Annotated in this window: 57 protein-coding genes and 1 pseudogene (2 of these 58 only partly in view); 28 read left to right on the top strand and 30 right to left on the bottom strand. The window is 56.7% G+C overall.

Annotation, left to right across the window (positions count from 1 at the left end):
- Positions 1–23, bottom strand: partial view of an alpha/beta hydrolase gene (locus MXF20_RS05910; protein ID WP_325968196.1) — the 5' end (the start) only. It extends 865 nt beyond the left edge of the window; only the first 23 of its 888 coding nucleotides appear in the window; its start codon is at positions 21–23; the stop codon falls past the left edge of the window.
- 185 nt (positions 24–208) lie between these two features.
- Between MXF20_RS05910 and MXF20_RS05905 the strand changes: the two genes are divergently transcribed.
- From MXF20_RS05905 to MXF20_RS05875, 7 genes are all read left to right on the top strand, one after another.
- Positions 209–1636, top strand: coding sequence for a hypothetical protein (locus tag MXF20_RS05905; protein ID WP_325968195.1), 1428 nt, complete (start codon positions 209–211; stop codon positions 1634–1636).
- Between the two features lie 338 nt (positions 1637–1974).
- Positions 1975–3180 (top strand): SfnB family sulfur acquisition oxidoreductase, encoded by a 1206-nt coding sequence (locus MXF20_RS05900; RefSeq protein ID WP_325968194.1) that lies wholly within the window; start codon positions 1975–1977, stop codon positions 3178–3180.
- Between the two features lie 9 nt (positions 3181–3189).
- A complete protein-coding gene (locus MXF20_RS05895; RefSeq protein WP_325968473.1) occupies positions 3190–4392 on the top strand; it encodes an SfnB family sulfur acquisition oxidoreductase in 1203 nt (400 codons plus the stop codon).
- Positions 4389–5750 carry an LLM class flavin-dependent oxidoreductase gene (locus MXF20_RS05890; RefSeq protein WP_325968192.1) on the top strand — a complete coding sequence of 454 codons (1362 nt, stop codon included), beginning with the start codon at positions 4389–4391 and terminating at the stop codon, positions 5748–5750. Before MXF20_RS05895 ends, MXF20_RS05890 begins: the two co-directional genes overlap by 4 nt.
- A 20-nt stretch (positions 5751–5770) precedes the next feature.
- Positions 5771–6571 carry a MetQ/NlpA family ABC transporter substrate-binding protein gene (locus MXF20_RS05885; RefSeq protein ID WP_325968191.1) on the top strand — a complete coding sequence of 267 codons (801 nt, stop codon included), beginning with the start codon at positions 5771–5773 and terminating at the stop codon, positions 6569–6571.
- Positions 6572–6573: 2 nt separating this feature from the next.
- The gene (locus tag MXF20_RS05880) at positions 6574–7671 is read left to right on the top strand and encodes a methionine ABC transporter ATP-binding protein (protein WP_325968190.1); all 1098 of its coding nucleotides are present in this window, start codon (positions 6574–6576) and stop codon (positions 7669–7671) included.
- Complete coding sequence (locus MXF20_RS05875) at positions 7655–8305, top strand: methionine ABC transporter permease (RefSeq protein WP_021508962.1); 651 nt, start codon at positions 7655–7657, stop codon at positions 8303–8305. Before MXF20_RS05880 ends, MXF20_RS05875 begins: the two co-directional genes overlap by 17 nt.
- A 7-nt stretch (positions 8306–8312) precedes the next feature.
- Here MXF20_RS05875 and MXF20_RS05870 read toward each other — a convergent pair whose 3' ends face one another.
- Positions 8313–9215, bottom strand: coding sequence for a LysR family transcriptional regulator (locus MXF20_RS05870; protein WP_058759045.1), 903 nt, complete (start codon positions 9213–9215; stop codon positions 8313–8315).
- Positions 9216–9315: 100 nt separating this feature from the next.
- On the opposite strand from MXF20_RS05870, the gene MXF20_RS05865 reads away from it, so the two are divergent.
- Positions 9316–10380, top strand: coding sequence for an SDR family oxidoreductase (locus MXF20_RS05865; protein ID WP_325968187.1), 1065 nt, complete (start codon positions 9316–9318; stop codon positions 10378–10380).
- Between the two features lie 18 nt (positions 10381–10398).
- Here MXF20_RS05865 and MXF20_RS05860 read toward each other — a convergent pair whose 3' ends face one another.
- From MXF20_RS05860 to MXF20_RS05845, 4 genes are read right to left on the bottom strand one after another with little or no spacing between them, the layout of a single operon-like run.
- On the bottom strand, positions 10399–11028 hold the full coding sequence (locus tag MXF20_RS05860) for an NrsF family protein (protein WP_325968185.1): 630 nt from the start codon (positions 11026–11028) through the stop codon (positions 10399–10401).
- Positions 11021–11572, bottom strand: coding sequence for a sigma-70 family RNA polymerase sigma factor (locus tag MXF20_RS05855; protein ID WP_325968184.1), 552 nt, complete (start codon positions 11570–11572; stop codon positions 11021–11023). Before MXF20_RS05855 ends, MXF20_RS05860 begins: the two co-directional genes overlap by 8 nt.
- A gap of 17 nt (positions 11573–11589) precedes the next feature.
- The gene (locus tag MXF20_RS05850) at positions 11590–12819 is read right to left on the bottom strand and encodes a protein-disulfide reductase DsbD family protein (RefSeq protein WP_325968183.1); all 1230 of its coding nucleotides are present in this window, start codon (positions 12817–12819) and stop codon (positions 11590–11592) included.
- A gap of 14 nt (positions 12820–12833) precedes the next feature.
- Complete coding sequence (locus MXF20_RS05845; RefSeq protein WP_325968181.1) at positions 12834–13400, bottom strand: peroxiredoxin; 567 nt, start codon at positions 13398–13400, stop codon at positions 12834–12836.
- Between the two features lie 184 nt (positions 13401–13584).
- On the opposite strand from MXF20_RS05845, the gene MXF20_RS05840 reads away from it, so the two are divergent.
- On the top strand, positions 13585–13740 hold the full coding sequence (locus MXF20_RS05840; protein WP_325968180.1) for a hypothetical protein: 156 nt from the start codon (positions 13585–13587) through the stop codon (positions 13738–13740).
- A gap of 1 nt (position 13741) precedes the next feature.
- Here MXF20_RS05840 and MXF20_RS05835 read toward each other — a convergent pair whose 3' ends face one another.
- Positions 13742–14404 carry a TetR/AcrR family transcriptional regulator gene (locus tag MXF20_RS05835; RefSeq protein WP_325968179.1) on the bottom strand — a complete coding sequence of 221 codons (663 nt, stop codon included), beginning with the start codon at positions 14402–14404 and terminating at the stop codon, positions 13742–13744.
- Between the two features lie 78 nt (positions 14405–14482).
- Here MXF20_RS05835 and MXF20_RS05830 point away from each other — a divergent pair, with 78 nt between their 5' ends.
- From MXF20_RS05830 to MXF20_RS05810, 5 genes are all read left to right on the top strand, one after another.
- On the top strand, positions 14483–16000 hold the full coding sequence (locus tag MXF20_RS05830; RefSeq protein WP_325968178.1) for an MDR family MFS transporter: 1518 nt from the start codon (positions 14483–14485) through the stop codon (positions 15998–16000).
- 259 nt (positions 16001–16259) lie between these two features.
- Positions 16260–16811, top strand: a complete 552-nt coding sequence (locus tag MXF20_RS05825; protein WP_325968177.1) for a C40 family peptidase — start codon at positions 16260–16262, stop codon at positions 16809–16811.
- Positions 16812–17143: 332 nt separating this feature from the next.
- Positions 17144–17359 (top strand): YdgH/BhsA/McbA-like domain containing protein, encoded by a 216-nt coding sequence (locus MXF20_RS05820; protein ID WP_325968176.1) that lies wholly within the window; start codon positions 17144–17146, stop codon positions 17357–17359.
- A gap of 142 nt (positions 17360–17501) precedes the next feature.
- Complete coding sequence (locus MXF20_RS05815; RefSeq protein ID WP_325968174.1) at positions 17502–17660, top strand: hypothetical protein; 159 nt, start codon at positions 17502–17504, stop codon at positions 17658–17660.
- Between the two features lie 114 nt (positions 17661–17774).
- Complete coding sequence (locus MXF20_RS05810; protein WP_058770290.1) at positions 17775–17990, top strand: YdgH/BhsA/McbA-like domain containing protein; 216 nt, start codon at positions 17775–17777, stop codon at positions 17988–17990.
- Between the two features lie 352 nt (positions 17991–18342).
- Here MXF20_RS05810 and MXF20_RS05805 read toward each other — a convergent pair whose 3' ends face one another.
- From MXF20_RS05805 to MXF20_RS05790, 4 genes are all read right to left on the bottom strand, one after another.
- Positions 18343–18621 (bottom strand): hypothetical protein, encoded by a 279-nt coding sequence (locus MXF20_RS05805; protein WP_325968173.1) that lies wholly within the window; start codon positions 18619–18621, stop codon positions 18343–18345.
- 175 nt (positions 18622–18796) lie between these two features.
- Positions 18797–20734: a MacB family efflux pump subunit gene (locus MXF20_RS05800; RefSeq protein WP_325968172.1), complete on the bottom strand. Its 1938-nt coding sequence runs from the start codon at positions 20732–20734 to the stop codon at positions 18797–18799.
- Positions 20731–21858, bottom strand: coding sequence for an efflux RND transporter periplasmic adaptor subunit (locus tag MXF20_RS05795; RefSeq protein ID WP_418936832.1), 1128 nt, complete (start codon positions 21856–21858; stop codon positions 20731–20733). The genes MXF20_RS05800 and MXF20_RS05795 overlap by 4 nt, the downstream gene beginning before the upstream one ends.
- Positions 21859–22048: 190 nt before the next feature.
- Positions 22049–23761 (bottom strand): ABC-F family ATP-binding cassette domain-containing protein, encoded by a 1713-nt coding sequence (locus MXF20_RS05790; protein WP_325968171.1) that lies wholly within the window; start codon positions 23759–23761, stop codon positions 22049–22051.
- Between the two features lie 331 nt (positions 23762–24092).
- Here MXF20_RS05790 and MXF20_RS05785 point away from each other — a divergent pair, with 331 nt between their 5' ends.
- Positions 24093–24311, top strand: a complete 219-nt coding sequence (locus MXF20_RS05785) for a DUF7661 family protein (RefSeq protein WP_325968170.1) — start codon at positions 24093–24095, stop codon at positions 24309–24311.
- Between the two features lie 118 nt (positions 24312–24429).
- Here the strand turns inward: MXF20_RS05785 and MXF20_RS05780 are convergent, their stop codons facing one another.
- From MXF20_RS05780 to MXF20_RS05750, 7 genes and pseudogenes are all read right to left on the bottom strand, one after another.
- Entirely contained in the window at positions 24430–24870 is a 441-nt protein-coding gene (locus MXF20_RS05780; RefSeq protein WP_325968168.1) for a GNAT family protein, read from the bottom strand.
- A 220-nt stretch (positions 24871–25090) separates the two neighbouring features.
- A pseudogene (locus MXF20_RS05775) lies at positions 25091–25261 on the bottom strand (integrase); the annotation flags it as partial.
- 232 nt (positions 25262–25493) lie between these two features.
- Positions 25494–25898: a DUF2235 domain-containing protein gene (locus tag MXF20_RS05770; protein WP_325968167.1), complete on the bottom strand. Its 405-nt coding sequence runs from the start codon at positions 25896–25898 to the stop codon at positions 25494–25496.
- A gap of 333 nt (positions 25899–26231) precedes the next feature.
- Entirely contained in the window at positions 26232–27752 is a 1521-nt protein-coding gene (locus MXF20_RS05765) for a family 43 glycosylhydrolase (protein WP_325968471.1), read from the bottom strand.
- 75 nt (positions 27753–27827) lie between these two features.
- Positions 27828–29189 (bottom strand): glycoside-pentoside-hexuronide (GPH):cation symporter, encoded by a 1362-nt coding sequence (locus tag MXF20_RS05760; RefSeq protein ID WP_325968166.1) that lies wholly within the window; start codon positions 29187–29189, stop codon positions 27828–27830.
- Between the two features lie 232 nt (positions 29190–29421).
- The gene (locus tag MXF20_RS05755) at positions 29422–30309 is read right to left on the bottom strand and encodes an AraC family transcriptional regulator (protein ID WP_325968165.1); all 888 of its coding nucleotides are present in this window, start codon (positions 30307–30309) and stop codon (positions 29422–29424) included.
- Positions 30310–30598: 289 nt separating this feature from the next.
- A complete protein-coding gene (locus MXF20_RS05750) occupies positions 30599–30844 on the bottom strand; it encodes a hypothetical protein (RefSeq protein ID WP_325968164.1) in 246 nt (81 codons plus the stop codon).
- A gap of 650 nt (positions 30845–31494) precedes the next feature.
- Between MXF20_RS05750 and MXF20_RS05745 the strand changes: the two genes are divergently transcribed.
- On the top strand, positions 31495–32604 hold the full coding sequence (locus MXF20_RS05745) for an SDR family oxidoreductase (RefSeq protein ID WP_325968163.1): 1110 nt from the start codon (positions 31495–31497) through the stop codon (positions 32602–32604).
- A gap of 328 nt (positions 32605–32932) precedes the next feature.
- Here the strand turns inward: MXF20_RS05745 and MXF20_RS05740 are convergent, their stop codons facing one another.
- The 3 genes from MXF20_RS05740 to MXF20_RS05730 all read right to left on the bottom strand — a co-directional run bounded on the left by MXF20_RS05740 (position 32933) and on the right by MXF20_RS05730 (position 34785).
- Complete coding sequence (locus tag MXF20_RS05740; RefSeq protein WP_071813630.1) at positions 32933–33229, bottom strand: hypothetical protein; 297 nt, start codon at positions 33227–33229, stop codon at positions 32933–32935.
- 231 nt (positions 33230–33460) lie between these two features.
- Positions 33461–33991, bottom strand: a complete 531-nt coding sequence (gene blc, locus MXF20_RS05735; RefSeq protein ID WP_021508986.1) for an outer membrane lipoprotein Blc — start codon at positions 33989–33991, stop codon at positions 33461–33463.
- 98 nt (positions 33992–34089) lie between these two features.
- Positions 34090–34785 (bottom strand): hypothetical protein, encoded by a 696-nt coding sequence (locus MXF20_RS05730; RefSeq protein WP_325968162.1) that lies wholly within the window; start codon positions 34783–34785, stop codon positions 34090–34092.
- 234 nt (positions 34786–35019) lie between these two features.
- On the opposite strand from MXF20_RS05730, the gene MXF20_RS05725 reads away from it, so the two are divergent.
- Positions 35020–35883 (top strand): substrate-binding domain-containing protein, encoded by an 864-nt coding sequence (locus MXF20_RS05725; protein ID WP_325968160.1) that lies wholly within the window; start codon positions 35020–35022, stop codon positions 35881–35883.
- Between the two features lie 175 nt (positions 35884–36058).
- The gene (locus tag MXF20_RS05720) at positions 36059–37486 is read left to right on the top strand and encodes an alpha,alpha-trehalose-phosphate synthase (UDP-forming) (RefSeq protein ID WP_325968159.1); all 1428 of its coding nucleotides are present in this window, start codon (positions 36059–36061) and stop codon (positions 37484–37486) included.
- A gap of 20 nt (positions 37487–37506) precedes the next feature.
- On the opposite strand, the gene MXF20_RS05715 is transcribed toward MXF20_RS05720, so the two are convergent.
- Entirely contained in the window at positions 37507–37797 is a 291-nt protein-coding gene (locus MXF20_RS05715) for a hypothetical protein (protein WP_238562112.1), read from the bottom strand.
- Positions 37798–38103: 306 nt separating this feature from the next.
- Here MXF20_RS05715 and MXF20_RS05710 point away from each other — a divergent pair, with 306 nt between their 5' ends.
- A complete protein-coding gene (locus MXF20_RS05710) occupies positions 38104–38487 on the top strand; it encodes a type II toxin-antitoxin system RelE/ParE family toxin (RefSeq protein WP_325968157.1) in 384 nt (127 codons plus the stop codon).
- On the top strand, positions 38480–38806 hold the full coding sequence (locus tag MXF20_RS05705; protein ID WP_325968156.1) for a helix-turn-helix domain-containing protein: 327 nt from the start codon (positions 38480–38482) through the stop codon (positions 38804–38806). Before MXF20_RS05710 ends, MXF20_RS05705 begins: the two co-directional genes overlap by 8 nt.
- 214 nt (positions 38807–39020) lie before the next feature.
- Here the strand turns inward: MXF20_RS05705 and MXF20_RS05700 are convergent, their stop codons facing one another.
- On the bottom strand, positions 39021–39920 hold the full coding sequence (locus tag MXF20_RS05700; protein WP_325968153.1) for a LysR family transcriptional regulator: 900 nt from the start codon (positions 39918–39920) through the stop codon (positions 39021–39023).
- Positions 39921–40087: 167 nt separating this feature from the next.
- Between MXF20_RS05700 and mgrA the strand changes: the two genes are divergently transcribed.
- Positions 40088–41122: an L-glyceraldehyde 3-phosphate reductase gene (gene mgrA / locus MXF20_RS05695; RefSeq protein WP_325968151.1), complete on the top strand. Its 1035-nt coding sequence runs from the start codon at positions 40088–40090 to the stop codon at positions 41120–41122.
- Positions 41123–41150: 28 nt separating this feature from the next.
- On the opposite strand, the gene MXF20_RS05690 is transcribed toward mgrA, so the two are convergent.
- The gene (locus MXF20_RS05690; protein ID WP_325968149.1) at positions 41151–41273 is read right to left on the bottom strand and encodes a helix-turn-helix domain-containing protein; all 123 of its coding nucleotides are present in this window, start codon (positions 41271–41273) and stop codon (positions 41151–41153) included.
- A gap of 27 nt (positions 41274–41300) precedes the next feature.
- Here MXF20_RS05690 and MXF20_RS05685 point away from each other — a divergent pair, with 27 nt between their 5' ends.
- The 3 genes from MXF20_RS05685 (at position 41301) to MXF20_RS05675 (ending at position 44538) form a co-directional block, all read left to right on the top strand.
- A complete protein-coding gene (locus MXF20_RS05685) occupies positions 41301–41624 on the top strand; it encodes a hypothetical protein (protein ID WP_325968147.1) in 324 nt (107 codons plus the stop codon).
- A gap of 173 nt (positions 41625–41797) precedes the next feature.
- A complete protein-coding gene (locus MXF20_RS05680) occupies positions 41798–42997 on the top strand; it encodes an FAD-dependent oxidoreductase (protein WP_325968144.1) in 1200 nt (399 codons plus the stop codon).
- 344 nt (positions 42998–43341) lie between these two features.
- Positions 43342–44538: a cupin domain-containing protein gene (locus MXF20_RS05675; protein WP_325968470.1), complete on the top strand. Its 1197-nt coding sequence runs from the start codon at positions 43342–43344 to the stop codon at positions 44536–44538.
- A 132-nt stretch (positions 44539–44670) separates the two neighbouring features.
- Here the strand turns inward: MXF20_RS05675 and MXF20_RS05670 are convergent, their stop codons facing one another.
- The 4 genes from MXF20_RS05670 to MXF20_RS05655 form a co-directional block, all read right to left on the bottom strand.
- Positions 44671–47751, bottom strand: coding sequence for an efflux RND transporter permease subunit (locus MXF20_RS05670; RefSeq protein ID WP_325968142.1), 3081 nt, complete (start codon positions 47749–47751; stop codon positions 44671–44673).
- Positions 47735–48904: an efflux RND transporter periplasmic adaptor subunit gene (locus MXF20_RS05665; protein ID WP_325968140.1), complete on the bottom strand. Its 1170-nt coding sequence runs from the start codon at positions 48902–48904 to the stop codon at positions 47735–47737. Before MXF20_RS05665 ends, MXF20_RS05670 begins: the two co-directional genes overlap by 17 nt.
- Positions 48905–49000: 96 nt before the next feature.
- Positions 49001–50173 (bottom strand): ATP-binding protein, encoded by a 1173-nt coding sequence (locus tag MXF20_RS05660; RefSeq protein ID WP_325968137.1) that lies wholly within the window; start codon positions 50171–50173, stop codon positions 49001–49003.
- Positions 50170–50865 (bottom strand): response regulator, encoded by a 696-nt coding sequence (locus MXF20_RS05655; RefSeq protein WP_325968134.1) that lies wholly within the window; start codon positions 50863–50865, stop codon positions 50170–50172. The genes MXF20_RS05660 and MXF20_RS05655 overlap by 4 nt, the downstream gene beginning before the upstream one ends.
- Before the next feature lie 125 nt (positions 50866–50990).
- Between MXF20_RS05655 and MXF20_RS05650 the strand changes: the two genes are divergently transcribed.
- Positions 50991–51773: a MipA/OmpV family protein gene (locus MXF20_RS05650; protein ID WP_325968133.1), complete on the top strand. Its 783-nt coding sequence runs from the start codon at positions 50991–50993 to the stop codon at positions 51771–51773.
- Between the two features lie 59 nt (positions 51774–51832).
- On the opposite strand, the gene MXF20_RS05645 is transcribed toward MXF20_RS05650, so the two are convergent.
- Positions 51833–52561 (bottom strand): glucose 1-dehydrogenase, encoded by a 729-nt coding sequence (locus MXF20_RS05645; RefSeq protein ID WP_325968468.1) that lies wholly within the window; start codon positions 52559–52561, stop codon positions 51833–51835.
- 100 nt (positions 52562–52661) lie between these two features.
- Here MXF20_RS05645 and MXF20_RS05640 point away from each other — a divergent pair, with 100 nt between their 5' ends.
- The 3 genes from MXF20_RS05640 to MXF20_RS05630 all read left to right on the top strand — a co-directional run bounded on the left by MXF20_RS05640 (position 52662) and on the right by MXF20_RS05630 (position 55347).
- Entirely contained in the window at positions 52662–53039 is a 378-nt protein-coding gene (locus MXF20_RS05640) for a helix-turn-helix domain-containing protein (protein WP_325968132.1), read from the top strand.
- Between the two features lie 278 nt (positions 53040–53317).
- Positions 53318–53896, top strand: coding sequence for a YceI family protein (locus MXF20_RS05635; protein WP_325968129.1), 579 nt, complete (start codon positions 53318–53320; stop codon positions 53894–53896).
- A 383-nt stretch (positions 53897–54279) separates the two neighbouring features.
- On the top strand, positions 54280–55347 hold the full coding sequence (locus tag MXF20_RS05630; protein ID WP_325968467.1) for a mechanosensitive ion channel family protein: 1068 nt from the start codon (positions 54280–54282) through the stop codon (positions 55345–55347).
- Positions 55348–55459: 112 nt separating this feature from the next.
- Here MXF20_RS05630 and MXF20_RS05625 read toward each other — a convergent pair whose 3' ends face one another.
- On the bottom strand, positions 55460–56525 hold the 3' portion of the coding sequence (locus MXF20_RS05625; protein WP_325968127.1) for a cytochrome c. It continues 230 nt past the right edge of the window; 1066 of the gene's 1296 nt are visible here — the last part of the coding sequence; its start codon lies beyond the right edge, outside the window; it ends in the stop codon at positions 55460–55462.

The raw sequence follows: 56525 nt of genomic DNA, 5'->3' as shown, positions 1-56525 counted from the left end.
GGAATGAAAATACGATGACTCATGGCGCTTCCTTTATCACTGGCGACTCAATCACTTCCGTGTAACCGCGAAAGCGTTCCACAGATTAGTGATAATGATTATTAATTTCAATAACCATTTGGGCAGCGCTACGCGGGGTGCTGCAGCGTAAAGATTTCGTCAGGATCGCCGATAACGTAGCGGTAACGTGCCAACGAGGATAGTCAGGATGATTAACGGTATTGGACCGGGCAGTTTCTCTTCGCTTCATCTCAGCAGCGCCAGCGCGCGCGTGACCAGCAGCACGGCAGCCAACGCCACCCGGCAAAATAGCCTGACGGCAGACGCCTCGGCCAAAGTCACCTTCAGTGAAGCCACCGACGCCATCTCCGCCGTATACCAGATGACGCCGGCGCGCGTCACCGCCAGCAGTCACGTCTCATCTGATCTGCAGACGCAGGCCATCGGTGCGCTGCGCAGCACCGGCGTTAGCATGAACGGCATTGGCAGCGCGCTGCTGAGCGCACTGACGCAGCAGCGTGACGATGTCACCATCAGCGTACCGGCCAGCGGCGGTGCGCCAGAGAATACTCAAAGCGCAATGGCGCTGGAGATTACCACGCGGTCCGGCGTGAGTGTGAGCCTGCAGATGACCCGGCAGCAGGATGGCGTCGCGCTAGAGCTGAAAACCACCAACGGTAAGCTGAGCGATGACGAAGCGGCGGCGATAGCTAAACTCTCCGGCGCGCTGCAAAAGACGCTGAGCGGGCTGGATGACGGCAACGGTAAACTGGATGTCGGCGATCTGCTCAGTTTTGACAGCAACCAGCTGGCCAGCGTTGATCTGAAAACCGACCTGCGCCGCGACGGCGAAGTTATCCAGTCGCTAAACCTGCATGCCGACAACAGCGCGCGCTGGCTGGGTTTCCATAACGCCGACGCCAGTTTCAAACTGACGACGGACATGCGCAGCCTGGCGCAGGCCAGCAACGCCGGTCAGCAGCAGAGCGCGCTGGCGCAGTGGAGCGCGAAATTTGATCAGGCCGCTTCGCGCGGTCACGGCGATCGCGCGGCGCTGGCGCTGTTTAAGCAGGGTTTTGAGTCCTTAAACAGCACCAGCACCGCGGCCGGCGTGGCGATGCGCACCCCGCAGTCGATCACCATAGGCGCACACGCGGCACAGGCCGGTGCCATCAGCGGTCTGGCCGATTTCTCGGCCAGCTATCACCAGACGGCGCGCTCCAGCAATCCGCTGAAGCCGGAAGAGGAAGATACCTTCGCTCTCGACGTGGCGCAGCGCAGCAGCCAGCAGAAGAACGGCGATACGCATCGCATGACGCAGGAAACGCTGTTTCAGCTGAACGCCAGTTTTCATACCGCGCTGAACGCCGGTACGCCGCTGGCGCTGAGTGAAGACAAAGCGTCACAGAATTACCACTACCATCAAATCCACGATGAGACGCGCAGCACCACAGAGGTGACGCAGGATGCGCAGGGCAATCTCACCGCCCGGTTTGCGCAGCAGCTGACCCAGCAGGAAACGGTGAAGACCTATCAGCTGGCGAAGCTGATCGACAGCAGCAGCACACCGCACAGTGAAAAGAGTGCATGGACGCGCCACTATTCCCCGGCGATGTATCTGGCGCAGGCGGAATAACACGTTGACATAATGCCCCCTTTATTGCGCCAGCCTATGGCGCAATAAAATAATCATGTTATTTATCACTATCGATAGCGAAATTAATACTTAAGATAATTCGCCATCATGATTCCGCGTCATAATCCCGTATCTCCGCGCCCGCTAACGTCTTCTTATCCCTGATAAATTCTTTAGTCTATTTCTGCATGCCGTTTGCCGGATATAGCATAACCGCGCTCTTTACCGCTGTTATTCCCGCTGCTTATCATCGCGCTCAATCTGTTATTACGTTGCGGCTCTCTGCCCGGAGCAGAATGAGTCTATAAATCACAGCAAAATAAAAAGTGAATCAAGCGATGACGCAAATCAGGGCTAAACAACTTCAGCGCGCGGCGGTGATCACGTCTGACGCGGCGGCAATCGACGCCGCCCGCCATCTGGCGGAGCAGGCAAAGGCCGGCGCAGTAGAGCGCGATCAACAGCGCATCTACCCGCGTGAACTGCTCAATCAGTTCACCCAGCTGGGACTGGGTAGTATTAGCGTGCCGCGTCAGTTTGGCGGCGGCGGTCTGTCGTTTGCCACCGTGGCGGAAGTGTTCCGCCTGATCGCCGCCAGCGATCCTTCGCTCGGTCAGATTCCGCAAAACCATTTCGGGCTGATTCAGTTCATTCTCGGTGAAGGCAACGCGCAACAGCAGCAGCGCCTGCTCAGCGCGGTGGCAGAGGGCCAGCGGCTCGGCAACGGCGGTCCGGAAAAGAACAGCAAACACACGCGTGATGTGCAGGCGCAGCTGGTGTCGGGCCCGGAGGGGTTACGGCTCAGCGGTGAAAAGTTTTATTCCACCGGTGCACTGTTTGCCGACATTCTGGTGACCACCGCGCAGCAGGAGGGTCAGCCGGTGATGGCGTTCATTTCGCTGCCGGCGGCGGGTGTTGAGATTATCGATGACTGGTCGGGCATCGGTCAGCGCACCACCGCCAGCGGCACGGTGAAGCTGCAGCAGGTGGCGGTCGACCCCGCGCTGACCATCGCGCTACCTTCTCCCGATAAGCCCACGCTGCGCGGTGCCGTATCGCAGCTGATTCAGGCCGCGATTGACGCCGGGATCGCGCAGGGCGCGCTGGATGAGGCACTGGCGTTTATTCACAGCAGCTCGCGTCCGTGGGTGGATGCGGGCGTCAGCCGCAACGCTGATGATCCTTACATTCTCGCCGATGTCGGGCGCATCAGCACCGAACTGAGCGCCGCCAACGCGCTGCTGGTGCGCGCGGCGCGCGTACTCGACAGCATCGAGCCGCACGCGCTTACCGCTGCGCACTGCGCGCGTGCCTCCATCGCGGTTGCAGAAGCTAAAGTGCTGACCACCGAAATTGCCCTGAAGGCCAGTGAAAAGCTGCTGGAGTGGAGCGGCAGCCGCGGCACATTGCTGCAACACGGGCTGGATCGCCACTGGCGCAACGCGCGTACCCATACGCTGCACGATCCGGTGCGCTGGAAAACACACGCCATCGGCAACTATTACCTCAATGATGTTCTGCCCGCGCGTCATGCGTGGATTTAAGGAGCGATGATGACGCAGGTTTTCGCTAAACAGCCGGCAGCACGTATTCGCAGTGCGCAGCAGGCCCTGCAGGTGGCACAGGAACTGGCGGACCGCTTTCGCAGCGGCGCCGCGCAGCGCGATCGGCAGCGTGAGCTGCCGCATGCTGAACTTCAGCACTATTTCCAGTCCGGTTTAGGCGCTATTACCGTGCCGCGCGCGTGGGGCGGCATTGCGATCTCCAGTGCGGAACTGGCGCAGATTTTTGTCATTCTCAGCGCTGCCGATGCATCAATCGGTCAGGTGCCGCAAAATCACTTTTACGCGCTGGAAGTGCTGCGCGTTAACGGCAGCGATGCCCAGCAGCAGCGGCTGTACAGCGAAGTGCTGGCGGGCGCTCACTATGGCAACGCGCTGGCGGAGTTCGGCTCTGCGGCAGCGCATCAGCGCACCACCGCCTTCAGCCAGACCGCCAGCGGGCTGCGCCTCAACGGCGACAAATTTTACTGCACCGGCGCGCTGTTTGCCGATCGCATCCCGACGCTGGCCATCGCCGATGACGGTAAAGAGCAGCTGGTGTTTGTGCCGCGCCATCAGCCGGGCGTGACGGTGATTGATGACTGGAGCGGTTTCGGCCAGCGCACCACCGGCAGCGGCAGCGTGCAGTTTCGTGAGGTAGCGATCGCGCCGGACGATGTGGTGCCGTTTCACAGCGCGTTTGCGCGGCCAACCACCGTCGGCCCTTTTGCCCAGATTATGCATGCGGCCATCGACCAGGGCATTGCCCGCGCGGCCTTCAACGACATGCTGGTCTTCGTGCAGCAGCGCGCGCGGCCGTGGCCGGACAGCGGCGTCGAGCGAGCCTGTGACGATCCGCTGACGCTGGATCGCACCGGGCGGCTCGCCGCACGGCTCAGCGCCGGTGATGCGTTGCTGGAAGTCGCCGGAGAGGCGATTGATGCTGCCCAGCGCAACCCGAGCGCTGAACAGGTCGCGCGGGCATCGGTTGACGTGGCGAAAGCACGAGCCTGGACCACCGAGGTGGCGCTGGAAGCCGGCAACCTGCTGTTTGAGCTGGGCGGATCGCGCGCCAGCCTGCGCGAACACAACCTCGATCGGCACTGGCGCAACGCGCGCACCCACACGCTGCATGACCCGGTACGCTGGAAATATCCGGTCATTGGCAACTATCTGCTTAACGGTGTGCTGCCGCCGCGCCGGGGTACGCTATGAGCCGCAAACAGATTTTGCTCAATGCCTTTAACATGAACTGCGTGGGGCATATTCATCACGGCATGTGGACCCATCCGCAGGATCGCTCGGTGGAGTTCAATTCGCTGGCGTACTGGCTGGATTTAGCGCGCCTGCTGGAGCGCGGCCTGTTCGACGGACTGTTTATCGCCGACATTCTCGGCGTTTACGATGTCTATCAGCAGGGTATCGGCCTGACGGCGCGGGAGTCCATTCAGCTGCCGGTTAACGATCCGCTGATGCTGATTTCCGGCATGGCCAGCGTGACGCAGCATCTGGGTTTTGGCGTGACCGCCAACCTGAGTTACGAAGCCCCGTATCCGTTTGCCCGCCGCCTGTCGACGCTCGACCATCTGACCAACGGCCGCATCGGCTGGAACATCGTGACCGGCTATCTCGACAGCGCGGCGCGCGCCATGGGGCAGCAGCAACTGCTGGCGCACGATCGGCGCTACGACCAGGCCGATGAGTTTCTCGATGTCACTTATCAGCTGTGGGAAGGCAGCTGGCAGGACGATGCGCTGCTGGCCGACAAACAGCGCCGGCTGTATGCCGACGCGCAGAAGATTCACGCGATCAATCATCAGGGCGAATTTTATCAGGTGCAGGGCTATCACCTGAGCAGTCCTTCACCGCAGCGCACGCCACTGCTGTTCCAGGCCGGCTCATCCGCGCGCGGCGTGGCGTTTGCCGCACGTCACGCCGAGTGCAGTTTCGTGAATGCCAGTTCGCCGGCGGCGCTGCGCGAGCAGGCGCAGCGTCTGCGTCACGCGGCGGTGGCAGCGGGACGCCAGGCGGACGACCTACGCATCTTTATGGGCGTCAGCGTGATCGTCGCCGCCAGCGAACGCGAAGCGCAGGAGAAGCACCGCAGCTATCTGGAATACGCCAGTGCCGAAGCGGGCATTGCGCACTTCTCCAGCTCAATTGGCGTCGATCTCGCCGCGTTTGGCCTCGATGAACCGATTCACAGCGGCGACACGCGCGCCATTGAATCGGTGAGCAAAGCCTATAACGGCTGGACGCGTCGTCGCCTGCTGGAGCAGCACGCGCTCGGCAGCCGCTACCCGGTGATTGTCGGCAACCCGTCTCAGGTCGCCGACCAGCTGATTCGCTGGATTGATGAAGGCGACATCGACGGCTTCAATCTGACGCGCATCCTGAATCCGCAAAGCTACCGCGATTTTATCGAGCTGGTGGTGCCGGAACTGCAGCAGCGCGGCCGCTTTAAAACCGCTTATCAGCCGGGATCGCTGCGGCAGAAAATTTTTCAGCAGCAGGATCGTCTGCCCGCGCGCCATCCGGCTGCGCGCTGGCGGCCTGTGGCCGGTGTTCGTTAATTTAACCTCAGGGAATCAGGATGAAATTTGCCTCAATGGTGGCGCTGAGCGCCGCAATCTTAACCGCCAGCGCGTTTGCCGCCGGTGACTACAGCGGTGCACTTAAAGTCGGTACCACGGCGGCTTTCGCACCGCCGCTGGAAACCGCGGTAGCCGAAGCGAAAAAGCAGGGACTGCAGGTCGAGCTGGTGGAGTTCACCGACTGGACCGCGCCAAACGTCAGCGTGGAAAATGGCGACATTGACGTCAACCTGTTCCAGCATAAGCCGTTTCTGGACAATGCCAACCGCGAGGGCGGTTTCCATCTGGTGCCGTATGCGCCCGCGATCATTAATAACATCGGGCTCTATTCGAAGAAGCACACGGCAATCGATCAGATTCCGGACGGCGGCACGGTGGCGATTGCCAATGACCCGATTAACGGTGCGCGCGGATTGCTGCTGCTGCAAAAAGCGCAGCTGATAACGTTGAAACCGGGCAGCGGGCTGAAATCCACCGTGGATGATATCGCCAGCAATCCCAAGCACCTGAAAATCATTGAAGTGGAGGCGGTGCAACTGTCGCGCTCACTGGATGAAGTCGACCTGGCGCAGGGCTATCCGCACTATCTGCGCCTGTCGAAGACTATCGATCCCAACAAGGCGCTGCTGTTTGATGGCCTCGAACATCCGGAGTATGTGATTCAGTTCGTGATTCGTGACGGACATCAGGACGATCCGCGTCTCAAACAGTTTGTTGAGATCTATCAGCACTCGCCGGTGGTGCGCGCGAAGCTGGATGAATTCTACGGCAAGCTGTATCAGCCAGGCTGGAGTCACTAATCATGGTCAGCCTGACTTTTCCTGGTGAGCAGGCGGCGCTGCACAGCACGACCTCGGGCGCGGGCCGGGCGCATGTGCAGATCCGCGGGCTGAGCAAACGCTATGACGGCCAGTCGCAGGATGCGCTGAAGCACATCGACCTGCAGGTTAAACGCGGCGAGATTTTTGGCATCATTGGCCGCAGCGGCGCGGGCAAGTCAACGCTGATCCGTTGCCTCAACCGGCTGGAAAATCCGACGCAGGGTGCGGTGGTGATTGACGGTATCGATCTCAGTTCGCTGAGTGACAGCCAACTGGTGCAGTGGCGTCGGCGCACCGGCATGATTTTCCAGCACTTCAATTTGCTGTCCGCCAAAACGGTGCGGCAAAACATTGAGCTGCCGATGACGGTGGCCGGCGTGCCAGCGGCGCAGCGGCGGCGCAAAGTGGATGAGCTGCTGGCGCTGGTCGGGCTGGAGGCGCGCCAGCATGCCTGGCCGGCGCAGCTCTCCGGCGGGCAGAAGCAGCGCGTCGGCATTGCGCGCGCGCTGGTGCACGATCCGGAACTGCTGCTGTGCGATGAGGCAACCTCGGCGCTGGATCCGGAAACCACGCGCGCCATCCTCGCGCTGCTGAAAAAAATCAATCAGCAGCGCCATATCACTATTGTGCTGATCACCCATGAGATGGACGTGGTGCACGACCTGTGTCACCAGGTGGCGGTCATCGATCAGGGTGAAATCATTGAGCGCGGTCCGGTGTGGCAGGTTTACAGCGATCCGCAGCATGAGACGACGCGGCAGTTGCTTAATCCGCAATTCGGCGCGCTGCCTGAGGCCATCCAGCCGCTGCTGACGCCGCAACGTCAGGACGTGGACTCGCGTTTGCTGGTGCGGCTGCGCTACAGCGGGCAGGGCACGCAACCGGATCTGGCGGCGATCAGCGCACAGGTCAGCGGCGAGCTGACGCTACTGTATAGCGCGGTTGAATGGGTCGATCGCAAACCCACCGGCCAGCTGTTACTGCTGCTGAATGCCCGGCACGACGCGCCGGCAGCCCTTGCCGCGCTTCATCCGCTGGCGGACCAACTGGAGGTTGCAGGTTATGTCACTGGCTATTGATCGTTTATGGCAGGGGTTGCTGGATACGCTGCTGATGGTCGGCGTGTCGTCGCTGCTGGCACTGCTGATCGGTTTACCGATGGCGGTGATTCTGGTGGTGACCGGGCGCGGCGATCTGTTCCCTAATCCGCTGCTCAACCGGCTGCTGGGCTGGCTGGTGAACCTGTTTCGCTCGATTCCGTTTTTGATTCTGATGGTGGCGCTGATCCCGTTTACCCGCTGGATTGTCGGCACCACCTATGGCGTGTGGGCGGCCGTGGTGCCGCTGACGCTGGCGGCGACGCCGTTTTTTGCCCGCATCGCGGAGGTAAGCCTGCGCGAAGTGGACAAAGGGCTGACGGAAGCGGCGCAGGCGATGGGTTTTCAGCGCTGGCATATTGTCTGGCACGTGCTGCTGCCGGAAGCGCGGCCCGGCATCGTCAGCGGTTTTACCATTACGCTGGTGACGATGATTAATGCCTCGGCGATGGCCGGTGCGATTGGTGCCGGCGGGCTGGGCGATCTGGCTTATCGTTACGGCTACCAGCGCTTCGATATGCAGGTCATGCTCACGGTAATCGTGGTGCTGGTGGCGCTGGTCACGCTGCTGCAACTGTGTGGCGACCGGCTGTCGCGCCGCCTGAATCATCGCTAAAGGCCTTTTACCTGATCTGCAGGCCGTCAAGCGCCGCCAGCAGCGCGTCGACCTTCGGCAGCAGCTGTTTGCGCCGCGGCCAAATTACCGACAGCGGCAGGCCATCCGGCTGCTGCTGCGGCACTATCACTTCCAGCGCGCCGCTCGCCAGCGCGTCACGCACCAGCCATGACGGCATCTGCGCCACCCCAAGCCCCGCACACAGCGCCTGCATTTGTGCATCCACGTCGCCCAGCGCCATGCGCGAAGGCACCTGACGCCAGTGCGGGTGGCCATCCTCCGTGGTGAACAGCCATGGCTTGGTGCTGCCGTCAACGCGCTCGTACAGAATCGCCCGATGCTGCAGCAACTCACTCTCGCTGGTCGGTCTGCCTGCGCGCGCCAGATAGTCCGGCGCGGCGCAAAACACCATCCGCTCGCGGCCCATCGGCCGGTAGCCGAGCGAGGCGGGCAGATCGGGCGAACCGCCGATGCGCACCGCGACATCAATACCCTCATCAAACAGATCAATAAAGCGGTCGGAAAAGGTCAGGCTGAGTTCCACATCCGGATGCTGCTGACAGAACGGAATCAGCAGCGGCATCACGCCGAGCCGGCCATAGGTATTCGGCACTGCCAGCCGCAATCGCCCGGAAGGAATGGTGCGCTGCGCCGCCAGTACCGCTTCGGCTTCCGCCAGCTCCTCCATAATGCGCAGGCAGGTCTGGTAATAGGCGCTGCCGGCGTCGGTGAGCGTCAGGCTGCGGGTGGTGCGCTCCAGCAGGCGTGAGCCGAGCCGCGCTTCCAGCCGCGTCACGCTTTTGCTGATGGCGGAACCGGTCAGGTGCAGACGCTCAGCGGCAGCGGCAAAACTGCCGCTTTCGACACTGGCGACAAAAGGAACGATGTCTTTCAGACGCTGATCGTGCATGTATTAGTGAATCCAGTTCATGAATGATGTGAATTAATGCCACGGCTAAGAATTTAATTCTCTATTACGCTAAGGATAACTGCAACAGAGGAGATTCGACATGCAAAAGCAGGCGTTAATTGTGGGTATCAGTGGCGTGATTGGCCGGGCGCTGGCGGAAAAACTGCAGCAGGAAGGCTGGCAGGTGACTGGTTTGTCGCGCGGGCGCGGTGCCATCCCGGAGGGTTGCCGCAGCCTGACCGCCGATCTGACCGATGCCGACGCGGTGCGCGCCGCGCTGGCGCAGGAAAAACCGGATGCGCTGTTCTTTAGCGTCTGGTCGCGTCAGGCCAATGAAAAAGAGAACATCCGCGTTAACGGCGGCATGGTACGGAACGTGATCGAAGCGCTCGGCGAGCGGCTCAACGGCGCACATGTGGCGCTGGTGACCGGGCTGAAGCACTATCTTGGTCCGTTCGAAGCTTACGGCAAAGGTGCGGTACCGGTGACGCCGTTCCGCGAAGAGCAGGGACGTCAGCCGGTCGACAATTTTTATTACGCGCAGGAAGACGAAGTGTTTGCTGGCGCAGAGAAATACGGTTACCGCTGGAGCGTGCACCGTCCGCATACCATCATCGGCTATGCGCTGGGTAACGCCATGAACATGGGCCAGACGCTGGCGGTTTACGCCACGCTGTGCCGTGAAAAAGGCTGGCCGTTCATCTTTCCCGGCTCGCCGCAGCAGTGGAACGGTCTGGCCGATGTCACCGAAGCGGGTTTACTGGCGGAACAGCTGCTGTGGGCGACCTCCGCTGAGGGCGCTGCTAATCAGGACTTCAACGCGGTGAACGGCGATGTATTCCGCTGGAACTGGCTGTGGCCGCGGCTGGCAGACTATTTCGGCCTCGAAGCCGCCGACTATCCGGCGCAGATGATGCCGCTGGAAGGGCGCATGCAGGAAGCCGCTGATGCCTGGCGTGACATTGCCGCGCGCCATCAGCTGCACGAGGCAGACATTAATAAGCTGGCGTCGTGGTGGCACACCGATGCGGATTTAGGACGGCCGATGGAGGCGTTTACGGATATGAGTAAGAGCCGCAAAGCGGGCTTTACCGGCTATCGCGCCACGCTGGATTCCTTCACCCAGCTGTTCGATCGGCTGCGTGCGGAACGCATCATTCCCTGACGTCTGCGGCGGATGGCGTTAGTCGATCCGCACCCAGCGCCGGCCAAGCAGCACGGTCAGTACGATAATGCAGGCAATCGCCGCCAGATGCTGCAGCAAATCTAGCGCATGCAGATGCACCGGATGACAAAACGCCAGCAGGCTCAGTGCCATGCAGGCAACGCCCAGTCCAGCCAGCGCCAGGCTGCGGGTCGGATAGAGCGCCCGCGTGCGGCGCAGGCTGGCAATGGTCAGCAGCAGCATCGGCACACTCACCACCAGCAGGAAAACAAAGCACGGCAGCGTGTCGTGCTCCTGCACCGGCGCGGCCGTCTGCAGCAGACTGCTGGCGCTCAATCCCAGCCACAGCAAGCCCGGCGGTAACAGCAGTTTTGCGCTGATGCCGCGCCGGCCAGCAATGCTGAGGTTTAAGGCGCTACGCATCGCCAGCAGCCCAAGCATAAACGCCAGCATCAGTTGCAGCGCTGCCTGTATCGCGCCCGCCTGCGACCAGTCGGTCAGGGTGCGCGGCACCAGCAGACTGGCTGCAATGCCCGCTGGCAGCGCCAGCGCCAGCCAGACCAGCAGGCGCTTACCGGTCGCCGCCGGCCGTTTTACCGGGCGTAAATCGCGCCCCAGTTTTTCAATCAGCAAATGATGGTCAGTCATGGTTTGCTCCAAAGCGGCGCAGGTTGATGAGCGCCCGGTGCAGCAGTGATTTCACTGCCGATACGCTGAGATTGTTATGGGCGGCCGCTTCGCTCAGGCTCATTTCGCGCAGATGAACATGCTCGACGATTTCGCGCTGGCGCAGCGGCAGCTGGTTAAGATAACCCGCCAGTTCCTGCTGGGTATCAAGCCGTTGCTGTTCGCGGCTGCTGGCAGGATCGACAGCCTGGACGTCGTCAAGCGCGCAGTGCTGCTGACGACCGCGGCGGCGCAGGGCATCGATGGCGCGTGCCGAGACGATTGCCGTCAGCCACGGTAAAAAGGGGTAAGCGGGATCGTAGGTATGGCGTACGCGATGCAAGGTGAGCAGCACATCCTGAATCACATCTTCGGTCAAGGCCTCATCGCTCAGCTGACGCCGCACCTGCGCGCGGATCACCGGCACCAGCGCCCGCAGCAGCCGGGTATAGGCACACTGATCCCCGGCCTGCGCCCGTTCCATCAGCCCGGGCCAGTTGTCACGTGCGCTATCGCCTGTATGCATACGCTACCTTGTTGCCGTTACGCCTTCTTCGCTGCTGCCTGGTTTAACGCATCCACCACGATGCCCGGCGTCAGCACCTGCGGCAGCACTTTGGGTGGTCCGCCGTCTGCCGGATACACCAGGTACATGGGTAAACCGCCCTGACCAAATTCACTCATCACGTCATCAACATCCGGGTTAAATTTAGTCGAGTCTGCCACCATGTACAGCGTACCGGTTTTCGCCAGCGCGGCTTTAACCGCCTGGGTCGACAGCGAGGTTTTCTCATTCACCTGGCAGGTTATGCACCATGACGCGGTGAAGTCGACAAAAATGGCTTTGCCATGGCCACGCTGAGCGGCCACCGCCTGCGGCGTCCATGTCTGTTTGCTGACCTGCGCCTGCACATCGCCCTGCAGCGCGGCGCCTGGTTTGATCAGCCCCGGCAGCGGCGCGATCACCGCAATCAGCAGTATTGCCGTGACGCTGAACAGGGCTTTATGCCCTTTACCGGCAAAGCGGCGCTGCTGCGCCATGCCGTACAGCCAGCCGGCAAACGCCAGCACCACCGAGGCGGCCAGCATCACAGCCAGCGCGCTGCTGCCCGCCTGCTGGGCCAGAATCCATACCAGCCACGCCCAGGCACCGAGCATCGGAAAGGCCAGTCCGCGCTTGAGGATGTCCATCCAGACGCCGGGGCGCGGTAAAAATCGTGCCAGCGGCGGAAACAGCGACAGCAGAGTAAACGGCGCGGCAAAGCCGAGCGCCAGCGCGAAGAAAATGACCAGCGCCACTGCAGGCGGCTGCACCAGCGCGTAGCCGATGGCGCTGGCCATAAACGGTGCGGCGCAGGGCGTGGCAACGATGATTGCCAGCGCACCGGTCAGGGCGGAACGCAGAAACGCGCCGCGCTGGATATCGATGGCCCCGACGCGCTGCACCGACAGGCCCACCTCAAATACGCCAAGCAGATTGAGTGCGGCAGCCAGGATCACCAGCGACAGCAAAGCGATCACCAGCGGCGACTGCAGCTGAAAACCCCAGCCGACCGCCGCGCCGCCCGCGCGCGCCGCCAGCAGGATGCCAGCCAGCGCCATCATGGTCACCAGCACGCCAAGCAGGAAGCCGAGGCCTTCGCGGCGCGCGCTGGCGGCGTGGCTTTGATGGCGTAACAGCCCCAGCGCTTTCAGCGAAATCACCGGAAAGACGCACGGCATGAGGTTGAGGATGATACCGCCTAAAAAGGCGGCCAGCATCGCGGTTAACATGGCTGGCCTCTCACTTACTGCGCTTGCGGATGGGCAGCGTCATAGGCTTTGACGGCGGCCAGCGCTTTTTCGATATGGGTATCCGGATTTCTGTCGGTGTGGCTCAGTAAGATGTTGCCGTCAGGGGCAATCACATACGAGGTGCGGTCGGACAGGGTTTTGCCTTTTATCTGCATCAGCGTTTTGTACTCGGCGGCCACTTTGGCGCCCGGATCGGCAGCCACGGCGAATTTGTCACGGCACTCCAGCTTAGAAAAATCGCTGATCTGTTCGGTGTTACCGGCGGTGACGCCAATCACCGTGGCGCCCATTTTCTGGAAATTATCGGAGGCTTCGGCGAAGTCATGCGCCTCAATGGTACAACCTGCGCTGAAGGCGGCCGGGAAGAAATACAGTACCACCGGCCCTTTTTGCAGCGCCTGCTGCAGCGAGAAGGTGATCGGCTTGCCGCCAAGCGCACCCTGTAGCGTAAAGTCAGGTGCTTTTTCTCCGATCGGCAGCGCCGCGCTGGCGCTAAACACGGCGAGACTCAGCGTGGTGCCAAGGGTGAGGGTAGCGATAAGATGCCTGATAGTTGTCATGATTTGCTCCTGCGGTGAAAGAGGTCCGGTTAGGGTGATGCTTTCAGACAGTTCGCCGCAGTGAGTAAAAAGTTGCGCAGGTGGCAAAAAAAAGTGAGGACAGATCCCTTTTTACCGTTTGGTTTATTTATTCCTGGCGTTAAATCCTTACAATAATCACCTGATGTTTTTACAGGTTTTAGATATGTCTTCCACACCGTGCGATAAACAAAACAGTGAAACCCATGAGCTGCTGGCTGCTCTGGAACAGCAAATAGCCGAGCCTGCGCCCCGCGTGCAGCCAGTGCCGGAAGATTTCTGGCAGCAACTGGAGACGCTGACCCACGGCGACGACGCCTGACTCAGTTGTGCGGCTGAATACCGTGGCACACCATGCTGAGGGTGTGCTGCAGAATCATTTCAGTATCAAAGCCCGGTTCGTGGGCGAAGCGGGTGAAAGGCACCAGCACCATGCTGAGAATCGACGTCATCAGCACATCCACGTTGAGCTGATTATTCAGTAATCCCTGCTGCTGCCAGCCAGTCAGGCGTGCGCGGATACGTTCTCGTCCGGCATGACCGTGCCGGTGTTTCAGCGTGCCGCCCAGACCCTGGCCGCTGGCAACTTCCTGCAGCCACAGTGGTGCAAACCAGTCGTGGCTGAGCACAATATCGGCAAACTCACGAATGAATCCGCTGATGGTAGTAACAGGGTCACGGCTTTCATCCTCAAACTGCGCTTCTAGTCTGCGGCGCAACGGCAGAAAGCGCTCCTCCACCACCACATCCAGCAACGACTCCCGCGACTGAAAATAGTAATTCAGCATTGCCGGGCTCACACCTGCTTTGCGGGCAATGGCGTTGAGCGAGGTTTCGGCAATACCGTTTTGCGCATACAGCGCCAGCGTAATGTCGAGCAGATGCTCACGCTGTTGGGCATTAATCGCGCCGCCGCGTGGCCGGCCTGGCCGGCGGGGTTTATCTGAAGGAGCCGTTTCGCTCTCCCTCGCATTTTGTGCGGTCATCTTTACGCGCTCACTTGTGTCGTGTCAGACTTCGATCAATATTAATTGTGCATTTAATTAATTTCAAACGGTGTCGTTATGAAACCTCAATCTATCACATCGCAGCATGACAGCGGGGCAACCAGCCCGCCTTCCATTCGCCTGCTGATGGGCGCGCTGATGCTGGTCATGCTGCTGTCCGCGCTTGACCAGACCATTGTCTCGACCGCGCTGCCGACCATCGTCGGCGAACTTGGCGGGCTCGATCGACTGTCGTGGATTGTCACCGCGTATATGCTGGCCTCGACGCTTGTGGTTCCGCTGTACGGCAAATTTGGCGATCTGTTTGGGCGTAAGACGGTGCTGCAGATCGCGGTGGTGCTGTTTTTGCTGGGCTCGGCCCTGTGCGGACTGGCGCAAAATATGCTACAGCTGATCTTTACCCGTGCGCTGCAGGGACTGGGCGGCGGCGGCTTGATGGTGGTGAGCATGGCGGCGGTCGCGGATGTCATTCCGCCCGCTCAGCGCGGCAAATATCAGGGCCTGTTTGGCGGTGTGTTTGGTCTGGCCACGGTGATTGGGCCGCTGCTGGGCGGCTTTATCGTGCAGCACATGTCGTGGCGCTGGATTTTCTACATCAATCTGCCGCTGGGCCTGCTGGCGCTGCTGATCATTAATGCGGTGTTTAAAACCGACAACCGGCGTAAACCGCATGAAATCGACTATCCCGGTGCGGTGTTTCTTTCCCTGGCGCTGGTGGGCGTGACGCTATTTACCAGCGAAGGCGGCACGTTGCGCGACTGGTCAGATCCCCAGCTGTGGTGCATTCTGGCGATGGGGCTGGTTGGCGTGATGGGCTTTATCTATGAGGAGCGGCGCGCGTGGGAGCCGATCATCCCGCTTAATCTGTTCCGCAACCGCAGCTTTTCGCTTGCCAGCCTGATGGCGTTTATCATCGGCATGGCGCTGTTTGGCAGCGTGACGTTTTTGCCGCTTTATCTGCAGGTGGTAAAAAACGCCACGCCCACCGAAGCCGGGCTACAGCTGTTACCGCTGATGGGCGGGCTGCTGGTCACCTCGATTATCAGCGGTCGTCTGATTAGCCGCAGCGGTAAATATCGCCTGTTCCCCATCGCCGGAACGCTGCTGGCTACGCTGGGCATGGCGCTGATGACCACGCTGACGCTGGATGCGCCGCTCTGGCACCTATATCTGTTCTCCAGCGTGCTCGGCATGGGAATGGGCATGACCATGCAGGTGCTGGTGCTGGCGGTGCAAAATGCGGTGACGCCCGATCGTGTCGGCGTGGCGACTTCATCGGTCACGCTGTTTCGCTCGGTCGGCGGTTCGATCGGCGTTGCGCTATTTGGTGCCGTGTTCAGCCATGTGCTGAAATCTGGCATAACCCGGCTGGTGGAGCAGGGTAACGTGCTGCCGGCTTCACTTGATCCCGTCGCCGTACACCAGCTACCTGCCGCGTTGAAGCAGGCTTATTTGCGGGTGTTCAGCGATGCGGTGCATGCCGCATTTCAGATGGCCGCCGGTGTGATGTTGCTGGCCTTTATCTTGTCTCTGCTGTTGCCGGAGTCGCCGCTGCGCGATAAGGCAGATAAATAAGCCTTTCAATTATTCTGCAGCGGGCCAGCCGGCCAGGCTGCGGAGTAAAAATTAAACGCCTTTTGCCGGATAATTATGCTTTGCCGTCGCCACACGGCGAAGAATATAGATTTCTATCATAAATACATGACGTTACCTTTCTGTAAACTTAGGTAAAAATAGTGAAGACAGCAAGAATTCAGGCGCAGAGGCTTTATTTCTGTCACTTCTTTACGGTATAAATCTTCTATTCCCGTTACCCACAGTGAAACGTCTTCTTATGATCGATTCTGCGGCCCGCAATCTGCTTGCCTGCCTGGTAATGTTTGCCCTGGCGGGTTGCTCGTCTCACTCTTCGCCTGCACCCGCGCCAGAAAGCGTCGATAATGCGCAGGACGGCGGTAAGCAGCCGGATTTAATTCCGGTGATTGCCGCACTGCACGATCAAATGCACTCCTGGGAAGGCACCAAATATCAGTGGGGCGGCACGCAATTATCCGGCGTGGACTGTTCCGGATTTGTCTGGCGCACCTTAAAAGATCGCTTCAATATTCCTATGGATCGTGTCACGACGCGCGAATTGATTGCTATGGGCAGGCCGGTCGATCAGGCGCATTTGCAGCCGGGCGATTTAGTGTTTTTCCGCATCAAACATGAGCTGCACGTTGGCTTCTATGACACCGATCGCCAGTTCCTGCATGCTTCGGTCAGCCAGGGGGTGATGCGCTCATCACTGAATAATCCGTACTGGAAGTCGGTATATTTAGAAGCCCGGCGATTACCGCGCGAACAGAACTCACAGATCAGTTTCAATTACAAAAATAAGGTCTGAAGCCGTCACCCAATCCCCTGACGATTCCACGCAGCGGCGCGATGTATCTCGCGCCATGCCTTTGTCCCGCCTTCCACAACGCACAGTATTTCCCGTCTGAGCTGCCATTTATCCTTCACTGGCAGGGCCGTTTTAAACGCTTTGTGCCGCACTGCACAGGGTAAAATAAACTTATCCCACTGATTTTTAATAACTAAATTCGATGCTGGTGATTAACAATTAGTGCGATCATAGTACTCGCACTAATTATCAATTTTGTAATAGTAATCATGGTTATTATTATCCCCATCGAAGGCACAGCGCCTTCTCATCAAACCCTAAGGAATACGACCATGAAAACCATCAAAACACTGACCATCGCCGCCGCCGCCGCACTTTCTCTGATGTCTGCTGCCAGCTTCGCGCAAACCGTTTCTGCGACTTCAACCACGCTTGACGGTGCTGAAGCAAAAATCGCGGCGCAAGCCCAGCAGCAGGGCGCCCAGTACAAAATTCTGGAAGCCAGCAACAACAACCTGGTGCACATGACCGCTGAACTGTACAAATAACGGATGGTTGCACAGGGATGTGCCAGGACGGGTCGCCTCACGGCGGCCTTTTTTGTCGTTCAGCAAATGTCGATTCGCATGAGCAATTTTACCGGGCCGATGCCTGATGCCCGGCGAATCCGGTCTGGCAGGAGAATGCACCATGCAGAATAATTCTGACGTTACCCGGCAGGCGCTGGCTTTTGCGGATGCGCTGCGCACCCAGCGACATGCTCACGTGCCGGTGATTCGCTTTGCTCACTGGCCGCAGTTTATTGCGACGGTACGCGCCGAACTGGCCCAATCCGGCCGGGAGTTATGATTAGCAAGATCACGATAACCGCACTAATTATCAATAAAGATATAGTAACCTGAGTTATTATTATTTCCATCGAAGGCATACAGCCTTCAGCCATAACCATTAAGGAATAAGACCATGAAAACCATCAAAGCTATGTCAATTGCCGCTGTTGCCGCGCTTTCTCTGATGTCTGCTGCCAGCTTTGCCCAGAGCGTTACCGTAACGTCTTCAACGCTGGATGGTGCCGAAGCTAAAATCGCGGCGCAGGCTCAGGAGCAGGGCGCTCAGTACAAAATTACTGAAGCCAACACCAATAACCGCGTACACATGACCGCTGAACTGTACAACTAAGTTCAGACAGGTTCACTGCGTTAAGGCCGCCTGCGGGCGGCTTTGCTGTTTCTGGAAGAGCGTAAATCAGGGATAAGCAGCAGTCAGTCGTTCGAAATTTGAACAATACGGGTCAGCAAGCGCGGGCCGCGGGCAGGTTACGCTTATCCACAGGATAAGCCAGACTCTTTGCACGCATGTTGTGGATAACTGCTTTAATATCAAGCTGTACCGTGAAACGGCTGGCGATTATTCTGTTGTACGCTTGCCGGTTATTTTGGCAGATGTTGACCTTGCTGCGGTTTAATAAACGCGAGGTGAGTCAGTTTATTTCCCGGCCGCTGCGCGAATAACGGTTACGCAATTCCAGCGATTACTTATGCGGGTCATCGTTAAAATGACGTGAGGGAATGAGATTTTTCTCTTTATTATCCTGCGCTCTCTTCGACCGGCCTTTGTCCAGCAGGCAGTCGCGGCAGCAGGCTATTTGCGGATAGTGAATACGCGCCACCGTCAGCGCCTGCTGTACCGTGTACAGCGAGCCAATGAAGCGCCTCTCTTCCTCAAATTCCAGTACGTAGCAGCCTTTTTTATGCAATACCCAGCCAGCGTCCGGATCGTGACATAAATAAAAATAGTGCGGTTCTAACATAACTTACTCTCGGGCGTTTGATATCCAACAGATGGATAATCAGAAGTGTGTCTAAAATAGAGACGCATTCAGTCTACGCCGATGATGAGGTGCAGGGCTAATTGATTTACTGACTTTCGGAATAGACCTGAAATGACCGGACCAGCATTTTTTCATGCCGGCCCGGCTGCGGGCTTTATTCGCTCGCCAGCGCGGCGACCGGATCCATTCGTGCAGCTTTGCGCGCCGGCAGATAGCCAAATATCATGCCGATAATGGTTGAGCAGGCAAAGGCGGCACCGGCGGATTGCCAGGAGTAGATGGCGGTCAACACGCCGCCAGCCAGCAATGAGATGATCGGACCAATCACCAGCGACAACGCCACGCCGAGCGATCCGCCGACCAGACACACCAGCACCGCTTCAATCATGAACTGCTGCATGATGTCGCCGCGTCGCGCGCCTACCGCCATGCGCACGCCAATTTCGTGTGTGCGTTCGGTGACGGACACCAGCATGATGTTCATTACACCGATACTGCCGATCATGAGCGCAATCGAGGCCACCAGCAAAATCAGCAGCGTCAGCGTGGCCGCCGCACCTTCAATCGCTTTGCGGTATTTGTCGCGGTTAAACATCAGGAAATCTTTGGTGCCGTGACGCGCCGTCAGCAGCTGGGTGAGCGATTCCACCGCTGCGCCGCTCACCACATCGTCTTTGAGTTTGATGCTGATGCTGGTGAGCGCGGTCTGACCGCTGATGCGATACATCACCGTGCTCCACGGCAGCCAGACGCTGAGGCGGTTGGGCGACAGGCCGTCTTCATTATTGGCTACGCCGATGACCCGCACCGGCACCGATCCCAGCACAATCATTTTGCCGATCGGGCTCGGGCCCTGTTCGCCAAACAGCTTATTGCGCGTGTTGATATCAATGATGATTTCCTGACGCGCGTGCCGCTCATCGCTGAAATTACTGCCTTCCACCAGTTTAATGCCCTGGATGCGAAAATAGTCGACGCCCACGCCGGAGACCGAGGTTTTGGACGCGTTAGCCAGATAGCGAATCGGCTGGGTGGCAATGATCTCCGGACTGACGGCGGCGACAAATTGCTGGCGCGCAATCACATCGGCATCGGCCATCACCAGGGTTTGCACCGGATGCGCGTCGTCCTCGACAAAATCGCCGCCCGCATAGATAGAAACCACATTGGTGCCGAGCCCGGAAATGCTCTCCAGGGTTTTTTCGCGCGCGCCCTGGCCCAGCGCCACCACGGTAACGACTGCGGCGATGCCGAAGATAATACCGGTCATGGTGAGCGCGGTGCGCAGGCGGTGCGCGTTCATGGCGTTGAGCGCCATGCGTGATGATTCGCGCAGTCGATCAAGCAATCCGCGGAGCCGGTTCTGGGTTTTGCGGGGCGCGGGGGTAAAACGTGCGTTAACCACGGCGGCGGGCCTGCCGCTGTCGGCAAAAATCTCGCCGTCCTGAATCTCAATGATGCGATGCGCATGCTGCGCCACTTTCATATCGTGGGTAACGATAATCACCGTGTGACCTTCGCGGTTCAGTTCGCTGAGGATGCGCAGCACCTCTTCGCCGGAATGCGAATCAAGCGCGCCGGTGGGCTCATCGGCGAGGATAATTTCTGCCCCGTTGATCAGCGCACGCGCGATACTGACGCGCTGCTGCTGACCGCCCGACAGCTCGCCCGGCTTATGTTGCTCGCGCCCCTGTAATCCAAGCCGCGCCAGCAACTGTGCGGCGCGCTGACGGCGTGCGGTGCCGGACAGGTTGGCATAAATCGCCGGTATTTCAACGTTGCTCAGCGCGCTGAGATCCGGCATCAGGTGATAGCGCTGGAAGATAAAGCCGATGTGTTCACGCCGTACCTGCGCCAGCGCATCAGGCGCGAGCGTGGCGGTATTTTTTCCGCCAATCAGGTAATCACCGCTGTCGGGTGCATCGAGGCAGCCAAGAATATTCAGCAGCGTCGACTTTCCCGAGCCGGATGGCCCGATGATCGCCACCATTTCGCCGCTGGCAATCTGCAGATTAATGTTGTTCAGCACCTGCAAAAATTGCGCACCGTTGACGTAGCTGCGCTGAATATTGTGCAGTTCGATGATATTCACATCACCACCTTGTCCGCGCCCGGCTGCTGCGTGGCAAGGATCACTTTTTCCCCTGCGCGCAGTCCGCTCAGTACCTGGATATCGACGCTGTCGCTGATGCCGGTGGTGATGTAGCGCTGCTCTGGCTGATTATTGGAATCTGCAACCTCGACGTAAGTGCGGCCATCGTGGGCTTTTTTGGTGGCCTGCACCGGCACCAGCAGCGCGTTTTTCGCCTGGTCGCGCAGCAGATTAACCTGCGCGGTCATGGAGATGCGCAGCGCGTTGTCCGGGTTCGGCACATCGAGCAGGGCGTTGTAATACACCGCCGCGTTCGTGCTGCTGACGCTATTGCTTTCGCTGTTACCCATCAGCGCATCATCTTTCATCACCGACTCAGGGGCCAGTTCGATGCTGCGCAGCGTGGCGTTATAGCGCTTATCCGGATTGGCGAAAGTGGTGAACCACGCCTGCTGGCCGGGCTGAATATTATTGATATCCGCCTCGGAGATTTGCACCTTGATGGTCATGGTGCCGAGCTGCGCCAGTTTGGCGATGGTCGGGGCGCTCTGTACGGCGTTTACGGTCTGACCCTGCTTCGTGACGATCGCCACCACCGTGCCGTCAATTGGCGCCATGATGCGCGTGTAACCGAGATCGAGTTGCTTTTTATCCACTTCGATCTGCGCCTGAATCACCCGCGCCTGTTGTGCCGTCAGCTCTGCCTGAGCGATGCGCCACGCTTCGGCGGCGGTATCAAAATCCTGGCGGGAGACGGCGTTGGTTTTGACCATCTGCTGCAGGCGCTGAAATTGTGCCTGCTGGCGTACCAGCGTGGCCTGGCGGGTCTGCAAATCGGCCTGCGCTACGCTGAGAGCTGCCTGCGCATTACGCAGATCGCTACGCTGCGGCTGGTCATCAATCTCCGCAATCAGCTGGCCCTTGCGTACGTTATCGCCGGCTTTGATATACAGCTTTTTCACCTGGCCGGAGACCTGCGCACCGACGTTAACGCGCTCTATTGCGTCCATTTTGCCGGTGGCGGCTATCACGTTTTCGATGTCGCCCTGACGTACCGTGGCGGTCATCAGTGGATTCGGTTTGCTGCGTGTCGCCGAATAAGCCCAGAAAACCAGAATCAGCACCAGCGCGGTCAGCGCGGCAAACAGCCATTTTTTTTCATTGTATGCATCGTCGTCCCTTAAATTTAGTGAGAATAATAATCACTAAGCGGGACAAACTGGAGAAAAATTCTGCGGAATTTTGTCAACCGCAGGGTAATGCGCCATCCGTGGCGCAGAATACGGGTTAGCGACGTCCCGTCAGTCCATCCTTTCAGAGCAGATTCAGCTGTTGCTTCAGCTGCGCAATCTCCGTTCGCCACTGTTGCTGCTGCGCCGGTTTCTGATGCTTCGCTTTACGCGCTTCATCCTGCTGCAGCTTTTCTTCCAGCACCAGAAGCGCCTGCAACAGCGCATCTTCATCGCCCGGGCAGGCATTGGTGCCGGCAGTGGCAGGCGGGGGTTCGACTGGCGCGTGGGCGGCGGCCAGCCTGGCGGTCACCTGCGGCCAGTCGTGCCACTCGCTCAGCTGCTGCTGTTCAATCAGCCAGAAGCGATTGCAGCTGCTGGCGATCAGGCTGCGGTCGTGTGACACCAGCAGCACCGCGCCGGCGAACTGCTGCAGCGCCTGCGCCAGCTCCTCTTTGCCAGCCATATCCAGATGGTTGGTCGGTTCATCCAGCAGCAGCAGCGAGTAGCGCGCCAGCGTCAGGCCGACAAACAGCAGGCGCGAGCGCTCACCACCGCTGAGTGAGGCAACCTTCTGCTGATGGCGCAGCCAGGGAAAGCCTGCGCTAATCAGTGCCATTTTGCACTGCTCATCGCTCAGCGCCGCGAAACCGTGCAGCGCCGCGCTTAAAGTCTGGTCGTCACGCAACTGTTGCAGGCTCTGGTCGTAATAGCCGACGCGGGCGCGTGGATGAAACAGCGGGCTGTCGCCTTGCTGCCAGCTGTGCCACAGCTGGCGCAGCAGTGAGGATTTGCCGCAGCCGTTGTGGCCGACAATCGCGATGCGATCGCCACTTTTCACCTGCAGCGCGGGCAGGGAAAAAAGGGTCGGCGCCCCGGCAGCAGGCTGAATCGACATTGGCGGCAGCGCCAGCACGCGATCCGCCTGCAGCGCTTCGCCCTGTAACTGCAGCTGCCACGGACTGCCGGCGCTGAGCGTGGTCTGCGCGGCTTTCAGCCAGTCGATGCGCTTCTCCATCTGTTTCGCTTTGCGCGCCAGACCTTCGTTGTCATAGGTCCGCCCCCAGATCGCCAGCCGTTTTGCGCTGCTCTCAACCCGGGCGATCTCCTGCTGCTGTGCCTGATGTCGCTGCGCATCCGCCTCATCCTGCTGTGCCAGCGCCTCGCGGGCGGCCGTGCAGGGCAGACGGAAGAAATGCAGCGTGCGATCGCGCAGGATTGCGCTGCAGTTGGTGACGCGGTCCAGCAGCGCGCTGTCGTGGGACACCAGCACAAAGCTGCCCTGCCAGCCGATCAGAAAATTCTCCAGCCACAGCAGGGTCGGCAGGTCGAGATGGTTACCCGGTTCGTCCAGCAACAGTAAATCGGGCTGCAGAATCAGCGCGCGCGCCAGCAACAGCCGCATATGCTGCCCGCCGCTCAGCGTCGCCGCGGTTTGTGACTGCTGCGCTGTGCTGAAACCCAGCGTATGCAGCAGCGCCTCGGCACGCCAGCGCTCGCTACTGCGCTGTGCTGCGGGCAGCCGGGCGATCACGCCATCCAGCAATGAGGCCTCGAGTAATGTTTCCGGCAGATGTTGTTCAATGCGCGCCAGCAGACAGTGGCTGGCGGGCGTGACGCTGCCGTGACTGGCGGCCAGTTCACCGCTGAGAATTTTCAGCAGGGTGCTTTTACCGCTGCCGTTGTCGCCAATCAGGCCGATGCGGTCGCCTTTTTTCAGGCTGAAATCCAGGGAATGGAAAAGGGTGCCAAAGGCATTGTCGAAGCCAACGGCGTGTGCGGAAAGGAGTGTGCTCATCTACTTACTCTCAAGTTGCAGGCGCAAAAAGGCCTGACGTCAGAATTTCGCTGACGACAACCCGGTAAGCCGGAGAGAAGGGATTAGATTGTCAGAACTTCGCTCAGGCGGATTATCGCAGCACGAGTGCGGTAAAACCTGAGTGGGTCCAGTCACCATAGAAGTGTGAGTAAACAAACAGTTCACACGACGGCATAGAGATCCTCCTTAGTTATCAGCAGGTGAATAAGTCAGCCGATAATAGTGGCGGTGTGCGGCTTTTTCCAGCGATTTGTATCAGCGTTGGTATAGTATGGCGTCAAAGTTTGATTGATATCACAGGAGAGCGAATATGCTGATTTTTAAAGTTTTTGGCCGCCATATTGGCGTTGTGCGCAAGGATGAAGGCTGGCAGGTATTTCGCGCCGACGTGACAGAAAGGAAGTTTTCGCGAATGTTTGATATCGCTGTTCCAGATGATATGCCAGAAGACGACATTGCAGGCTGGCTGGGTGATATCTTTCATGAAGCTGCAACTGAGCATCATCCCGATGTGAAACGTATCGAATGAAAACCTGATTGTGTTGAGATGTTTGCCTTTGGCATAAAGCGGACCTAGCCAAAGTTCATGTCCGCTATGAGCGAGTAGCTGACTTTGATAATTGATGTCTATCCCAGGTAAAGCATGCTTAATGACTGAATTCGTCTTTTAACAATCCAAAAACCCAGTCATCCTGCCAGCGATCCTGAAGAAAATAGTTTTGCCTTAATGTGCCCTCATGTTGAAATCCTGCCTTAAGCAATGTCCTGCGTGAGGCTTCATTACCCGAGGTAACTGTCGCTGTTAGCTTGTGATATCCATGTGTGTTAAATGCAAAACGAGCAATATCTTTTAGAGACTCGCTGCCAAAACCTTTGCCATGAAATTCCGAAGCAAGTATGAACCCTACTTCCGCAATGCCCTCGCTACGCTCAATGAAGCCAGTTACTCCGATGGGTAAATGTGTATTCTTTTGACTGATAACGAGACACAGCCAGTGTTCACTGCCTTTTTGCCACGGTTGCAAGCGCTTCTCAAAGGAGTGGGTTCTGATCTCCTCTTCCGTTCGTGAATCGCTAATGAAATGCATAACATGGCGGTCCTAATTTAATGCCAGATAAAATGGCCAGTCAGTGTGGCTGAGACAGCGATAATTAAGTCCGGCAGAGGGAACATAATGCATTGGCATTCTCCATATTTTTCTTTAAATTCCGTTAGATTTAAAGATTTCATGAGCCGGATTTCAACAACCTTACCAACATTCGTAACGTCCACTTTTGGCACAGGGCTGCTGTTGCAGCCCTCACAAATTAAACTTCAATAGACTCAGCTATCTCCAGAGCATAATCCACTTCAATACCGAGATAACGGACTGTGCTTTCCAGTTTCTTATGACCTAAAAGAAGTTGGATCACCCGGAGATTCTTAGTTTTCTTGCAGAACAGGGAAGTTTATGCTCTTCTCATTGAATGTGTGTTGTAAAAATAAGTGCATCTGGCTGAGTTAGTTGATGCAGAATACTCTCCGCTAACAGCGTTATGCCACGATTCAAGTCAGTCACCCTCCAGAGGCCAGTCAGCAGCGCTGTTCAGACGCTCTTTGATATAATCGATGGTCACTGGATTGCCTCCCTGTAGGATAGCTCTTGGCTTGTACCAACCCATTTTCATCCATTCAAATACCGAAGGATGGAATGTTTGTCGTTCAGTGATTTTACGCACTGTCATCCCCCCCTTTTAGGGAAGCAAGAACAATTTTAAGGCCACTGTAAAATTCTGAATAGGAGTTACGCATTTCAGGTGCTGGCTCAGCAGCATCGGCAGGGTATTCTGGAGCTTTTTCCAGGCGCCCTGGAAACCCTGAGGCTTCGGCAAGCTCACGGAGCATCCATATATAGGCGATATTTGACAGCCCTGCAACCTGATATCCTCCACCAATATTACTGTGGACCCCACAAAACCAGACTTCCTTAACAATCTGTTCGTACTCATTTAAGCTGTTCCAGTACATCGGCGAAAAATGTGGGCGAACTTCATCGAGGGCGAGGGCATGTCGAACATGTTTTATTTCTTTAGGCGAAATCTGGTGAAATGTGTTAAATGTGTCCTGAAATACCAATGAACCCCGATTCCGCTTTAGCGAGTTTTGATACCATGCAGGCCATCTTTTCTGCTGCGGCTTTTCCTGTATACCCGTTATCGTTTAACCGATTCAGCATTTGCCCTACATGGATGTCCTTGTATGCAGTTGATCCTGCCCCGAAATCCTGCTCCATTCAGAAACAGAACCCCGGCATGATGTTTACTCCCCCTGACGGAGGTTGTGCCGATGAAAAAGTCACCATTCACTGAAGAGCAGATTGTCTTTGCCCTAAAGCAGGCTGAACAGGGAAAGCGAAGTTTCCCGCAAAATATCTCAAGACATAAAATATTCGCTTCCGTATAACAATCGTCATTTCAAAGGCTCATAGGTGAAATAGTCGAAGTCGGCATACACGTTCTCGCCTGTAAAATCCTGGCAGCACATCCCCACAAAAGTACCGGTGAAGCGTTCAAGCCCTCTCTCTTTGTAGTATTCATCTGATAATTTACTGTACTCCACATAATCGCCTACCCTGTGCCAGTTCTTTTCATCCTGAGAATAATAAAAAAAGGCAGCATCATGATTCACCTCGATACGAAGGTAAACAAACTGTTCAGAATCAATTTCGATGCCTGTTCCGGCAGGATATGAAAAATTATTTAGATCGTTAATCATCAGGTTTACGGTCCGCTTCCCGTTTTCTCCGAGAGAGACATACAAATAGATATAGCCGGCAGTATCATAAACTGCGGTCAAACCAGCCATCTGCTGAAATGACCGCGGACTGAAGTCCAGGCAGGTCTGCGCTCTGTAAACAAAATCTGTCTGCCTTCTTGCAACAAGACTCTGAGTATGAAGAGAGCTGAGCGATTCCCTTCCATATAAGCGGAGCCAGCCCTTTCTTTCTGCCAGCGTGCAGACTGACTCCGGTAAAGGGATCCGGAGGCTGTGATAATGAGCAGGAAGCACGGGGAGATCAAATTCGTCCCGGGAAATGTTTTCTGACCATGGATGCTCAGCCAGGCGCGTATAAAACGTCATTTCTGGCGTATATTTTTCGTTGCTAAGTCTAAGCCAGCCTTCTTTGTTCCAGTAGACATTCTGAATAGCTGTTTCACGGCCCATGGGGCTTCTTCCCCGGGACGGTAGCGGTCTGCCACACAGATGCACAATAAACCACTCACCTGAGTCAGTTCTGATAAGGTCTGCGTGGCCGGTACGCTGAAGGGGTAGTCTGCAGTCATAGCGTGCTGTCAGTAACTGTCCACAGGGATCCGTTTCATAGGGCCCTTCAAGCTTACGTGAGCGAGCCATTGTGACGCCATGGTTATAGAACGTACCGCCTTCAGCTGTCATCAGGTAAAACCAGTCACCATGTTCATAAATATGCGGTCCTTCTGTGGTACCCAGATGACTACCCTCATATATTTTCACCGGTTCACCAATAACTCTTTGTTGTTTTTCATCGTACTGCTGAAGAATGATGCCATTCCATTTAGGAAAGCCTGCTTTTCCGCCGTCCCGGTAACTCATCTCCATACTGACCAGCCATTTGGTTCCGTCCTTCTTGTGAAACAGGGACGGATCAATGCCGCGACTGTTAACATATACCGGCTCAGACCATTCTCCCTCAATATCCCGCGTTGTGACGATATAATTATGAGCATCCCAGAAGCGCCCGCTGAGACTTTTAACGTCGGTATATAACAGGTAAAACACACCATTTTCCACGCTAAGGCACGGTGCAAAAATTCCGCCTGAATCTGGGTTACCTTTCATGTCCAGTTGGGTCAGCCTGTTGAGAGAACGCGAAATAAGCTTCCAGTTCTTTAAATCGAAAGATTTATAAATACATACTCCCGGAAACCACTGAAACGTTGAGGTGGCAATATAGAAAGCCCCGTTTACGTTAATAATCGAGGGGGTCTGGATTAAAGCCCGGCAGTACTGGATTCTGTATCACATTCATTGACTGTCTCCCGTAGTCAGCGCTGTTTGTTCCTGTATATTTCCACTGGTTGTAATCCGGCCAGACGCTTTATAGCCGCGCAGAATAAAAATCAGGCTGAGGAGAAGTAAAGCCGGGATTACGGTGAAAATCAGGCGAATACTGAGGACGGCAGAGTCATTCTGCACTGCCGCCCCCCCAGAGTAATCTCCCAGCGTGAGGAGGAGTCCCGTCAGTGCGCCGCCAAGCGCGATACCGACTTTGATAGCAAATAAACTGGTCGAGAAAACAAGCCCGCTAAAAGATTTCATGCATCTGCTTTCGATATTGTCAATGATATCACTCAGAAAGCTCCACTGAAGCGGCGTGGCTGTAGAGTTTATAAAATGAACGATGCCGGTGACTACAAAGATGATAAGTGTATGCTTTGCCGGGATAAAGAAAAGCAGGATCATGATGCCCGCCTGAACCGTCATGGCTATTTTATAAGCCATCAGTCTGTCCAGCTTTGCGTAGAGTCTCGTCGTACAAAGTGAACCAAGAAATTTTGCCCCGAGTATAATGGTCAGCATGACGCTGACCAGTTCAGGCTGGTGCATATAGTAGGTGACGAAGTACATTGCACCACCTGTCTTCAGGATGCCTGCCGTAAGGTTAACGATATTGAGTAAAAAAATACTTCGCCAGTTAGCATCATCCGCAAGCTGACGCAGCTCTCCAAATACACTGCTGAATTTTTGCAAGCGATCTACGGGACGGATATATCTTTCATGTGTCATGAAAAAACACAGGTAAAACATCACGGTGCTGAGGCCGCCCATTATCATCATCGCGAAAAAATAACCGTGCTGCAGACTACCTTTCCCCAGAATTGTTGTCAGAGGAAGCGCAACAGAAGACACGATCAACCCGCCCAGCGCGGCGAAAGCAAACCGGTAAGACTGCATGGACACCCTTTCATGCGGATCCTGTGAAAGGTTATTTATCATTGCACAGTACGGGACATTCACCAGCGTATACAGCAGCGACAATGCCGTATATGAGACATAGGCATATATAATTTTTCCGGTTTCATTGATCTCTGGCGTAAAGAACGTCAGTGCACCCAGAGCACCAAACGGCAAAGAAAACCAGAGAAGATAAGGGCGAAACTGTCCATGCCGGGTAGAGGTTCGATCGGCCAGGTAGCCGATATAAACATCAAAAAAAGCATCCACCACCCTGACAACAAGAAACATGGTGCCCATATGAAAAGCACTGAGACCATAAATGTCCGTATAAAAATAGGCCATGAAAAGCATTATGGTCTGCCAGATTATGTTTGATGCTCCGTCACCGATTCCGTATCCCAGCTTTTCTCTGAATGTGAGTGCAGACATGTTGAGCCCTTTTTAATATTCAGGATATGCGTAGGGTCATATCCCCCTGATGAGATATAAAAATTAAGCCTACGGGCTGGACTGCGATAGAGAGAAACGAGCCAGAAATATAATTTTTTTGCTGTTCGGGTGTACGCCCGATCACTGTTCTGGAAACTGGTGCCTGAGAGAGTGAGGAAGAGAGGATTGAACCTGTACCAGTTCCGCCCGTGTTCCGGAGAGTACGGGGGGTTTATTCTGATGGATCATGTCGGGTTGATAACTGTTTCGTAGAACGGCTGGCAAGACGAAAAGCTCTGGGAGTGACGCCCATCTTTTTTCTAAAGCGGAAGCAGAAATACGCGCTGTCTGTAAATTCAAACTGGTGAGCTATTTCGGTGACAGAAAGGCCGGTATTCCGCAGCAACTCTGCTGAACGGGCTAACATTTTGTTTAACAAGTAATCTTTGTAACTGACATGCATGATTTTCTTGAAGGTGCGTGAAAAATGCGCCGGCGAAAGTCGGCAACGTCCAGCCGCCTGTGTAAGAGACAGGGTGAAGTCTTTGTCACGTTCGATTTGCGCTACTAAATTAATGATGTAACCATAAGGATTATTTTTATACTCAAGTACGGGAACAGCTTCTGCGAGCCGGGTCTGAGAAAGTGCAGTATTGAGAAGCAGAAGCAATACCGGTTCAACTTCACTCTGCACAGAATTTTTCTGTTGTAATTCCGTCAGCCATTCGAACAGAAAATGTATCCTGGCTGCTGCTGCCGGAGCTGGCTGCATAATAAAACCAGCATGCTGTTTACATACCGGAAGGGGAGACTGCAGACGGTTATAAACAGCGTCGGTATATTGCAGCAGAAAACGCTCATGATCTGTTGTGTAAGCCAGCTCCATATCATGGAGCGTCATTGAGGAAACGAAAACAAGCGTTCCGTCCGTTAACGGAAATTTTTCACTGCCGACCGTAAAGAACCCCGCGGCTCGCCTGAACCACATTATTTCATGCTCAAGATGAACGTGAGGTCGGATGTACACGCCACGCTCAGGCACACCTTCACCGGCACGCAGCAGATACTCCACACCAGGGGCTGTTTCTACACGTTCAAAAAAGTGATCTGTGTTCGACATGATTTGCAAAATTCTTGTATTTTCCACCTGACACGTACCATTATTGACGCAGAAAAGGTGATGAAATCAATAAAAATTTACTGCTACGAGGCGTGCTGGCGTCGGTAAGCAGGAATGCGAATGCAGAACTCCGCCTGAGTTTTGTAGAGACAGATCAGGGTTTTCCTTTTGGCCCACAGGTTAAGCAGCGAATATTGAGGTGCCTGTTGTGCTGCTGACGCCCAACAGAAAATACTCATCGGGGGTGGGGAAATTGCCTTTGTTGTGCGCAGAAAAAGCTAATTTATTTTTAGAAGGAAGAAAGGTCAGTATCAGACACAACCTGAACAACTGACTTCACAACCGGATTAACTTCATCTTTCCGGTAATAAACATTCATTGCCATCTGTTCAGGAAAGTCACTGATATCACGGTATATTATCTCAGCCATTTTAATATGCATTAATGTGCAGGGCAGCAATGCTATGCCATAGCCAGCAGCGGTCAGCGTTAACGTGGCTATCGTGTTTCTGGCCTGATGGGCAATGACGCGCATTGCTTCCAGCCGGTATTTTTAAGTTTTAAGTATGTTGTAAACATGCATGTTACCTGAAGTGAAACATAAGAGTCCGCCGGATGATTTTTACGGAAATATGTCATAACAGAGAGGTGTGTAAATGATGAATATTAAACAAGAGATAAACAAAAGCAGGAATTTATACTATAAATCCTCTTTGTTTAGCTTCTACACCTGTTCTACACACAGTCTGAACTGACTCTCCATAAATTAACCCAGGAAAAATTCATTCACTAAAGTAACAATAAGTTCGCGAAAAAAAGTTTAAATAAAGCTTGATTCTTAATGGCAAAAGTTGTTCAAATCAGATCGTGAATTCAGTATGGGGGTATGCATATTTAAGAATCACCCTCTGCGCATGGAATATAAACAGAATCTAAATGAACAGATTTAATAATACATCTACACTATTGTTGTGCGTTGCGATAGTTATTATCTTTATACTGGTCTGTTTTATGACCTGATAGGTAATTAAATCGTCAGTATGGGATTTAACGTCACTCCTGAATTTACCTTTAAGTTCACCATAAATAGTGAGACCAAAATAACTCATTTTATTGAGTTTTTTTGTGTTCGTTATGCGTGCTGTTAAAGCTTTCCTTTGATCAACCAGATTGAATGGCACTATCATGAAAAATATCCTTATTACCGGTTCAACAGGTTTTTTAGGCGGGGCTGTCTTAGCAAATTTGTTGCAGGACAGTGTTAAGAATCGACTGCTGCTGCTGGTCAGAGGCGAAACCGTCAAGGAAGGTTTAAACAGGCTTAAAGCAAACCTGAAAAACTTTGGCTTAAATGAGTCAGAAATCAATAAGATAACTCCTGCGAATATTATTCTGGGTGACCTGGCGTTTACAGAGGAATTTATTAATGACTCAAGGATTAACGACGTTACCCACGTTATTAATTGTGCTGCTGTCGCCTCTTTTGGTAACAATCCCACTATCTGGAAAGTAAACGTTGAGGGCACCTTCCAGTTCGCAGAACGGATGAGCCGCGTTGAAGGGTTACAGAAGTTTATCCACGTGGGTACCGCGATGTCATGTGCGCCGAAGCCGGGTTCACTGGTCACAGAGGGCGGACTGGACTCCAGCCGGGATCAGCATATTGTCGAGTACACCTGGAGCAAGGCCTCGATTGAAAAACTGATGATCGAAAAGCTGCCGGGTCTGCCACTGGTCATTGCCCGGCCGTCGATAGTTGTTGGTCACTCCGATCAGGGGTGTCTGCCGTCTGCAAGTATTTTCTGGGTATTCCGGATGGCGCTGGCATTAGGCAAATTTACCTGCGACCTGGACGATCGTATTGACGTGGTTCCGGTTGATTACTGCGCGGAAGCGCTGGTTATGCTGCTCGACGCAGAAAAAGTCATCAATGAAGTGATTCACATTTCTGCCGGAACACAGAGCAGTGTGACGTTTGCAGAAATTGATGAGGCGATGGCCAAAGCATCAGGGGGCAGGGCTCTGGGTGTTGATTATCAAAAGGTTTCCTATAAACAACTTTCTGAAAGCAGAAGAACATTTAAGGATCTGTTTGGCCCGTGCAACGAACGGATCATGCTGCGTGCGATGAACCTGTACGGTCATTTCTCAAATCTGAATGTGGTGTTTGATAATTCTAAACTGCTACAGCTTGGTATGAATAAGCCTTCCAGGTTCACCGATTATCTGGATCGCTGCGTGCTGACAACGCGTGACTCAACAATTGCTGAACTTATGCAGGTCGATTTTAAATAGTCAGGAATCGGAAAAAAGAAATAAAGTGAACCATAAATTGGGGCAGAGATCGATTTGCCCCTGACCCGTGATCCACACAAACTGTTATTAGCAACTGCCGCTTCTGGCACAAAGCCGGCATTTACAGCAACTCCACATATCCAGAGGCGAAGACTAACGGGCAATGCGCAGCCAGTCCATTGTATTCCGCATATCGAAACGCTCTGGTTGAGCATGCTTACCGGCGGCTTGCTGCTGTCACTTAGAGAGTGACTGGAACCGTATATAACAGGGAAGTAACTCACACCCTGGCCCGAACCTGCACTTACCCCGGCAACACGCTAGCGAATTAAGCGCCGGTTACCGTCGGCTGGTGTACCTTCATCGAATCATGCTTGCCTGGGTTGCACTCCTGAGTGGTACCTGGCAGATAAAATTTTCCGTCCGCATCAGGATCGGTGCCGCCGGGACATCCAGGCCTGCCGGCAGAGCCATCAGTATTCCCCCCATCTGAACCGTTTCCACCGTCAGCGCCGGATTCTCCCGCATAGCCGCCGTTTCCTCCTTGACCACCGGCTCCTCCCTGTCCAGCGCTGACAGAGCATGCAAACAGTGCCAAAAAGCAGGCCAGAAAATACTTACTCATTGGTTAGCCTCTCGATTCGTAACGGGCAGTTCAGGCTGCCGCGGCGGGTAATACTCACTAAGAGATACACTAACATCCGTTTTATCTCTGCTGACTTAACAGATCATCAACACCCGCTTTTGAATTAAGAGTAAGGTCGCGAACCTGCGCAGTGCCTGCTGCTGACCTCACTCTGATCACTGCCAGCGTAATCACTGACGCCCGCGCGGGCATCACCGGCGCTGCACCCTCTTATCGTGACTGATTCACCCAAATCAGTTGATCGGTTGCGAAGCCCAGGCGCTGGGCATAGGCGAGATAGCGCTGTTTGACCTCAGCCGGAATAGTGGGCTGGCGCGACAGAATCCACAGATATCCCCGGTTCGGCCCGGCGACCAGCGCATACTGATAATCCTCATCCAGCGCAATCACGTTATAACCGCCGTAAAAAGGCCCGAAGAACGAGACCTTCAGCGCGGCGACGTCAGGTTTGCCGGTGAAGTAAGCTTTGCCTTCGCTCTCGCTCCACGCTTTTTTCTCAGGATCGTAACCGCGATTCAGCACGCTGATACCGCCGTCGCTGCGTTTGCCGTAGGTGGCGGTCACATGATCTTTACCGCGTTCGAAACGGTGATCGAGTCGGGCAATTTCATACCAGGTGCCGAGATAGCGATCGGCATTGAAGTGGGTGATGGGCTGCACCCCTTTAGGTGGCGTCGGGGATTTACAGGCGACCAGGGTAACAGACAGTGCCGTGATGGCGACTAACGGCCAGATTTTCATCGCAACTCCTTTATATCTCTCAAAATCCTGCATGAAGTATAGATAAGGATAGCGAAACCGGCGCGGCGCAAAACCTTACGCCGCCGCCCGTCTGGCGATTACCGGCGTTTCTCAGCCTCATCTTCTGCGGGAATCACCGGCTCATCGATAGCGATCGATTTGCCGGATTTCAGCAGCTGAATATCCAGAATCACGTAGGTCATGGTGGTAATAAACAGCGAGATCACGCTGCCAATCACACCGCTGGTGGTGAAGGTGAAGTAGTTGTACATCACCACCCAGGTGAGGCAGATAAACATCGCCAGCGCCACGGTAATCGCCGACTGCGAGTAATGCGTGGTGCGCGCACCCATTTCATTAATCTGCAGACTCAGGTTGCTGCCGCTGTATTTTTCCAGCAGCACGATAGTGTGATCCCAATTGTGCAGGCGGCGTGCGCTGCCGCGCGCGGCGAACAGAAACAGCAGCGACAGGAACAGACCAGAAAAGGCGATCAGGACCGGCACTGCTTCCAGCGCATAGGCAATGCTTTTATGGCTCGACGCCTGTGCGACCGCGCTCAAATCCAGCGTCAGCGAGCAGCCCAGTGCGCCATACAGGAACACAAACAGCAGCAGATAGAGCGCGTTGCGCTTCCAGTCGAGATCCGCCTCGTGATTTTTCTGTAACCGCGCTTCCTGCAACGCCTGCTGCAGGCGCAGGTGTTCGTCAGACGTCGAGTCAATACTGGCGATCTCCTCGCCCAGTAAGCGTTGAATAAAAGGCTGATCGGCCTGATCAAGGGTGATGCGCATAAATTTTCCGGTAGCTAAACGTTCGTGGCGTCAGTGTATCGTAAAACGAAGCTAACCGGGCGTCCGGTGCAGCGGCTGCGCATTTTGCCGCCGTCAACACGCACCGGCTAAAGCGGGAGAGCAGCAATCCTTCGCATCCACCGATTGGCGATATCTGATTATTCGGGTAACGTGGAATTTCATACGAATACGTCAAAATTATTCCCGTACCCTACGTAGCAGGAGAGGTCAGTTATGTCCGTCCAGTCGCCGCTCATCGGTATCGTCAGCGATGATTTAAGCCATCCGCACCGCATGCTTATGCTTAAAGAGGTCACGCGTCAGCTCACTGCGCGTGATCTGCTGCCGGTGCTGCTGTGCGCCGCCACGCGCGAGGATTTTCAGTCCGCGCTGCGTAACGCGGCGTCGCTGCCGCTGCGCGGACTGCTGTTCCTGAGCTCGCCGTGTCAGGATGCGCAGGAGGTCGCCGCGCACCTGCTGCCATCATTGCGCGCGGTGCATCTGTGCCCGAACGACAGCGCGGGCGCTGATGTAGTGGTTGCCGATGCGTATCACGCCGGGCAGCAGCTTGGCGCACTGCTGCTGTCGCAGGGCCATCAGCGTTTGGGCGCTATGCAGGTGCAGGCAAGTGACGCGCCAGCGCGCCAGGTGCAGGGGTTTATTGCCAGCCTGCAGGCGGGGGACAAGACGCTGCACGCAGCACTGTACGCCGGCGCCCTTCACCGTGAGCAGGCTTATCAGGCGATGATGGCTTATCTTAAGAAAACCCGCGCGGCAGAACGCATCAATGCATTGATGTGCGAGTATGACGAGCTGGCCTTTGGCGCATTGCAGGCGGTGCGTGACTTCGGTCAGGGCGCGCACATCGCCGTGGTGGGCTTTGATGATGTTGATGAAGCGCGCGGTTCAACATGGCACCTGAGCAGCTGGGCGCCGCGCCGTGATTTACTGGTGACGGAAGCCCTGAACCGGCTGCTTGAGCAGCGTCCGGACCACAGCCGCGCCTGGCAGCAGGGCGAGCTGCAGGTGCGCCACTCGCATCACGGCAAATATGTGCCTGGCGAAATGTCGCAGTGCGGCTGCGCCATTCGTCACTGATCGCTGCCGGCCTCTTTCCTCTTTCCGCGCCGGGCTGATTCTCCCGGACTGGCGCTGATCTTTGCCGGATTTTTACATCCGCGCAGCGTTTCTTTACGCCTTTTTTATATTGCCGGCGGTTAAATCAGCGCAGCAGGCGGCACTGTGGCGCGCCTTAACATCAAAGGGAAATATCATGCCCGGCACTATTCTGGTCACACATAATCAGCATCAGTCTTCCACGCTGGCCGCGATTTACGATCGCCTGATGGCGCGTCGCGGCGGTCTTTGGGTTTGCTGGGATGGACAACGTGCGGTCGCCGCGCAGGAAGCCGCGCGCACGCTCAGCTTTCAGCATGGCAGCGAGTACGACAGGCTGCAGTTCGCGCTGACGCACGCGGAATACGAAGAGGGCTATCACGGCTACGTACATCAGGGACTGTGGCCGGTGTTTCATCAGAGGCCGGATCTGGCGCATTTTACCCGCGCCAGCTTCCAGGCCTATCGTCAGCTGAATGCGGCCTATGCCCATGCCATCGCCGAATATGCCATGCCGGATGATGTCATCTGGTTGCAGGATTATCACTTCATCCCCACCGTAAAAATGCTGCGCGAGACCGGTTTAACCAACCGCATCGGGTTGTTTTTACACCAGCCGTTTCCGTCCGGTCAGCTGTTTGAAGCGATCCCCGACTGGCGCAGCCTCGCAGAATCGCTGCTGTGCTGTGACCTGATTGGCTTCCAGACCGTGCAGGACATGAATAATTTTTTGCAGTGGCTGGAGAGTGAGTTTCGCGCTGAACGCTTAGGCAGGAACCGTCTGCGCGTGCACGGTCACATCATCGCTACCGGCGTGTTTCCGGTGGGAATCGATCTGGCAGAGGTTCAGGCGCTGCTGGAGAGCAACAGCTGCCAGTACATGGAGCAGCAGAGCCGCGAACATCTGCCGCCCAATACGGTGCTGAGCGGCGGTCATCTCGACGACAGTGCCGGGCTGCCGTACCGCATCAGCGCGCTGGAGGTATTGCTGCGGCAACATGCCGATTATGCGGGCAACATCATGCTATTGCAGCTGGCTGCAGCCGCCAGCGGACACGCTCACCGGCAGCAGGCGATCAGTCATGACCTGGAAAATCTGTGCGGTGAGGTCAATGGCGTGCACGGTATGCTCAACTGGTATCCGGTCAGCTATCTAAACCACGATTACCGCCGCGAAGAGCTGGCCGGACTGTATCGCGCGGCCCGGGTGGCGCTGGTCACACCGCTGATGGCGGGCATGAGTCTGATGGCGAAAATGTATGCCGCACTGCAGGATCCGGCGAATCCGGGCGTGCTGATCCTGTCACAGTTCGCGGGAGCGGCAGAACAGATGGACGGCGCGCTGATCGTTAATCCTTATGATCCGGACGCGATCGCCGACGCCATTCATACCGCGTTGCGCCTGCCGCTCAGCGAACGTCAGAACCGCCATGCGCGTTTGCTGCATAATCTGCACCGTTATGATTGCCACTGGTGGGCCGACAGTTTTCTCACCCAGCTTATGGATGAGCAGCAGGACTGCATGCCACTGAGCAGCAGCGCTGGATTGGGCGCCGGCATCAGCGGACGGTTGCGTTATCGTTAGCGATAAAGTCTGAAGCGGGGCTAATGCCGGGTGTTTTTCCCGTTGGCATCTCGGTTGCGGAAAATATGGGTAACGTTGTCGGTGCCTTTTAACGCGACTGCTTCGCCGTTGGGTGCACTCTTGCTGTTCTGCACTTCGGCAATCGCATAACGAAAAGCGCGCTGGCGTGCCGCATCGGTTTCCGTCGCCGCCATCGCGCGTAGCTTTTCCAGCAGCGCGGTAGTAGTTACCGGTTCGGCGCGTTTTAACAGTTGCAGCACGGCATCACCCATCACGATGTCGGCCAGTTTTTCATCTTCACTTCTATACATAAAAGCTCTCAGTATCCGCGTTGTGTTTAGCATTGCCTGGTGCAGGTAAACCAAAGCCTAATCAACGACTGATAGTGTCGCTCTACTTGTGCCGGAAATGTGTGACCTGCTGAGCGAAATTTTTTTCACCGACACCATCCCTAAACTTATACAACAAAAGCGCATCTGTACAGGCTGGCGTGTTACCACTATGGCAAGCAAATGAATTCATCGAAGCCATTATTGCAGGCTTCTATAGTACTTAGTAGTATAGGTGTTCAGGCAGGGACAAGGACAGTCCTCATCTTCATAAAGCAGGGAACCAGCATGGCCATTTACGTTTTGAAGCCCTTCGACCGAAATTTTAAAGGTGAAATGATTGCTGACACTAAACTTTGTCTGGCTGCCCGTGAATTGATTGCCGGGCAGTATGAGGCCAGTTTGGGTGGCGGTGTTTATAAAAAACGCATTCCGCTCGGCGCCGGAAAAAGTGGTGGGGCCAGAGCGATTGTCGCCTTTAAATCGCAAAAAAATCTGTTTTTTGTCAATGGTTACGCCAAATCGACGACCAAAAGCGGCATACGGGAGATTAAAGAGGATGAGCTTAATCTCTACCGTCAGGTAGCCAGTCAATTGTTTGCAATGACGACCGAGCAGGAAGTAGCAGCTGTTAAGGCGAGAAAAATGCGAGAGGTAATATGCGATGGTTGATCATCTGAAAGATCTGCAGGAAATAGCGCATGACTTTAACTCGCTAGGAGTGATTAGCGATGAGTTGACGGAAAAAATTGATTCTCGCGTCAGATTACGTGAGCTGCGAACCTCACTGCCGGTGTTACAACTGATGTCGGGCGAGGCTATCCGTCAGTTACGAGAGCGCCATGGTTTGAGTCAGGCAATGTTAGCCGCCTATATTGGCCTGTCTCCGGCAACCGTGGTGAAGTGGGAGCGTGAAGAGAAAAAGCCTAATGGCGCTGCGCTGCGCCTGCTCAACCTGATTGATCGAAAGGGGCTTGATGTCCTGCGTTGATACCTTCGCGAAGTTATCTCCGATGTTTTACGCGACAATCGTCAACTGACGCGCGAAAGATAACGGATTTGCCTTATCATGCCAGCAAAAACGACACCCCCGATGCTGGCTCTGTAACCTTGCTTTTATACCCGTCTGAAGCGATGAACCACAGGCCCATCTGTGATGCCTGTGGATTCCGGTCTGTTGCGATGCGCAGCGACCCGCTCAGGCGCTACTCTGCGCTGCCCAGGATATCCATAAACTCCTGCACCGGTCGGTCGTAGACGTTCATACTGCCGGGACGATCGCTGAGCCAGACCACGGCCAGCTCCCAGCACACGTCAATATCGCTGATGCGGCAATATCGCAGCGCCGGGCCGCGCGCTTTCACCACCTGTTCGGGCAGCAGGGCGATTCCCATATTGCGCTCCACCAGACTCAGCAGGGTTTCCAGATCGCTGACTTCAAACGTCACTTTGCGGCTTAACCCCTGCAGGGCAAAACTGTTGTCGTTCACCTTGCGCGTGCCCTGGCCGGCTTCAAAATCGATAAACGCCCGCTGCGCCAGCTGTGCCATGGTGACGTCCGGCTGCATTGATGTGAATCCGTGATAGTCGGCGGCAAACGCCACCACGATTTCGTCGCAGGCGATGATGCGCGACGACAGCCGGTCGGACACTTCTTCCACTGGCATAATGGCGAGATCGATCTGCTGATCGAGTACCTTTGCATTCAGCTTCTCTGACGAACCCTGGCACAGCTTGACGTCAAAATCCGGGAAGCGGCGAATAAACGTTTGCAGTAATTGCGGCAAATCGATAAACGGAGGCACGCTTTGCACCGTACCAATCGACAGGGTGCCCGTTTTGAGCGTCACCATCGCCGCGACTTCCTGCGACGCCTTTTCAACGAAGGCGGCAATGGTTCTGGCGTAATGCAGAAACACTTTTCCGGCCATGGTCAGACGCACCTGACGGGTGGAACGGATAAACAGCGCGGTGCCCAGCTCGTCTTCCAGCTGTTTTATCGACGTCGATAACGCCGACTGCACAATGTGCATGCTCTGCGCTGCCCGAGTGAAATTTTCATGTTCCGCCACGGCGATAAAGTGCCGCAGCTGACGCAGTTCCATCAGTTATCTCCATAAAAGATGAATTTAATCACAATAATGAATTTTACAGATTAACGATACGCGGCAAAAATTAATCCCGCAATGGTCATCTCGTCGCATCGCTTTGCCGGAGTGCAGGCATCGTTGTCTGCAGCCAGCACCGCGGCTTTCAATTTGAGGAATCTGTTATGAGTTATGTTGCATCGCCAGCGCGTTACCAGACCAACATGCAATACCGTAAAACCGGCAAAAGTGGCCTGGTGCTGCCGCTGATTTCGCTGGGGCTATGGCAGAATTTTGGCGGCGTTGACGTGTTTGAGACCGGCAGAGCGATCCTGCGCCACGCGTTTGATAACGGCATCACCCATTTCGATCTGGCCAATAACTACGGTCCGCCGGCGGGATCGGCGGAGGAGAACTTCGGTCGCTGGCTGGCGCAGGATTTTGCCCCGTATCGTGATGAACTGATCATCTCCAGCAAAGCGGGCTGGGATATGTGGCCAGGTCCGTACGGTGGCCCGACCGGCACGCGCAAGCATCTGATTGCCAGCTGTGACAACAGCCTGCGTCGCATGGGGCTGGATTATGTCGATATCTTTTACAGCCATCGCGTTGATCCGAATACGCCGCTGGAAGAAACCATGGGCGCGCTGGTGCAGCTGCATCGCCAGGGCAAAGCGCTGTATGTCGGCATCTCTTCCCATTCGCCAGAGCTGACGCGCCAGGCCGCTGCGATTCTGGCCGATGAGAAAGTGCCGCTGTTTATTCATCAGCCCAACTACTCCATGCTCAACCGCAGCATTGAGCACGGGCTGCTCGATACCCTGGCGGAACTCGGCAGCGGCTGCATCGCCTTTTCGCCGCTGGCGCAGGGCATGCTGACCAGTAAATACCTCAACGGCGTGCCGCAGGGCGCACGCGCCGGCGGCGGCGATCCGCGTCTGTCCGCCATGCTGAGCGAAGAAAACCTGGCGAAAATCCGTGCGCTGAACGCAATTGCCGAAGCGCGCGGTCAGACGCTGGCGCAGATGGCCATCGCCTGGGCGCTGCGTGATGAGCGGGTCACCTCGGCGCTGATTGGCGCGCGCACGGTTGATCAGTTAAGCGATTCGCTGCGCGCGCTGGACAACCTGACCTTCACGGCACAGGAACTGGCGGAGATTGATCGCTACGCCACCGAAGGCGGGGTGGATATGTGGCGCGTCTCTTCACAAATTAAGTAATGCCCGGCGCCGCGCAACGCGGCGCGCTTTATCGCTGCGCCTGCTGTAACCGCACGGCGCGGCGAAATGCATTGGGTGACTGACCCGTTTCACGCTTAAAAGCATGGCTGAAGGCGCTCTCTGAGGCGTAACCCAGCGTCTGCGCTACCACGTACGCGCCAGTTCGTCCAGAAGCCAGTTGCGCGCCGGATCGCCATGCAGCCGCTGTAACGCCGGGGCCAATCGTGCGTCGCTCAGCGCCCGCAGCCAGCTGGCGGGCGGTGCGCTGCTGGCCGCAGCACAGGGTCAGCGCTTCCTCGCCAGTTCGGGGCATAGCCTGCCGCTTATTGAGGTGGCGCGCACGCTCAAAACCCATCTGGCAGCAGAAGCAGAGAAGGTTTCGCTGCAGCCAATGAGTGACGCCATGGTGCGGGCGGCGGCAGCGCAAAATCCGCTGATGACGGGCATGGTAAAACTGCTGGGCGTTGATATGAACGTCAGCGCCGCCAAAGCTGGCTGCTGAACTGGCACCCGCGCAGTCCGCAGGAGGCCATTCTCGCCACCGCGCGCAGCGTCATTGCGCTGGGGCTGGTGGCAAACCACTCGTCTGACTGCGGCATTTATCATCACCTTTGTGCCGCGCAGATGCTATATAAATGATAACAATTATCATATATAGCAAAAGATGAGGGCATCATGCCGTCTCCACAGGTAATAAACGCCGACTGCTGCATCGTCGGCGGCGGTCCGGCCGGCTTAATGCTGGCCTATTTACTGGCGCGCGCCGGCCTGCGTGCGGTCGTGATTGAGAAGCATGCCGATTTTCTGCGCGATTTTCGCGGCGACACCATTCATCCCTCAACGCTGGAGATCATGCACCAGCTGGGACTGCTCGACGCGCTGCTGGCGCTGCCGCATCAGCGCGCGGAAAAGTTACAGGCGGAAGTGGGCGGGCAGGAGATCACCATGGCCGATTTCTCCCGTCTGCCGTTGCGCTGCCGCTTTATCGCTTTCATGCCGCAGTGGGATTTCCTCACGTTCCTCGCCGCCCAGGCGGCGCAATTTCCCGGCTTCACGCTGCTGCAATCCACCGGTTTTGACGATTTCCTCTATCAGGATGGCACCATCGCTGGCGTGAAAACGTTACAAGGTCACGAAATTCACGCCCCGCTGGTGATAGGCGCTGATGGCCGTCGCTCGGCGGTGCGGCAGAAAGCCGGGCTGGTGGGTAAAAGCTTTGGCGCTCCACGTGATGTGGTGTGGTTCCGGCTGGATAAACAACCGGACGACCCCGAGCTGGGCATGGGCCATAAAGGGCCGAAGCAAAACTTTATCGTCATCGACCGTGGCGAATACTGGCAGTGCGGATTCACCATTCAGAAAGGTGAATTTGAGGTGCTGAAGCAGGCCGGACTCGACGCGCTGAAAACCCGCATGGCAGAAGTCGCACCGTTCAGCGTGGCGCGCATGGCGCAACTGACGGAGTGGCAGCAACTGAGTCTGTTATCCATTCGCATTGATCGGCTGGACAAATGGATGAAGCCCGGCGTGCTGTGCATTGGCGATGCTGCGCATGCGATGTCGCCGATTGGTGGCGTCGGCGTGAACCTGGCGATTCAGGACGCGGTGGCCACCGCCAATCATCTGACGCGGCCCCTGCAAAACGGCACGCTCACGCTGCGCGATCTGGAGAACGTGCAGCGGCGGCGGCAGTTCCCGACGGTGGCGACGCAATTTCTGCAGATCAAAATGAGCAGCGGCAAGCGTCCGCGCACCACGCCCAGCAAGGTGCCGCAGATTATCAGCCGCTATCCGTTTTTGCGTCATCTGTTTGGCCGCTTGATTGGCATGGGCTTCCGTCCGGAACGGCCACGTCTCGCCGGTGAAAAAACGTAGCCGGGTAATTATTGCAATTGCGATGCTTTTGTAACAATAAATTAACTTTTAAGGCGGGCTATCATTAAAAAAATTGCTTAATCAGAGAAGGGATTTGATCACTTCGTGCCTGATTTGCTGGCTGATGTAACCCGAACGTCAACGCGGTCTCAATGAAGCGTAAATGACGTGAGGCTGGTGAATGGCGGACTGGCGCGATGATAAAGGTTTTCAATTGATTTCAGCTGTGACACAAGGTTGGCGAAAGCCACAGGTTGATTATGGTTAAGGAGCATGACACAAACCATAAGAAACTGAGGAAGACAGCAGGTATGAAACTGGAAAACTTATCTCGCAGACGCTTTATGGCCTTCGCCGCCGGTGGCACCGTGGCGCTGGCAGCTGGCAAAGTCCACGCCCACGACGGCAAGGTTGCGACTTATCCGGCCAATGATCCCAACCATCCGCGCGATCCCGGCCCGCACGATCCGGTTCGCGAAGCGCTGAACCCGGATCTGGTCGATCCACCCGCGACCGACAGCGGCACGTTGCCCAACCTGCGCTTCTCGTTCAGCGATGCGCACGTGCGTAAGGGCAGCGGCGGCTGGACGCGCCAGGTGACACAGCGCGAACTGGGCATTTCCACCACTATCGCCGGGGTCGATATGCGGCTGGATAACGGCGGTATCCGCGAGCTGCACTGGCACAAAGAGGGCGAGTGGGCCTATATGCTGTACGGCAATGCGCGCATCACCGCGCTGGATACCGCAGGTGGCTGGTTTGTCGATGACGTCGGCGTGGGCGATTTATGGTATTTCCCGCCGGGCGTGCCGCACTCGATTCAGGGCCTCGGGCCGGACGGCTGCGAATTCCTGCTGGCCTTCGACAACGGCAATTTCGATGAAGACAGTACCTTTCTGCTCAGCGACTGGTTCAAACATATCCCGCCGGAAGTGCTGGCAAAAAACTTTGGCGTGCCGGCTGAGGTGTTTAACACGCTGCCGTCGCCTGCGGATGAGTACATTTTTGCCGGGCAGGCACCGGACGGCGCGGCGGCTTCGGCGGTGAAGGGCGGCACAAAATCGAAGCAGACCTTCTCGCATAAAATGCTGGCGCAAACGCCGCTGACGCTGCCGGGCGGCACGGTACGCATTACCGATTCCAGTAATTTTACGGTATCAAAAACCATTGCCGCCGCGCTGGTTGAGCTGGCGCCCGGCGCGATGCGCGAACTGCACTGGCATCCTAATAACGACGAATGGCAATACTATCTGGAAGGTCAGGGGCGGATGGGCGTGTTTGCCTCGTCGGGTCAGGCGCGTACGTTTGACTTCCGCGCCGGTGATGTCGGCTATGTGCCTTTTGCCATGGGCCACTATATCGAAAACACGGGCGATAAGCCGTTGCGCTTTCTCGAGCTGTTTAAAAGCGATTATTACGCGGATATTTCGCTTAACCAGTGGCTGGCCAGCACGCCGCCGGCGCTGGTGCGTCAGCATCTGCATCTCAGCGACACCTTTATGAACGCGCTACAGCAGGAGAAGCATCCGGTAGTGAAATAGCCAGCGGCCACGCGCAGCCGGTGCTGCGCGTGTCTGCCCTCATCCTGTCCACATCTGACGTGCATATCCCGCCCGGAACCCTGTGGATAAACATTGCGTGGCCGCGCGGCGGCAGGGCTGCGCCGCATGCGGTTATTTTCTGAGCATTAGCCGGCGCAGTGATTGTAGTTTGTCCCGACGGGCTTCTGCCTGCATCACCAGGCTCATCGCTGCGGGCAGCACGGTGAGCGTCACCAGCGTGGCGACAAGCAGCCCGCCGATAATCGCCAGCGCCATCGGCCCCCAGAAAACCTGGCGCGAGATGGGGATCATACCGAGAATCGCCGCGCTGGCGGTGAGCACAATCGGCCGTGCGCGGTGTTCGGCGGCCGCCGCAATGGCCGCGTTACAGGCCATGCCCAATGAGACATTGTTATCCGCCTCGCTGATCAGAATCACCGCGTTGCGGATGATCATGCCAGCCAGCGCGATAATGCCCAGCAGCGCCACAAAGCCCATCGGTGTGCCGGTCGGCAGCATCGCCAGCACAATGCCCGGCAGGCCAAAAGGCGCCATCAGCAGGGCCAGAAGCAGACGGGAGAAACGCCGCAGCTGCAGCATCAGCAGCACCAGCATGCAGACCAGCGTGACCGGCAGGATAGCGATCACCGACTGGTTGCCCTTGTCCGATTCAGCCACCGCGCCGTCCTCGCTCAGGCTGTAACCTGCCGGCAGCCCGGCCCTGAACCTGGTAATCAGCGGTGCGAGCCCGGCGGAGGCCGCTGCTGCGCGCAGGCCGGGCGCAGGGTCGGTTTGCACGGTGATAAACGGCAGGCGCTGGCGTCGCCAGATAACGGGATCTTCCAGCCCCCACTGCGGTGTTGCCACCTGCGCCAGCGGAATTTTTGCGCCCGACGGCGCGGTGAGCAGTAGATCGGACAGGCTGCTCAGGTCATGGCGCGCTGCAGCGTTGCCCTGCAGCACCACATCCACCAGCCGGTTACCATCGCGCACCGTGGTAATGAGCGTCCCCGACCAGAGCGTATGCAGATACTGAGCAATCAGGTCCGAAGAGAGTCCGGCTGCGCGTGCCGCCGTCTGGTTGACCTGCAATGTGATGACGCGCTCGGGCTCGCCCACGGTTTGATTGACTTCACGTGTCAGCGGTGAGGCGCCGAGCGCGGCGGCGAGCTTTTCTGCCAGCAGCTGCACTTGGCGATAATCCGGGCCGCTGACGCGATAGCGAATCGGCCAGCCCACCGGTGGACCGAGCTCCAGCGGCGAAACGCGGGTGGTGATGTCGCTGAAATCCCGGGCAAGGACGGCGTCCAGATCGTGCTGCAGCCGTTGGCGGGCGGCCAGACTTTTGGCTACCACCACCAGCTGGGCACTGTTTTCATCATCCAGCAGCACGTCCATCGGCAGATAAAAGCGTATCGCACCGGTGCCAACGTAAGAGGAATAGTGGTCGACATCGCGGCTGGCGGAGACAATTTGCTCCAGGCGCTGCACCTGACGCAGGGTTGCCTGCTGTGATGCACAGGCCGGCAGCGCCAGGCTGACAAGCAGCTCAGGCCGGTCCGACGCGGGGAAAAATTCGCCCTGCATATAAGTCGTACCGACGCCGGCCAGCACCAGCGTCAGCACCGCCACGCTGAGCGTCAGTATCCTGTGGCGAAGTACGCTGCCGAGCAGGCGTCGATAGAGCTGGCTGAGGCGCCCGTGTCCGGCGCGGTGCTGCTGCAGCCTGGCCGGTAACAGCCAGCTGCCGGTCAGCGGCGAGAACAGCACCGCCACTAGCCAGGAGCTGATCAGCGCCATCAGCACCACGGCAAACAAGGTATAGCAGTACTCGCCGGCGCTGGAAGCGGCAAAGCCGACCGGAATAAACCCGGCAATCATCACCAGCGTACCGGTCAGCATCGGGAAGGCCGTGGCGCGGAATGCCCAGGTTGCGGCACTCGCGCGGGAATCGCCGGCTTCCAGCCGCGCGACCATGGTTTCCACCGTGATCATCGCATCATCCACCAGCAGGCCCAGCGCAATGATCAGCGCGCCGAGCGAGATGCGCTGCAGGCCGATGCCGGCCAGATGCATGCCGATAAACGTCATGGCGAGCACCAGCGGGATGGCCGCTGCCACCACCAGTCCGGCACGCAGCCCCAGCGAGACAAAGGAAACCGCCAGCACGATAATCACCGCCTCGCCCAGCACGTCGACAAAACCACTGACGGCCTGTTGCACCACCGCTGACTGGTCGGCGACGCGGGTCATTTCTATGCCGTGCGGCAGCTGGCTGGCTTCGCTCTCCATACGCGCCCGCAGTGCGCGACCAAAATCCAGCATGTTGCCGGTCGCGGCCATCGACACCGCCAGTCCAATAGCCGGCTGGCCATTGACGCGGAACAGCGGGGCGGGCGGCTCGGCGGGGCGGCGTGTAATCGTGGCGATCGCCGTCAGGGGAACATAGCGATCGTTAAGGCGCAGGGTAACCGCCCGCAGGCTCGCCTCGCTGTTGAACGCGCCGCTGACGCGAAGGGCGATGTTATCGGTGGCGGTGCGCACATTGCCCGCCGGCTCGACGACGTTCTGCGCGCGCAGCGCCTCTGCTACCTGCTGCAAATCCAGCCCCATGGCGGACAGCTGGCGCGGGGAAAAGGCCACCACCAGCTGCTCTTCCTGCTCGCCCAGTAGCTGGATCTTACCCACATCCGGCAGACTCATCAGATCGCGGCGAATAGCCTCTACCCGATCCCGCAACTCGCGCGGCGAAAAACCGTCAGCGGAAAAGCCATATATCGTGCCAAAGGTATCGTCAAACTCATCGTTGACGGCCGGGCCCTGCACGCCCTGCGGCAAAGCCGGGGTCACATCCTGCATTTTTTTACGCACCTGATACCAGATGCCGGCCACCTCGGCGGGTGGCGTGTCGTCCCGCAGATTAACGAAAATGACCGTGCGGCCAGCGGGGGTTTCACTCTGCACATAATCCAGCCACGGAATTTCCTGCAGTTTTTTCTCCAGCGTGTCGGTGACCAGCCTGACCGTGTCATTGAGGCTGGCGCCCGGCCACTGCGCGGATACCACGGCGGTTTTGATGGTGAACGCCGGATCTTCGTTGCGCGAGAGTTTTTCATAGCTGACGATGCCGGCGGCCATGATCAGCAGCATGAGGAAGGCCATCAGCTGCTGCTGCTTCAGCGCCCAGGCAGAAAGATTAAACGCCGGTTTCATGCGGGTCCTCCTGGATGCCGGCAACACGCTCACCGTCACGCAGGCTTCTGACGCCCGCAGTAATGACCCGATCGCCCGGCGTGATGCCCGCACGAATCCACACCGCGTCAGCGGTGTAGCTGGCGATCTCTACGCTGCGCCGGATGACGCAGTTTTTAACCGGGTCGAGAATAAATACCGCCGGCTGGCCGGCCTGGCGGGTGAGTGCGGTGGCCGGAATCGCCATCACCGCATCGTCTGCGGTGGCGAGCGGCGGCAGGGTCACCGTGACGCTGGCACCCAGCACCATCTCCGGCGGAGGATTATCCAGTGTGATGCGTACCCGCCAGCTGCGTGTCTGAGCGTCGGCCTGCGGACTGACGTCGCGCAAATGCGCCCCGGCCACCACGGACGGGTTCTGCAACAGCGCAACGCGGAAGCGGGCACTGGCGCGCCGATCGAGGGTTTCCGGCGCGGCCACGTCAAACACCACGTCACGGCCTGTACCGGTCGCAACGGTAAATACCGTCTGACCGGCGCTGACCACCTGGCCGGCTGCGGCGCTGACGCCGGTTACCACGCCATCTTCATACGCGGTAAGCTGGGTCCAGCGCAGGCTGTCCTGGGCATTTTTCAACGCCGCTTCACTGCTCTGCCGCCGCGCCAGCGCTGCCTGCCAGTCGGCGCTGGCGCTATCCAGCTGCGCACGGGCGATGGCACCGGACGGCATCAGCAATTGCATACGGTGCAGATTAAGGGCCGCCACCTTTTCGGCCGCGCGGCTGCTGTTCAGGTCAGCCTGTGCGCTGGTCAGCTGGTTGAGCGCGCCGGGACTGTCGAGCACGGCAAGTGTCTCTCCCTGCCTGAAGCGGCTGCCGACGTCGGCGCTGCGCGTCAGAATCCGTCCTTCCAGCCTGAAACTCAGCGAGGTTTCATCGTGCGCGCGGATCTCGCCGGTCAGAGTTTGCTGCCCGGCAGCCAGGCGCGGGCCTACGGTGATGAATTTAACCGGACGCGGTGGCGGCGGCGTGGGCGTTCGCTTGCGGTCACAGCCGGTCAGCAGCATGGCCGTCAGCAACAGACAGGGCAACAGCGGCAGCAGGGAAAACAAGTGACGCGGGTTCAGCAGGTGGCGCAGACTCTGTTTGATCAGGCAGGGAAGCTCGTCGATCATGGCGCAATTCCTTTATCGGTATTTGCGCCATTACACCGTGCGATTATCAAGAATCCGGCGACGTTCTATCAAGAGCCTGTCAAGACCGCCAAAATGTCAGGCGTGGCGTGGCAATAAAATCTGTAGCTGCAAACCTCCCGCTGCCGGCAGCGTGGCGTTAATCGTGCCGCCGTGCGCGTGGCAAATGGCGCGTGCGATAGACAGGCCCAGCCCGCTGCCGCCGGAGTGACGGGCGCGTGATGCCTCGCCGCGCGCAAAGCGCTCGAACATCAGATCAAGAAATGCCGCAGGAACGCCCGGTCCGCTGTCCTGCACGACAATTGCGTAGTGATTCGCTGTGCTGTAGGTGCGCAGCAGCAGCTGGCTGCCAGTACCGGCATAGCGCAGGGCATTTTCCAGCAGGATGGTAAAAACCTGCCCGAGACGAAACGGATCGACCGTCAGCAACGTCTCTTCCGCGATCTCCACCACGGTGCTGATGCCCGCTTCATCCAGCTGCGGTTTTATCCATTGCAGGCGCTCGCGCAGAATGTCTGCCGGGTTGCAGCGCACCTGCTCCAGCGTCAGCTGGCCAGCATCCGCCAGCGACAGCAGATGCAGCTCATCGATCAGCCGGCGCAGGCAGCTCAGCTGCGCCATGATCAGCGCGAGCTGACGTGGATCCGCACTAAACACGCCATCAAGCAGCGCCTGCAGACGCACCATTGCTGCGTTGAGCGGCGATCGCAGCTCGTGCGCCATGGCGACGTGTGAAGCGCGAAGTTCTTTGTCGTAACGCGCCAGCTGTCGCGTCATGGTGTTGAAGTTGTGCGCGAACTGCGCCAGTTCCGCGGGCGCTGCCGGGGTTAACGCCGCCTGCGCACCAAAGTCGCCAGCGGTCACCTGATCGGCCGCCCGTCTGAGCTGGCTGAACTGCGCAGACAGCGGTCGCGCGTGGCGCAGCCCGAAGTAGGCAATAAACGGAATGGTCACCAGCACCAGGATGCCGACGGTGATCCAGTCTGAGGAGGCAATGGACGGATCGGAGTAGCGTATGCCCCACCAGCTATCAATGATCTGATGAAAGCGTGCGGGATCGCGTTCCGGATGCTCGCGCAGGGCGAGAAATTCACGCAGGATAGCGGGCGGCATGTGGTGCGTGATCCACAAATACTGCACCGTGAAGCGCAGCCACATGCACAGCGCAATCAGCACCACGGTACCGATGGCCAGCGTCAGGATGCGCAGGCAAAGCCAGCGCCAGAGGGTCTGCGGGGCTTTATCTGTCATGGCTGGCGAAACCTGTAGCCCACGCCGCGCACGTTGAGCAGCACGCCCGCCATACCGGCCGCCTCCAGCTTTTTGCGCAGGTTGTAGACGTGGGTATCAACCACGCGCTCCAGCGCGTCGCTGTCCGGCAGGCACTGTTCCAGCAGGAACTGGCGGCTCAGCGCCCGCACCGGCGCACGCATCAGGGTCACCAGCAGCGTGAATTCGGTCGGCGTGGTATCAATAGATATCACTGCGCCGCTTAACGGCGTGACGGTGACCGTCATCGCTTCACTATTCACTTCCAGCCCCTGCCAGCGCAGGATCTCTTCCTGCGGCGTTTTTACCGCGCTGCGCCGCAGCACTGCCTGCACGCGTGCCACCACTTCGCCGGGATGATAGGGCTTGACCACATAATCATCCGCGCCGTAGCGCAGTGCGCCGATACGATCGGGCGTATCGCCCATGGCCGTGACCATGATCACCGGCACTTCGCTGCTGCGCCGGAGTTTTGCCAGCACTTCGGTGCCGTTCAGGCCCGGCAGCATCACATCGAGCAAAATCAGATCGGGCTGCCAGCGCTGGGCCAGCTCCAGCCCGGACAGGCCATCCGCCGCAATCCGCACCGCATAGTTTTCGCGCTGCAGATAGGCCTCCAGTACCTCCGCCGCGTCAGCGTCGTCCTCAATAATCAGAATATTTTTGGTCTGCATAACTCACCTTGACAGTTTCTTCATAAATCCCTGGCTGTTTGTTGACACAGCCCCGGGATACTTCGGCTTCGCGCTGCGGCTGCCCGGGCAAGGGGCGGATAACGGACCGATAAAGAGGTGACACGATGATAACCAGAAATACGCTGTTGTACATGGCCAGTCTGACGCTGACGCTTTCCGCTGCCGCCAGGGCCGACAGCGGTGAGGCGCAGACCAGCCTGACGCTGGGCGCGGGGGCACAATTCGCGCCGCGCTACAGCGGATCGAAGAAAACGCGGGTGCAGCCGATACCGATTTTCCAGGCCCGGGACGGCGCATTTTTTGCGGATGCCCAGAAAGGCATCGGTTATGACCTGCAGAGCGACAGTGGGTTCTATCTGGAACACACGCTGGGTTACAGTCTCGGCCGAAGCGACAAAGATTCAACCTGGCGGGACGGCGCCAGCCGCCTGAAAGGCATGGGGAATATTAATGCCTCAGTGAATACCGCACTGGCGCTGGGCTGGCAGCTTACGCCGTGGCTGAGTGTTGAGGGGAAAGCGGTGCTGCCGCTCAGTGATGATCAGGGCGTTAACTATCAGGCATCCGTTACGCTGGTGCCCGTCCAGAATGACAGCGACACGGTTGCCCTGCAGACGGCGGCCCTGTTTGGCGATGCGCGTTACATGAATACCTGGTACGGCGTGAGCGAGTCCCAGAGCAGGCGCAGCCGGTTTTCGCGTTACGATGCCGCTGGTGGTTTTTACGGTGTTGCGACGTCGCTAACGTGGAGTCACCAGTTTGACGCGCACTGGGGAACGCTGGTCAGCGCCGGCTACAACTGGCTGGGCGATCGCGCGGCGGACAGTCCGATCGTATCGCGCCGTGATCAGGTCACCGGAACAGTCGGCTTTAGCTACACCTTCTGAGAAACGACTCTGTTGCTGCACAACGGTCGGCCGGCGCGCTGTGCAGCACGGAACGCCGTTTACGCTGACATGCCGCCATCAATCACCAGTTCGGCACCTCTGACGTAAACACTTTCGTCCGAAGCGAGGAACAGGGCGGCGGCCGCAACTTCGTCAGGATCGCCGAGGCGTTTAGCCGGTATCTGCGCGCTAAACGTCTGTCGCACCTCATCGCTGACCTGGTCGAACATCGGCGTGTCAGTCGGGCCGGGACTCAGCGTGTTGACGCGAATGTCACGCGGTGCCAGTTCGCTGGTCCAGGTGCGGGCATAGGCGCGCACTGCCGCTTTGCTGGCCGAGTAAGCGCCATAGCCGGGATTCGCCATGCCTCCCGCAATCGATCCCACCAGCACAATCGCGCCGCCCTCGCGCATGTGCTTTACCGCATGCTGCACGGTGAACACCATGGCGCGCACGTTGAGGCCGAAGGTACGGTCGAAGTGTTCTGCGCTGGTCTCTTCCAGGCTGGCGGGTTCTGCCACGCCAGAAGAGTTCACCAGAATATCAAGACCGCCGGCGCGGGCCTGCAGAGTGTCAAACAGATGGGCAACGTCGCTGGCACGGGTGAGATCGCCGGCTATCGCTTCGATTCGTCCACCGATGCGCGTTACCGCTTCGGTCAGTTGCGCTTCGCGTCGTCCGGTGATGAAAACGTGGGCGCCTTCCTGCACAAAACGGCGCGCGATGGCGAGGCCGATACCGCTGCTGCCGCCGGTAACAAGCGCGACTTTTCCTTCAAGTTTCATTATGGCTGCTCCAGTAGAGTAGGGTAGACGCCAGATGATACATTTCGTATATTTAGTGTCAATTACGCACCTTATCTACATTAGATATACCTAAGGAAATCTCATGGCGACTGATATCGCAGCCCTGCTGGCAGAGAACAACAGCACCCGTCCGATCCTCGAACAGGTAGCCAATAAGTGGTCAGTATTGATTCTGACCGTGCTGTGTACCGAACCCGCACGCTTTAACGCCATTAAGCGGCGTCTTGATCCGATTACCCACAAGGCGCTGACGGAGGCGTTGCGCCGGCTTGAGCGTAACGGCCTGATTAGCCGTCGCGTCATTGCTTCGTCGCCGGTAGCCGTTGAGTATGCGATTACCCCGCTGGGCCAGACGTTGCAGGATCCGTTCGTTGCGCTGGTGAAGTGGGCCCGTGAGCAGGGCGGCGCGATTGAGCAGGCACAAGTTGCCTATGATCAACGCCGCGCCAGCGAAGAATAACGCGTGGGAGCCGCCGGCTGTTCAGGCGGTTTTGAACCGTTAGATTAACATGGCTTGCCGCTCTTCTCCTCGCCCTTAAATTACCCACCTGAGAACGTGTTTATTTAATTTCATCCACAGACATTTAATTACGCGATGTCAGTAAATTTCACGTTGCGTTATTATTTATGTGCTGAAAAAACGGTTAAAAATTTTGAACGGCTAAAGCAAATGATTTCAATAACAGCTCAGCAGGTTTGCGCTACAGTATTAGCACTTGATTATTTGAGGATGTTTTCATGAAACTTTTGAAAAAAACCGCGTTGCTTTCCGTGGTGGCTTTATATGTTCCCCTTTCACATGCGGCGGCAACAGAATATAACCTTGACCCGCAGCATACTTCCGTGGTGATCGCATGGAATCACTTTGGTTTCTCTCATCCGACTGCTGATATTTCTGATGTCTCCGGTAAGCTGACTTTTGATAAAGAAAATCCGGAAAAATCACAGGTCAATGTTACCCTGCCGATGAAAACTATCGACACGCATGTCCCCGCGCTGACCAAAGAGTTTCTGGGGAATGAGTATTTTGATGTGGCAAAATACCCTCAGGCCACCTTCCACAGCACCAAAGTGGAAAGTAAAGGCGACAATAAATATGATGTGAAGGGTAATTTAACCCTCAAAGGCATTACTAAGCCGGTTGTGCTGCATGCCACCCTGAATAAGCAGGATATGCATCCTATGGTTAAGAAGCAGGCCATCGGTTTTGATGCCACTGGCGTCATTAAGCGCTCGGACTTTAAAATTGATAAATACGTTCCGGCTGTCGGCGATGAAGTCACGATCACGCTGTCTACCGAGGCGTATGCCAAATAATGTACTGCGCGCTTAACCGCGCGCATCACGCATTGGCCTGCTGCGATATCGGCGTTTTTATAGCGACGTATCGCAGCAGGTTGCCCGGATTTGTTCCCCGCCGATGTGGCGTAACAACCTGTCATTAACACTCCCTCGCCTGACATTTCAGACATTTAGCTATAACGCTGAAAAAACTGTGAATTCAAAAACTTGCGAAGGTCGCTGCTATCGGACCTGATTGTCTGCAGGTTTTTTCCCCGGCTAACCGCTGCCTGTAGGCTATATTTTCACAAACTGAAGTGCGAAATCATGCGCTTAACAGATAACCGACACGACAACGGTTACTGCTTTGGGTGACTTATCTGATAACCCCGGTTGTCAGCTGAACAGAAGGGAAAATGATGCCATTGATTCTTGGTGAGTTATCTGGCGCGCCGGCATGGGTGCCTGCTGTATTGCTCGTCACACTCTCGTTAGCGCTGGGTTTTCTGGCCCGGTTTATCCTCCTCAGGTTTATACGCTACTGGCAAAGCCGTGATCGCAAGCTGTTTAAATCGCTGGAAAAGCATTTACGTGGATCGCTGTTTCTGTTTATCCCGTTACTGTTAATCAATATGGGGATTCATTATGTCCATCTGGATCCCAACTCCCTGAGCTTTATTGCCACCACGCTGAATATTTTCATCATATTATCATTCTGTTCCATTTTTATTCGCCTGATTAACGTGGCACAGGATATGCTGTTTATTCGCTACGACATTAATCTATCGAATAACCTGCGTGCACGAAAAATACGCACGCAGCTCATTTACGTCAAAAAGGTAGCGATTGTCATTCTGGTGCTGTTTTGCCTGAGTCTGATTCTGCTTAATTTCCCTGGCGTGCGTAAATTCGGTACTACCATTCTTGCGGGTGCCGGGGTAGCCGGTATCATTATTGGTTTCGCTTTGCAAAAGTCGCTGGTCAATCTGTTTGCCGGTATTCAGATTGCGTTTACTCAGCCGATTAAAATCGATGATGCGGTGGTGGTCGAAAAAGAGTGGGGCTGGATTGAGGAGATAAACCTGACCTACGTGGTGGTGCGCATCTGGGATTTACGCCGCCTGGTATTACCGATTACCTATTTTACCGAAAATGCCTTCCAGAACTGGACGCGTAATAACGCACAGATATTGGGTTCCGTTTTCCTTTACGTCGATTACTCAATGCCGCTGGCCCCGCTGCGCGAGCATTTTGAAAAAATCCTCAATGAGACGCGGCTCTGGGATCGTGAAACTCAGGTGTTACAGGTGACCGATACCACGGAAAAAACCATGACCATCCGCTTACTGATGACCGCGCAGAACTCGCCAACGGCATGGGATTTACGCTGCTACGTCCGTGAGAAGATGATCGAATTCATTCAGCAGAATTACCCGCAAAGCCTGCCGCAGGTGCGAGCCACTCTGACCGATGCCGACAAAGCGTAGTGCAGACGGGCGATAGGGCATTGCGCGGAATGGCTCTGGCAGCAACGGATAGACGGCGTCATGAACAGGGCCCTTGTCAGGACCCTGATGAATGCGCTTTCTTCGTCAGTTTTTACTGACTCTTTTCCTTATCCGCCTCCGCTGCCTTGGGCAGATCTTTACGCAGTTTTGCTACCTGATCCGCGCTTACCGCAGGTGCCTGATTGCCCCAGCCGTTACGAATGAATGTCACCAGATCCGCCACCTGCTGATCGTTAAGCCGCCAGGCAAAATCAGGCATCGTCAACCCGATGACCGCCTCCTTCGTGACAGCCATTTTGCCGCCGCGTAATACAATGCTAATCACCGAAGACGGATCATCACTCAGGATCGCTGAATTACCGGCGAGAGAAGGGAAGGTTTTGGCATACCCTTTGCCATCCAGACGGTGGCAACCTGAGCAGTTATCCATATATAGCCTTGAGCCAGGGACACTGATGTCTCCCCGGACCAGCGCGGCAGTGGTGCTATCGGCGGGTGGCGCAGACGGCGTAACCGGTGCGGATGGCTGCAATGACTTCAAATAGCCCGCCACCGCAGCAAGATCAGCCTGACTCAAATATTGCGTGCTGTGCTCAACCACGTCCGTCATGGAGCCGAAGGCGGCTGAGGTGTTAGTGCGACCGGTTTTCAGGAATAACGCAATATCCTCCTGCGACCAGCTGCCGAGTCCCGATTTCGCGTTGCCGGTCAGATCCGGCGCATGCCAGCCCTCCAGTGTCCCGCCGGTCAGGTACGTTTTACCCTGCTGATCTAACGATTTTTCCTGATAAGCAATGCCACGCGGGGTATGGCAGGTGCCACAGTGACCTAATCCCTGCACCAGATAAGCGCCCCGATTCCACTCCGCACTTTTGGTGCTATCCGGCACGTAAGCTTTATCGTCGTGGAATGCCATATTCCACAGAGCCAGTGGCCAGCGCATGTTCAGTGGCCACGGAATATCGCTTTTTCTGTTTTCCGCGTGAACGGCCGTTACGCCATGCATCATATAGGCATACAAAGCATGCATATCTTCATCGTTTACTTTGGCATAGGCCGTGTAAGGCATCGCCGGGTACAAGTGGCGACCGTCTTTGGCTATTCCCTGACGTAATGCTTTAGCAAAGTCGTCATAGGTATATTCGCCGATACCGGTT

Origin of the sequence: Pantoea dispersa, assembly GCF_035783935.1 — a bacterium.
GTDB classification, from domain to species: Bacteria; Pseudomonadota; Gammaproteobacteria; order Enterobacterales; family Enterobacteriaceae; genus Pantoea; species Pantoea dispersa_C.
The sequence above is the reverse complement of the archived record's forward strand: the minus strand, read 5'-3'. Positions and strand labels throughout refer to the sequence as shown.

Coding starts and splice junctions, on each gene's coding strand:
- MXF20_RS05880 (WP_325968190.1), top strand. CDS start 6,574: ATGGTCAGCCTGACTTTTCCTGGTGAGCAGGCGGCGCTGCACAGCACG.
- MXF20_RS05840 (WP_325968180.1), top strand. CDS start 13,585: ATGTCTTCCACACCGTGCGATAAACAAAACAGTGAAACCCATGAGCTG.
- MXF20_RS05865 (WP_325968187.1), top strand. CDS start 9,316: ATGCAAAAGCAGGCGTTAATTGTGGGTATCAGTGGCGTGATTGGCCGG.
- MXF20_RS05845 (WP_325968181.1), bottom strand. CDS start 13,400: ATGACAACTATCAGGCATCTTATCGCTACCCTCACCCTTGGCACCACG.
- MXF20_RS05700 (WP_325968153.1), bottom strand. CDS start 39,920: ATGGAACTGCGTCAGCTGCGGCACTTTATCGCCGTGGCGGAACATGAA.
- MXF20_RS05665 (WP_325968140.1), bottom strand. CDS start 48,904: ATGATCGACGAGCTTCCCTGCCTGATCAAACAGAGTCTGCGCCACCTG.
- blc (WP_021508986.1), bottom strand. CDS start 33,991: ATGAAAATCTGGCCGTTAGTCGCCATCACGGCACTGTCTGTTACCCTG.
- MXF20_RS05825 (WP_325968177.1), top strand. CDS start 16,260: ATGATCGATTCTGCGGCCCGCAATCTGCTTGCCTGCCTGGTAATGTTT.
- MXF20_RS05890 (WP_325968192.1), top strand. CDS start 4,389: ATGAGCCGCAAACAGATTTTGCTCAATGCCTTTAACATGAACTGCGTG.
- MXF20_RS05760 (WP_325968166.1), bottom strand. CDS start 29,189: ATGTCTGCACTCACATTCAGAGAAAAGCTGGGATACGGAATCGGTGAC.
- MXF20_RS05745 (WP_325968163.1), top strand. CDS start 31,495: ATGAAAAATATCCTTATTACCGGTTCAACAGGTTTTTTAGGCGGGGCT.
- MXF20_RS05640 (WP_325968132.1), top strand. CDS start 52,662: ATGGCGACTGATATCGCAGCCCTGCTGGCAGAGAACAACAGCACCCGT.
- MXF20_RS05810 (WP_058770290.1), top strand. CDS start 17,775: ATGAAAACCATCAAAGCTATGTCAATTGCCGCTGTTGCCGCGCTTTCT.
- MXF20_RS05790 (WP_325968171.1), bottom strand. CDS start 23,761: ATGAGCACACTCCTTTCCGCACACGCCGTTGGCTTCGACAATGCCTTT.
- MXF20_RS05635 (WP_325968129.1), top strand. CDS start 53,318: ATGAAACTTTTGAAAAAAACCGCGTTGCTTTCCGTGGTGGCTTTATAT.
- MXF20_RS05860 (WP_325968185.1), bottom strand. CDS start 11,028: ATGACTGACCATCATTTGCTGATTGAAAAACTGGGGCGCGATTTACGC.
- MXF20_RS05855 (WP_325968184.1), bottom strand. CDS start 11,572: ATGCATACAGGCGATAGCGCACGTGACAACTGGCCCGGGCTGATGGAA.
- MXF20_RS05815 (WP_325968174.1), top strand. CDS start 17,502: ATGCAGAATAATTCTGACGTTACCCGGCAGGCGCTGGCTTTTGCGGAT.
- MXF20_RS05725 (WP_325968160.1), top strand. CDS start 35,020: ATGTCCGTCCAGTCGCCGCTCATCGGTATCGTCAGCGATGATTTAAGC.
- MXF20_RS05870 (WP_058759045.1), bottom strand. CDS start 9,215: ATGCACGATCAGCGTCTGAAAGACATCGTTCCTTTTGTCGCCAGTGTC.
- MXF20_RS05710 (WP_325968157.1), top strand. CDS start 38,104: ATGGCCATTTACGTTTTGAAGCCCTTCGACCGAAATTTTAAAGGTGAA.
- MXF20_RS05730 (WP_325968162.1), bottom strand. CDS start 34,785: ATGCGCATCACCCTTGATCAGGCCGATCAGCCTTTTATTCAACGCTTA.
- MXF20_RS05875 (WP_021508962.1), top strand. CDS start 7,655: ATGTCACTGGCTATTGATCGTTTATGGCAGGGGTTGCTGGATACGCTG.
- MXF20_RS05680 (WP_325968144.1), top strand. CDS start 41,798: ATGCCGTCTCCACAGGTAATAAACGCCGACTGCTGCATCGTCGGCGGC.
- MXF20_RS05630 (WP_325968467.1), top strand. CDS start 54,280: ATGCCATTGATTCTTGGTGAGTTATCTGGCGCGCCGGCATGGGTGCCT.
- MXF20_RS05850 (WP_325968183.1), bottom strand. CDS start 12,819: ATGTTAACCGCGATGCTGGCCGCCTTTTTAGGCGGTATCATCCTCAAC.
- MXF20_RS05660 (WP_325968137.1), bottom strand. CDS start 50,173: ATGACAGATAAAGCCCCGCAGACCCTCTGGCGCTGGCTTTGCCTGCGC.
- MXF20_RS05670 (WP_325968142.1), bottom strand. CDS start 47,751: ATGAAACCGGCGTTTAATCTTTCTGCCTGGGCGCTGAAGCAGCAGCAG.
- MXF20_RS05715 (WP_238562112.1), bottom strand. CDS start 37,797: ATGTATAGAAGTGAAGATGAAAAACTGGCCGACATCGTGATGGGTGAT.
- mgrA (WP_325968151.1), top strand. CDS start 40,088: ATGAGTTATGTTGCATCGCCAGCGCGTTACCAGACCAACATGCAATAC.
- MXF20_RS05805 (WP_325968173.1), bottom strand. CDS start 18,621: ATGTTAGAACCGCACTATTTTTATTTATGTCACGATCCGGACGCTGGC.
- MXF20_RS05650 (WP_325968133.1), top strand. CDS start 50,991: ATGATAACCAGAAATACGCTGTTGTACATGGCCAGTCTGACGCTGACG.
- MXF20_RS05675 (WP_325968470.1), top strand. CDS start 43,342: ATGGCCTTCGCCGCCGGTGGCACCGTGGCGCTGGCAGCTGGCAAAGTC.
- MXF20_RS05820 (WP_325968176.1), top strand. CDS start 17,144: ATGAAAACCATCAAAACACTGACCATCGCCGCCGCCGCCGCACTTTCT.
- MXF20_RS05835 (WP_325968179.1), bottom strand. CDS start 14,404: ATGACCGCACAAAATGCGAGGGAGAGCGAAACGGCTCCTTCAGATAAA.
- MXF20_RS05755 (WP_325968165.1), bottom strand. CDS start 30,309: ATGTCGAACACAGATCACTTTTTTGAACGTGTAGAAACAGCCCCTGGT.
- MXF20_RS05750 (WP_325968164.1), bottom strand. CDS start 30,844: ATGCGCGTCATTGCCCATCAGGCCAGAAACACGATAGCCACGTTAACG.
- MXF20_RS05720 (WP_325968159.1), top strand. CDS start 36,059: ATGCCCGGCACTATTCTGGTCACACATAATCAGCATCAGTCTTCCACG.
- MXF20_RS05780 (WP_325968168.1), bottom strand. CDS start 24,870: ATGCATTTCATTAGCGATTCACGAACGGAAGAGGAGATCAGAACCCAC.
- MXF20_RS05830 (WP_325968178.1), top strand. CDS start 14,483: ATGAAACCTCAATCTATCACATCGCAGCATGACAGCGGGGCAACCAGC.
- MXF20_RS05905 (WP_325968195.1), top strand. CDS start 209: ATGATTAACGGTATTGGACCGGGCAGTTTCTCTTCGCTTCATCTCAGC.
- MXF20_RS05895 (WP_325968473.1), top strand. CDS start 3,190: ATGACGCAGGTTTTCGCTAAACAGCCGGCAGCACGTATTCGCAGTGCG.
- MXF20_RS05885 (WP_325968191.1), top strand. CDS start 5,771: ATGAAATTTGCCTCAATGGTGGCGCTGAGCGCCGCAATCTTAACCGCC.
- MXF20_RS05740 (WP_071813630.1), bottom strand. CDS start 33,229: ATGAGTAAGTATTTTCTGGCCTGCTTTTTGGCACTGTTTGCATGCTCT.
- MXF20_RS05900 (WP_325968194.1), top strand. CDS start 1,975: ATGACGCAAATCAGGGCTAAACAACTTCAGCGCGCGGCGGTGATCACG.
- MXF20_RS05785 (WP_325968170.1), top strand. CDS start 24,093: ATGCTGATTTTTAAAGTTTTTGGCCGCCATATTGGCGTTGTGCGCAAG.
- MXF20_RS05655 (WP_325968134.1), bottom strand. CDS start 50,865: ATGCAGACCAAAAATATTCTGATTATTGAGGACGACGCTGACGCGGCG.
- MXF20_RS05705 (WP_325968156.1), top strand. CDS start 38,480: ATGGTTGATCATCTGAAAGATCTGCAGGAAATAGCGCATGACTTTAAC.